The 47286-nt window shown below is 69.3% G+C and carries 45 protein-coding genes (1 of these 45 only partly in view); 23 read left to right on the top strand and 22 right to left on the bottom strand.

Annotated features, from left to right (window positions below; all coding sequences use genetic code 11):
- Window positions 1–1694 precede the first annotated feature (1694 nt).
- The 3 genes from AB0C28_RS02360 to AB0C28_RS02350 all read right to left on the bottom strand — a co-directional run bounded on the left by AB0C28_RS02360 (window position 1695) and on the right by AB0C28_RS02350 (window position 5370).
- Entirely contained in the window at window positions 1695–2741 is a 1047-nt protein-coding gene (locus AB0C28_RS02360; protein ID WP_358072810.1) for a beta-eliminating lyase-related protein, read from the bottom strand.
- A gap of 279 nt (window positions 2742–3020) precedes the next feature.
- Window positions 3021–3971 (bottom strand): D-alanine--D-alanine ligase, encoded by a 951-nt coding sequence (locus tag AB0C28_RS02355; protein ID WP_326633027.1) that lies wholly within the window; start codon window positions 3969–3971, stop codon window positions 3021–3023.
- A gap of 166 nt (window positions 3972–4137) precedes the next feature.
- A complete protein-coding gene (locus AB0C28_RS02350; RefSeq protein WP_357840678.1) occupies window positions 4138–5370 on the bottom strand; it encodes a PLP-dependent aminotransferase family protein in 1233 nt (410 codons plus the stop codon).
- 268 nt (window positions 5371–5638) lie between these two features.
- On the opposite strand from AB0C28_RS02350, the gene AB0C28_RS02345 reads away from it, so the two are divergent.
- Window positions 5639–6256, top strand: a complete 618-nt coding sequence (locus tag AB0C28_RS02345; protein WP_106242832.1) for a GNAT family N-acetyltransferase — start codon at window positions 5639–5641, stop codon at window positions 6254–6256.
- Between the two features lie 141 nt (window positions 6257–6397).
- Here the strand turns inward: AB0C28_RS02345 and trxA are convergent, their stop codons facing one another.
- The 8 genes from trxA to AB0C28_RS02305 all read right to left on the bottom strand — a co-directional run bounded on the left by trxA (window position 6398) and on the right by AB0C28_RS02305 (window position 15357).
- Window positions 6398–6712: a thioredoxin gene (gene trxA, locus AB0C28_RS02340; RefSeq protein ID WP_326633025.1), complete on the bottom strand. Its 315-nt coding sequence runs from the start codon at window positions 6710–6712 to the stop codon at window positions 6398–6400.
- 11 nt (window positions 6713–6723) lie between these two features.
- The gene (gene trxB, locus AB0C28_RS02335) at window positions 6724–7656 is read right to left on the bottom strand and encodes a thioredoxin-disulfide reductase (RefSeq protein WP_357839692.1); all 933 of its coding nucleotides are present in this window, start codon (window positions 7654–7656) and stop codon (window positions 6724–6726) included.
- Window positions 7657–7803: 147 nt separating this feature from the next.
- Complete coding sequence (locus AB0C28_RS02330) at window positions 7804–8745, bottom strand: hypothetical protein (RefSeq protein WP_357839695.1); 942 nt, start codon at window positions 8743–8745, stop codon at window positions 7804–7806.
- Entirely contained in the window at window positions 8735–9370 is a 636-nt protein-coding gene (sigM, locus tag AB0C28_RS02325) for an RNA polymerase sigma factor SigM (protein ID WP_357839698.1), read from the bottom strand. The genes AB0C28_RS02330 and sigM overlap by 11 nt, the downstream gene beginning before the upstream one ends.
- A gap of 15 nt (window positions 9371–9385) precedes the next feature.
- Window positions 9386–10840, bottom strand: a complete 1455-nt coding sequence (locus AB0C28_RS02320) for a protein kinase family protein (protein ID WP_358072808.1) — start codon at window positions 10838–10840, stop codon at window positions 9386–9388.
- Between the two features lie 232 nt (window positions 10841–11072).
- On the bottom strand, window positions 11073–12677 hold the full coding sequence (gene murJ / locus AB0C28_RS02315) for a murein biosynthesis integral membrane protein MurJ (protein WP_358072806.1): 1605 nt from the start codon (window positions 12675–12677) through the stop codon (window positions 11073–11075).
- Window positions 12674–14782, bottom strand: coding sequence for a DUF6049 family protein (locus AB0C28_RS02310; RefSeq protein WP_358072804.1), 2109 nt, complete (start codon window positions 14780–14782; stop codon window positions 12674–12676). Before AB0C28_RS02310 ends, murJ begins: the two co-directional genes overlap by 4 nt.
- A 50-nt stretch (window positions 14783–14832) precedes the next feature.
- Window positions 14833–15357, bottom strand: a complete 525-nt coding sequence (locus tag AB0C28_RS02305) for a YbaK/EbsC family protein (RefSeq protein WP_357839710.1) — start codon at window positions 15355–15357, stop codon at window positions 14833–14835.
- Window positions 15358–15518: 161 nt separating this feature from the next.
- Here AB0C28_RS02305 and AB0C28_RS02300 point away from each other — a divergent pair, with 161 nt between their 5' ends.
- The gene (locus AB0C28_RS02300) at window positions 15519–16919 is read left to right on the top strand and encodes a CCA tRNA nucleotidyltransferase (protein WP_358072802.1); all 1401 of its coding nucleotides are present in this window, start codon (window positions 15519–15521) and stop codon (window positions 16917–16919) included.
- Here the strand turns inward: AB0C28_RS02300 and AB0C28_RS02295 are convergent.
- Window positions 16899–18185 carry an MFS transporter gene (locus AB0C28_RS02295; protein WP_357839716.1) on the bottom strand — a complete coding sequence of 429 codons (1287 nt, stop codon included), beginning with the start codon at window positions 18183–18185 and terminating at the stop codon, window positions 16899–16901. The two genes, AB0C28_RS02300 and AB0C28_RS02295, sit on opposite strands and share 21 nt — an antisense overlap.
- A gap of 106 nt (window positions 18186–18291) precedes the next feature.
- Between AB0C28_RS02295 and idi the strand changes: the two genes are divergently transcribed.
- Window positions 18292–18876 carry an isopentenyl-diphosphate Delta-isomerase gene (gene idi, locus AB0C28_RS02290; protein WP_357839719.1) on the top strand — a complete coding sequence of 195 codons (585 nt, stop codon included), beginning with the start codon at window positions 18292–18294 and terminating at the stop codon, window positions 18874–18876.
- A 53-nt stretch (window positions 18877–18929) separates the two neighbouring features.
- Here idi and AB0C28_RS02285 read toward each other — a convergent pair whose 3' ends face one another.
- A complete protein-coding gene (locus tag AB0C28_RS02285) occupies window positions 18930–20009 on the bottom strand; it encodes an inositol-3-phosphate synthase (RefSeq protein WP_357839722.1) in 1080 nt (359 codons plus the stop codon).
- Between the two features lie 13 nt (window positions 20010–20022).
- Window positions 20023–20610, bottom strand: coding sequence for a PadR family transcriptional regulator (locus AB0C28_RS02280; protein WP_346101748.1), 588 nt, complete (start codon window positions 20608–20610; stop codon window positions 20023–20025).
- 133 nt (window positions 20611–20743) lie between these two features.
- On the opposite strand from AB0C28_RS02280, the gene AB0C28_RS02275 reads away from it, so the two are divergent.
- The 4 genes from AB0C28_RS02275 to AB0C28_RS02260 all read left to right on the top strand — a co-directional run bounded on the left by AB0C28_RS02275 (window position 20744) and on the right by AB0C28_RS02260 (window position 26297).
- Window positions 20744–21130: a DUF5318 family protein gene (locus tag AB0C28_RS02275; protein ID WP_346101746.1), complete on the top strand. Its 387-nt coding sequence runs from the start codon at window positions 20744–20746 to the stop codon at window positions 21128–21130.
- Window positions 21131–21362: 232 nt separating this feature from the next.
- Window positions 21363–23882 carry a transglycosylase domain-containing protein gene (locus AB0C28_RS02270; RefSeq protein ID WP_357839727.1) on the top strand — a complete coding sequence of 840 codons (2520 nt, stop codon included), beginning with the start codon at window positions 21363–21365 and terminating at the stop codon, window positions 23880–23882.
- Entirely contained in the window at window positions 23882–25201 is a 1320-nt protein-coding gene (locus AB0C28_RS02265) for a glycosyltransferase 87 family protein (RefSeq protein ID WP_357839730.1), read from the top strand. The genes AB0C28_RS02270 and AB0C28_RS02265 overlap by 1 nt, the downstream gene beginning before the upstream one ends.
- Window positions 25202–25232: 31 nt before the next feature.
- Window positions 25233–26297 carry a mannosyltransferase family protein gene (locus AB0C28_RS02260; protein WP_358072800.1) on the top strand — a complete coding sequence of 355 codons (1065 nt, stop codon included), beginning with the start codon at window positions 25233–25235 and terminating at the stop codon, window positions 26295–26297.
- A 79-nt stretch (window positions 26298–26376) separates the two neighbouring features.
- Here AB0C28_RS02260 and AB0C28_RS02255 read toward each other — a convergent pair whose 3' ends face one another.
- Window positions 26377–27120: a deoxyribonuclease IV gene (locus tag AB0C28_RS02255; RefSeq protein ID WP_358072798.1), complete on the bottom strand. Its 744-nt coding sequence runs from the start codon at window positions 27118–27120 to the stop codon at window positions 26377–26379.
- 171 nt (window positions 27121–27291) lie between these two features.
- On the opposite strand from AB0C28_RS02255, the gene AB0C28_RS02250 reads away from it, so the two are divergent.
- Window positions 27292–27471: a hypothetical protein gene (locus tag AB0C28_RS02250; protein WP_346101737.1), complete on the top strand. Its 180-nt coding sequence runs from the start codon at window positions 27292–27294 to the stop codon at window positions 27469–27471.
- 61 nt (window positions 27472–27532) lie between these two features.
- Here AB0C28_RS02250 and AB0C28_RS02245 read toward each other — a convergent pair whose 3' ends face one another.
- On the bottom strand, window positions 27533–27775 hold the full coding sequence (locus AB0C28_RS02245) for a hypothetical protein (protein ID WP_358072796.1): 243 nt from the start codon (window positions 27773–27775) through the stop codon (window positions 27533–27535).
- A gap of 268 nt (window positions 27776–28043) precedes the next feature.
- On the opposite strand from AB0C28_RS02245, the gene rpsF reads away from it, so the two are divergent.
- The 7 genes from rpsF (at window position 28044) to AB0C28_RS02210 (ending at window position 32477) form a co-directional block, all read left to right on the top strand.
- On the top strand, window positions 28044–28334 hold the full coding sequence (gene rpsF, locus AB0C28_RS02240; protein WP_106242878.1) for a 30S ribosomal protein S6: 291 nt from the start codon (window positions 28044–28046) through the stop codon (window positions 28332–28334).
- A gap of 78 nt (window positions 28335–28412) precedes the next feature.
- Entirely contained in the window at window positions 28413–28976 is a 564-nt protein-coding gene (locus tag AB0C28_RS02235) for a single-stranded DNA-binding protein (protein WP_346101734.1), read from the top strand.
- A 64-nt stretch (window positions 28977–29040) separates the two neighbouring features.
- Window positions 29041–29277, top strand: a complete 237-nt coding sequence (rpsR, locus tag AB0C28_RS02230) for a 30S ribosomal protein S18 (protein WP_020543048.1) — start codon at window positions 29041–29043, stop codon at window positions 29275–29277.
- A 14-nt stretch (window positions 29278–29291) separates the two neighbouring features.
- The gene (gene rplI / locus AB0C28_RS02225) at window positions 29292–29738 is read left to right on the top strand and encodes a 50S ribosomal protein L9 (protein ID WP_357839739.1); all 447 of its coding nucleotides are present in this window, start codon (window positions 29292–29294) and stop codon (window positions 29736–29738) included.
- A 267-nt stretch (window positions 29739–30005) separates the two neighbouring features.
- A complete protein-coding gene (locus AB0C28_RS02220; RefSeq protein WP_358072794.1) occupies window positions 30006–30857 on the top strand; it encodes an ABC transporter substrate-binding protein in 852 nt (283 codons plus the stop codon).
- Window positions 30854–31693 (top strand): amino acid ABC transporter permease, encoded by an 840-nt coding sequence (locus AB0C28_RS02215; RefSeq protein ID WP_346101727.1) that lies wholly within the window; start codon window positions 30854–30856, stop codon window positions 31691–31693. The genes AB0C28_RS02220 and AB0C28_RS02215 overlap by 4 nt, the downstream gene beginning before the upstream one ends.
- A gap of 40 nt (window positions 31694–31733) precedes the next feature.
- Window positions 31734–32477, top strand: a complete 744-nt coding sequence (locus AB0C28_RS02210) for an amino acid ABC transporter ATP-binding protein (RefSeq protein WP_357839747.1) — start codon at window positions 31734–31736, stop codon at window positions 32475–32477.
- Window positions 32478–32487: 10 nt separating this feature from the next.
- Here the strand turns inward: AB0C28_RS02210 and AB0C28_RS02205 are convergent, their stop codons facing one another.
- Window positions 32488–33960: an amino acid permease gene (locus tag AB0C28_RS02205; protein ID WP_358072792.1), complete on the bottom strand. Its 1473-nt coding sequence runs from the start codon at window positions 33958–33960 to the stop codon at window positions 32488–32490.
- 192 nt (window positions 33961–34152) lie between these two features.
- Entirely contained in the window at window positions 34153–35454 is a 1302-nt protein-coding gene (locus AB0C28_RS02200) for an MATE family efflux transporter (protein ID WP_358072790.1), read from the bottom strand.
- A 282-nt stretch (window positions 35455–35736) separates the two neighbouring features.
- Between AB0C28_RS02200 and dnaB the strand changes: the two genes are divergently transcribed.
- The gene (gene dnaB, locus AB0C28_RS02195) at window positions 35737–38379 is read left to right on the top strand and encodes a replicative DNA helicase (RefSeq protein ID WP_358072788.1); all 2643 of its coding nucleotides are present in this window, start codon (window positions 35737–35739) and stop codon (window positions 38377–38379) included.
- 79 nt (window positions 38380–38458) lie between these two features.
- On the opposite strand, the gene AB0C28_RS02190 is transcribed toward dnaB, so the two are convergent.
- On the bottom strand, window positions 38459–39433 hold the full coding sequence (locus tag AB0C28_RS02190; protein WP_358072787.1) for an AraC family transcriptional regulator: 975 nt from the start codon (window positions 39431–39433) through the stop codon (window positions 38459–38461).
- A gap of 78 nt (window positions 39434–39511) precedes the next feature.
- Here AB0C28_RS02190 and AB0C28_RS02185 point away from each other — a divergent pair, with 78 nt between their 5' ends.
- The 4 genes from AB0C28_RS02185 (at window position 39512) to AB0C28_RS02170 (ending at window position 43804) form a co-directional block, all read left to right on the top strand.
- Window positions 39512–40564, top strand: coding sequence for a saccharopine dehydrogenase NADP-binding domain-containing protein (locus AB0C28_RS02185; RefSeq protein ID WP_357839762.1), 1053 nt, complete (start codon window positions 39512–39514; stop codon window positions 40562–40564).
- 105 nt (window positions 40565–40669) lie between these two features.
- Window positions 40670–41914, top strand: a complete 1245-nt coding sequence (locus AB0C28_RS02180; RefSeq protein ID WP_357839765.1) for an FAD-dependent monooxygenase — start codon at window positions 40670–40672, stop codon at window positions 41912–41914.
- Window positions 41915–41982: 68 nt separating this feature from the next.
- Window positions 41983–42654: a rhomboid family intramembrane serine protease gene (locus AB0C28_RS02175; protein WP_358072785.1), complete on the top strand. Its 672-nt coding sequence runs from the start codon at window positions 41983–41985 to the stop codon at window positions 42652–42654.
- 205 nt (window positions 42655–42859) lie between these two features.
- Window positions 42860–43804 carry a GNAT family N-acetyltransferase gene (locus AB0C28_RS02170; protein ID WP_358072783.1) on the top strand — a complete coding sequence of 315 codons (945 nt, stop codon included), beginning with the start codon at window positions 42860–42862 and terminating at the stop codon, window positions 43802–43804.
- Between the two features lie 4 nt (window positions 43805–43808).
- On the opposite strand, the gene AB0C28_RS02165 is transcribed toward AB0C28_RS02170, so the two are convergent.
- Window positions 43809–44693 carry an NAD(P)H-binding protein gene (locus AB0C28_RS02165; RefSeq protein ID WP_357839773.1) on the bottom strand — a complete coding sequence of 295 codons (885 nt, stop codon included), beginning with the start codon at window positions 44691–44693 and terminating at the stop codon, window positions 43809–43811.
- Window positions 44694–44814: 121 nt separating this feature from the next.
- On the opposite strand from AB0C28_RS02165, the gene AB0C28_RS02160 reads away from it, so the two are divergent.
- On the top strand, window positions 44815–45705 hold the full coding sequence (locus AB0C28_RS02160; protein WP_358072781.1) for a LysR family transcriptional regulator: 891 nt from the start codon (window positions 44815–44817) through the stop codon (window positions 45703–45705).
- Window positions 45706–45798: 93 nt separating this feature from the next.
- The gene (locus AB0C28_RS02155; protein ID WP_358072779.1) at window positions 45799–46248 is read left to right on the top strand and encodes a universal stress protein; all 450 of its coding nucleotides are present in this window, start codon (window positions 45799–45801) and stop codon (window positions 46246–46248) included.
- Between the two features lie 8 nt (window positions 46249–46256).
- Here the strand turns inward: AB0C28_RS02155 and soxR are convergent, their stop codons facing one another.
- Together soxR and AB0C28_RS02145 are read right to left on the bottom strand one after the other, a co-directional pair.
- A complete protein-coding gene (gene soxR / locus AB0C28_RS02150; protein WP_358072777.1) occupies window positions 46257–46757 on the bottom strand; it encodes a redox-sensitive transcriptional activator SoxR in 501 nt (166 codons plus the stop codon).
- Between the two features lie 9 nt (window positions 46758–46766).
- Window positions 46767–47198 (bottom strand): Lrp/AsnC family transcriptional regulator, encoded by a 432-nt coding sequence (locus AB0C28_RS02145; protein WP_358072775.1) that lies wholly within the window; start codon window positions 47196–47198, stop codon window positions 46767–46769.
- A 56-nt stretch (window positions 47199–47254) separates the two neighbouring features.
- Here AB0C28_RS02145 and AB0C28_RS02140 point away from each other — a divergent pair, with 56 nt between their 5' ends.
- Window positions 47255–47286, top strand: the beginning of a protein-coding gene (locus AB0C28_RS02140) for an SMP-30/gluconolactonase/LRE family protein (protein ID WP_357839788.1). Its footprint extends 883 nt past the window's final position; the window shows 32 of its 915 coding nt (coding positions 1–32); its start codon is at window positions 47255–47257; its stop codon lies off the right edge, out of view.

Raw genomic sequence — 47286 nt, 5'->3', positions numbered from 1 at the left:
TCGCCCGGCGGGATCCGGTATCGCGGCGTGTGGGTGGTCCAGCAGACTTTCTGCCCTCTCGATCGCAGCGCCTTTCGGGTGGGCCTGTTGAGTTGATCCGCGGCTGCCCACGTTGACTGATGCGTGGTGCGATGGGGTCGACGTGACACGGCACCCCACCTTGCATCCTCACGTCAGAGACGAAGCGGAGGGCGTAAGTGGGTGTCATTCCCACGTGGATGGGCGGCTTGCTCGCCGATGTTTCACGTGAAACACGTCCGGGGGCAAGTCACCGAGCCGACCGCGCGGGCATGTTTCACGTGAAACCTAGAGGTGTGAGGGATGGGGGAGCGGGGCGAACAGAAGGCGCGCGTGAGGATCGGCGCCCGCAGGTGCCGCCCTGATGCGCGGGTCATCCGAGGCGCGTGTCGGCGCTGGCGCCCGTCCGGGTCGTGCGGCGTGCGGCGTCCACGTTGCCCGCCGTCCGCGCCGTCCGCGCCGTCCGCGTATAGCGCGTCCGGTGTGCGTGCCGCCGCCCGCTGTGTGTGCCGTTCAGGACGCGTGCTGATGCTGCCGCCCGTTCGTGCCGTGCGACGTACGGGCGCCGCCTGGCGTGCGGCCGCCCGGATCGCCCGGTGTGCGCCGCCCGGGCCGCCTGGCGTGAGCCGTCCCGGCCGCCCGGAGTGCGTGCTGCTCGGGTGCGCACTCCCAGCCTGCGAGCCGCGGGGAGTCCGTGTCGTCGCCCGCTGTGTGTGGCGTGCGAGGTGCACATCGCCCGGCGTACGCGCTGCCCTGGAACGACCCTCGGTCTGCGGGCATGCGGGGCGCTGGGCGTGCAGGGCAGCCGTGCATGCGCCGTACGTTCGTGCTGCCGCGCGCTGTGGGTGTGCCGTCCAGCGTGTGTGCCAGTGCTGCCGGGCGTTCGTGCCGTGCGACGTCCGGGCCGCCTGGCGTGCGGCGTACGGGCGCCGCCTGGCGTGCGGCGTGCGAGACGCCCGGCGTGCACCCTGCTCGGGTACGCACCCTCGGTCTGCGGGTCCGGCGGGTGGCGGTGTCGCCCCCCGCTGTGTGCGCCGTTCGACGTGCACATCGCCCGACGTATGCAACGCCGGGCGTGCGGGGCGCCCGGCGTTCATGCCGCCGCTCGCTGGGTGTGCTGCCGAGGCGTCTGCCGGTGCTGCCGCCAGTAGGCGCCGTCCGCGCTGCCCGGCGTGCGGGTCGTTCGGTGCACGGCGCGTCGGGCGTGCGGGCCGTCCGGGGTCACCGGCCGTACGTGCCGTCCGAAGTCGTTCGACGTTCGCGGCGCCTGACGTCCGCGCCGCCCGGCGTGCGGGTCGTCCGGCGTGCGGGTCGTCCGGCGGGCACACTGCTGGGCGGGCGGGCCACCTCACGTTTGCGTCAATCGGCGTACACGCCGTCCGAGGCGCGGGTCGTCTGGCGGCCGTGTCGCCGTCCGCTATGCATGCCGCTGGTGTGTGCGGGTCGCCAGCCGGTTGGCGGGCGTCGGCGTTGGACGGTCGGGGTCGCCGGTTGGAGGTGCGGACTTAAGCAGTGGATCGCATGCGGGTTGCACCGGTCTTGCGGGGGTCGTTGGCGGTGCTGGCGCAGAACCCGTTCCTCTGCGGTGTCGGGCGTTGGACGTGGTGGCGATCGGCTTCTACGGTGCTTCAGTCTGTGGGGCTTTGGCTTTCCCGCCGGTCCGTGTCGTGGCGGTGTTAGGCGGAGGCGGTCTTGTGGAGGTCGTCGAGGAAGTCGTCCACTTGTTCCGGGGTGGTGTCGAAGGCGGTCATCCAGCGGACCGTGCCGGCGGTCTCGTCCCAGTAGTGGAACAGGTAGCGCTGGCGGAGTGTCTCGGCGACGGCGATCGGGAGGGTGGCGAAGACGGCGTTGCCCTCAACGGGGTAGGCGAGGGAGACGCCGGGAACGTCGGTCAGTCCATCCGCCAGGCGGGCGGCCATGCTGTTGGCGTGGGCCGCGTTCTGGCGCCAGAGGTCGTCCGTGAGGAGTGCTGAGAGTTGCGCCGAGATGAAGCGCATCTTTGAGGCGAGCTGGAGTGACTGGCGGCGAAGGAACGGGACGCCATCCGCCAGGGACGGATCGAGGACCACGACGGCCTCCGCGGCCAGGGCGCCGTTCTTGGTGCCGCCGAAGCTGAACACGTCGACTCCGGCGCCCGTCGTGATGGCCTTCAGATCGCAGTCGAGGTACGCGGCCGCGTTGGCGAGTCTGGCGCCGTCCACGTGAAGCCGGAGCCCGTTGCCGTGTGCCGTCTCGGCGAGGGCGGCGATCTCGGCGGGGGTGTAGCAGGTGCCGAGTTCCGTGACCTGGGAGATGGAGACGACGGTCGGCTGAGACTCGTGCGGGTTGCCGATCCCGCCGAGGCGTGACTCGATGTCGGCCGGGCGCAGCTTGCCGTCCTCCGTCGGGATCGTCATGAGCTTCACCCCGAGCAGCCGCTCCGACGCCCCCGCTTCGTGGGTGGCGATGTGGGCGCTGTCGGCGCAGAGGATGGCGTCGTAGCGGCCGAGCATGAGAGCGAGGCCGACCATGTTGGCGCCCGCCCCGTTGAGTACGGCGAACCCCTGCGCCTGCGGGCCGAACGTCTCCTTCGCCTTGGTCTCGAACGTCGACGTCCAACTGTCGTCGCCGTACGCGGGGGCGTCTCCTTGGTTCGCCGCGGCGATGGCTTCGAAGATGGTGGGGTGGACGCCGGCGTGGTTGTCGCTGGCGAAGCTCTTGGGGTACATCGAATCGATCAGCACATGGGTAAGGCTACTTATGGGACGAAGGTCGCCTGCCCCGGACCCGCACCGCAAGGATTTGGTCGTCTTGGTCCCGTTGTTCGGGCCCGGGGTCGGCTCCGTTCGGATGTCTCTGCCGGGTTGCTCTCGGCTGGGACGTCGCCCACTCGGATGTCGCCGCTCAGATGTCTGGGGTCGGCCCTTGGATCGGGCGTCTCGGTTCCGTTGTCCTGGCTTGAGGTTGAGTGCGGCTCGGAGGGCTCCGCGGGGGTGCCCCTCGATCGGCGCGGGGGAGTGAGGTCAGGTGCGGGAGGCGGCGTTCTGGAGGAGGGTGCGGCAGAGGTCGCCCAGATCCTGGCCGGCCGCTTCCGCCGACATCGGCAGCAGCGAGGTCTCCGTCATCCCGGGCGCCACGTTGACCTCCAGGAAGTGCGGCACCCCGTCGGCGTCCACGATCAGGTCGGTACGGGAGATGTCTCGCAATCCCAGAGCGGTGTGTGCGGTGACCGCCGTTTCGGCGCAGGCGGTGGCCGCCTGGGCGGACAGGCGGGCCGGGGCGAAGAACTCGGTGTGGCCGGCGGTGTAGCGGGCCGCGTAGTCGTAGACGCCCTCGTCCGGGACGATCTCCACGGCGGGCAGGGCCACGGGGCCGTTGCCGAAGTCGACGACGGAGACCGCCACTTCCACGCCCTCCACGTACCGCTCGATCAGCGCCGTGTCGCCGTACGCGAAGCAGCCGACCATCGCCGCGGGCAGCTCCTCCGCGGTACGGACGATGGAGGCGCCCAGCGCGGAACCGCCACGGGCGGGCTTGACGAACAGGGGCAGCCCGAGCCGCTCTACGATGCGCCCGAGCACCACCGTGGCGCCGAGGTCGTGGAAGGTCTCCTTCGGCAGCGTGACGGACTCGGGCGTGCGCACGCCGAAGGAGCGGACGACGGCCTTGGCGGTGGGCTTGTCGAAGGCCACCCGGCAGGCGTCGGGATCGGCACCGACATAGGGGACGTTGAGGAGCTCCAGCACGGATCGGATGGCGCCGTCCTCGCCGGCGCCGCCGTGCAGGGTCACGAACACCGCGTCCGGCGGGTCGGCCAGGATCGAGGGGACGAGTGAGGCGTCGGTGTCGCGGGCCTCGACATCGACGCCCGCCGCGCGCAGCACCTCGCTGACCCGGCGACCCGAGCGCAGAGACACCTCCCGCTCATAGGAGAGGCCTCCGGCCAGCACGAGCACGTGGCCCAGATCGCTCATCACATCTCCTCTGCTGATGCCGCTGATGGCACGCTGTCCAACCGTACCGGCGTGGGCGGTGAAGGGTGTACGCGGCGGTGTCTTCTCCCCTCCCAGCGAAATCCCCTCCCAGCGAACGAGAAAGGGGGCCGGCGTCGCCCGCCGGCCCCCTACGTGCTCGCGGCGGTCAGGCCAGGTCGGGCCCGGGCGTGTCGACGCCTTGGTGGTCACGCGCGGACGACGTGCCGAACGTGTCCCTCAGCTGCATCTCCTGATCGATCACCCCGGCCAGCCGCCGCACCCCCTCGCGGATCCGGTCAGGCTCGGGATAGCAGTAGGACAGCCGCATGTGCCGCGCCCCGCTGCCGTCGGAGAAGAACCCGGTCCCGGGGACGAACGCCACCCGCTCGGCCACGGCCCGGGGCAGGATCGCCTTCGAGTCGAGCCCTTCCGGCAGTGTGGCCCAGACGAAGAAGCCGCCCCCAGGCCGGGTCCAGGTGACCTCGGGCGGCATCAGCGCTTCGAGCGCGTCGAGCAGCGCGTCGCGGCGCTCCCGATACAGCTCCCTGAACGTCTTGATCTGCTCCTGCCACGGCTGCGTGGCCAGGTATTCCCCCACCGCGAGCTGCGTGAACGAGGAGTGCGACAGCACGGCCGACTCCATGGCGAGCACGAGCTTCTCGCGGATGGCGTGGGGAGCCAGCGCCCAGCCGACGCGGAAGCCGGGGGCCAGTGTCTTGGAGAACGAACCGAGATAGACCACGCCGTCGGGATTGTCGGCCCGCAGGGCCGGCAGAGGATCGCCGTCGAAGCCGAGCAGCCCGTACGGGTTGTCCTCGATGATGAGGATCCCGGCCCGCTGGCAGATGTCGAGCACCTGCTGCCGGCGGGCGATGTTGAGCGTGACGCCGCCGGGGTTGTGGAAGGTCGGGATCGTGTAGAGGAACTTGACCGGCGCCCCGGCCGTCTCCAGCGCGTAGATGGTCTGCGCCAGCGATTCGGGCACGATGCCCTGATCGTCCATGGCGATATGGACCACTTTCGCCTGGTAGGCGGCAAAAGTCCCCAGGGCTCCCACGTACGAGGGCCCCTCGGCCAGGATCACGTCACCCGGGTCGATGAAGATCCGGGTGATCAGGTCGAGGGCCTGTTGCGAACCGACGGTGACGACGACGTCGTTCGCCCCGGCGTTGATCCCCTCCAGCCGCATGACCTCGCAGATCTGCTCGCGCAGATGCGGGTCGCCCTGGCCGGATCCGTACTGAAGCGCGACGGGGCCGCGCCGGGTGACGAGCTCGGAGACGAGCGCGCCGACCATGTCGAGGGGGAGCGCCGTGACGTACGGCATGCCGCCGGCGAGCGAGACCACTTCGGGCCTGGACGCGACGGCGAAGAGAGCTCGGATCTCGGAGGCGACCATCCCGGTAGCTCGCGCGGCATACCGATCGACGTAGGCGTCGATGCGCGACCCTTGGGTCGCGGGTGTCTGACCGTGATCCCGCTCTTCCGTCACGGCCCACCTCCTAGGTTCATATCGGACGGAAATACCAGATTACGCCAGACGGACATGTCGCCCGTCGCCGGGCTCGCCGGTGGTGGTGTCCGCTGGCGGCATCTTCACTGAGCTACCATGCCACCTGTAGACGCGGTTTTCGCGCGCTTTTCCGGGTCAAGGATAGGGGCCGTAGTTGTCGCGCCGGCTGGTCAACATAACCCTGGACAATGTGGAAGATCTACCGCGGCGCTGCCGAAGGTGCGTCTTCTGGGAGCTCGATCCCATGAGCGGGGAGCGGGCGGTCGATTCAGGCGATCCTGCGCTGGAGAAGGAGGCCTGGATCTCCGGCACCCTGCTCGAATGGGGCAGTTGCGGGAAGATCGCCTACGTTGACGGGGTGCCGGCCGGGTTCGTGCTCTACAGCCCGCCGCTCTACACGCCGCGTTCGGTGGCCTTTCCCACCTCGCCGGTCAGCGCCGACGCGGTGCTGCTGATGACGGCGCACATCATTCCCGAGTTCTCCGGCGGCGGGCTGGGCCGGATGCTGATTCAGGGAGTGGCCAAAGACCTGACCCGGCGCGGAGTGAAAGCCATTGAAGCTTTCGGGGACCTCAAGTGGGAAGAACCTAGTTGCGTAGTTCCGGCCGAATATCTGCTTTCTGTGGGGTTTAAGACGGTTCGTCCGCATTTGCGATTTCCGCGGCTCCGGCTGGAACTGAAGAGCGCCGTTTCGTGGCGCGAGGACGTCGAGGTGGCGCTGGAGCGCCTGCTCGGCTCCATGAGCCCGGAACGGGCGCTACGTCCCGTCTGAGAGCACCTCAGAGCCGCACAGACGAACGCGGTCGCCAGGCAGGCAGCCCCGGATACGCGAAAGCCCCTCGTGAGCCAGAACGAGGGGCTTTCGGCGGGCCGAGCGCGCCCCGAGATCGGGCGAGCCCCCGCAGGGGGCGTGCTAGATGATGCCCTCGAGCTCGCGAAGCAGCATGGCCTTCGGCTTGGCGCCGATGATCTGCTTCACGACCTCGCCATTCTTGTAGACGTTCATCGTGGGGATCTGGAGCACACCGTACTCGCGCGGAACCTCAGGATTTTCGTCGATGTTCAGCTTGACGATCTCCAGCTTGTCGCCGTGCTCCTTCTCGATCTCCTGAAGGATGGGCGCGACCTGACGGCACGGGCCGCACCACTCGGCCCAGAAGTCGACCAGCACGGGCTTGTCGCTCTTGAGGACCTCGGACTGGAATGTGGCGTCGGTGACAGCCTTCACGGTAGCGCTCCTTACTTCTCGTGGTTAGCGAGCCAGCGCTCGGAGTCGAGCGAGGCCGCACAGCCGGTGCCGGCCGCGGTGATGGCCTGACGGTAGGTGTGGTCCACCACGTCACCCGCGGCGAAGACGCCGTCGATGTTGGTCGCGGTGGTCGGCGAGGCGACCTTGATGTAGCCGTCCTCGTCGAGGTCGATCTGGCCCTTGACCAGCTCGGTGCGGGGATCGTGACCGATCGCCAGGAACAGCGCGTCGGCGGCCAGCTCGCACTCCTCGCCGGTCTTGACGTTGCGCAGCTTCACCGCCTCCACCTTGCTGTCGCCGAGCACGTCGACGACCTCGGAGTCCCAGACGAAGCGGATCTTGTCGTTGGCCATGGCCCGGTCCTGCATGATCTTGCTGGCCCGCAGCGTGTCGCGGCGGTGCACCACCGTCACCATGCGCCCGAACCTGGTCAGGAACGTGGCCTCCTCCATCGCGGTGTCGCCGCCGCCCACGACCACGATGTCCTTGTTGCGGAAGAAGAATCCGTCACAGGTCGCACACCAGGACACGCCGTGCCCGGACAGCCGCTTCTCGTTCTTCAGGCCGAGCTCGCGATAGCCGGAGCCCATGGCCAGGATGACGGACTTGGCGTAGTAGGTCTCGGTGTGGGTCTTGACGACCTTGGGGTTGGCCTCCAGGTCGACCTCGACGACGTCGTCCGCGACCAGCTCGGCGCCGAACCGCTCGGCTTGCTTGCGCAGGTTGTCCATCAGGTCGGGGCCCATGATGCCGTCGGGGAACCCGGGGAAGTTCTCCACGTCGGTGGTGTTCATCAGCGCACCACCGGCGGTGACGGAACCCTCGAAGATCAACGGCTTGAGTTCGGCGCGCGCGGAGTAGACGGCCGCGGTATAGCCTGCTGGGCCGGATCCGATAATGATCACGTTACGAACGTCGCTCAACGCTCCCACGCCTTCCTCGTCTGCTGTTGCCACCGGCGTCAACAGATCCTAGGCCGCCGAGATTCCCGCCCCTACCGGGCAACGCCATGACACGGCCGAGACAAAACGAAAGAGCCCGCCGAAGCGGGCTCTGACGTGGAGCTTTGCTTACCAGCGGCCCAGGGAGGGCTTGCGCAGGTTCTTGCAGCTGAACGGATCGACGACGTCGATGCGGACCTTCTTGGCGGCCCGCTGCTTCCACGAGGCCACGATGAGCGCCTCCTGGCCGTTGTACTGGCCCTGGTCCACCGCGAACACGTCGAGCTTGGCCCGCCGCGACACGGTGGTGACGCACTTGGCGACCTCGTCGGCACCGGAGGAGCTGCCGATGATGGGCGCGGGACCCAGGAAGCTCTGCAGGCTCATCCGCAGCTCGGGGTCGCTGTAGTTGTGGTTGCTGTCGGTCAGCGCGTAGGACTTGGCTCTCACCGCGTCTCTCGTCGGCTGCTGGGGGGTCGTCGGCTGCGACTGCTGCGGCGGGGTCTGCGCCGGCAGGGCGATCGGTGCCGCGCCGCCTTCGCCGCCTCCTCCCGCGGCCAGCAGGTTGGTGGAGGCCACGGCCGTGCCGACCACGACGGCCGCCGCCGCTGCCGCGACCGCCGGCATCGCCCATCGGCGCCGCCGGATCGTCCGGCTCCTGGCCGGGACGATGTTGCCGTCGTCGGAGACCACGCCGAGCCGGACCGGCTGGAGGACGTCATCCGGGTCTGGACCCGCGGGCCGCGGTGCTTCTGCGGCCCGCCGCTCCCAGGGGGAGTCCCGCATGAGCTCGTCCCAGTCCGGTGCTTCCGCCAGGCCGACACCTCCGCCGCGCCTGGAGCCCGCCTCGGCGGCCAGGGCCTTGTCGATGCGCAGTGCGACACCCATCGGCATGGCCGGAGTGGGGGTCGCCGCCAGCACCTCGCGAACCGCCGCCAGGTCGGCCAGTAGCTCCCCACAGGGGTCGCAGACCGCGAGATGCTCCCGGACCTGGCGTGCCGTGCTGACGTCCAAGAGGTCCTCGGCCAGTTCGGCGAGGATCTCAAGATCGTAGTGCGTATCACCCGTCACGAAGTTCTGCTCCCTTCGCGGATGAGACGCGATTGAGTTCCGATCGGTTCCGCAGATGCGAAAGAATTGGGGCAAGTTTCGCGCGTCCTCGGGCACACCTGCTCTTCACCGTCCCGCTCGGCACCTGGAGCACCTGAGCTGCGTCTTCGACCGAATAGCCCATCATGTCGACCAGCACCAACGCCGCGCGCTGGTCGGCCGGCAGCCGTTTGAGCGCGGCCGAAACCTCCATGGAGACCTCGCGCTCGACGGTCTGGTCGGGCAGCGGGGTCTCGCGCTCGGCGGCCTCGATGAGCTCGTCGTCGGCGACCGGTCTGACGGACTTGCGGCGCATCCTGTCGAGGCAGGCGTTGACCACGATCCGGTGCAGCCAGGTGGTGACGGCCGCCTCGCCGCGAAACGTGGCGGCTTTTCGATATGCGGAGACGAAGGCGTCCTGCACGGCGTCGGCGGCCTCGTCGGGGTCACCGAGCGTACGCAGGGCGACCGCCCACATGCGGTCGCGGTGCCTCTTGACGATTTCGCTGAAGGCGTGTGGATCCCCGTTGATGTGCGCGGTCAGCAGCTCGGCGTCTGTGACCGCCGGCCGCTCCGCTGCTGAGGGTGTCTCGGGTGGGGAGTTCACAAGAGAGATTCCTGATTATGCCGATCCGGGAGAGTGCACCACTACCTCATAGATGGTGCCATGAAAAGTGCCTGCATCCGTCGGAACACGCGTAAACCAGATCAAAACGTACTGACCGCTTGCCGCCTCATCAGGGGTAAGGGTGGTTTTACCTGCGGCGTTCTTCTTGGTGGCCACGGTCTTCAACGAGTCGAGATCGGCTGAGTCGCCCACCTTGAGCTCGACGTTCGCGCCCGGCGCATCCGACAGCGTAGCGACCACGTCGCTGATCTGCACGGACTTGCCCATGTCGAGCAGCAGGCCCACGCCGTCCTTGAGGCGGCCCAGGTCGGCGCTGGTGTAGGTCTCGGTCTTCCACAGGGTGCTGGGCTTGCCGTCGATGGCCAGCTTCGCGAGGTCGGGCTTCTCGTCGCCGTCGCCCAGCGGGTCGAAGCCGCGCGCCCTGTCCGGTTTGACGGTCTCGGCCGCGGCGGAGGCGGACGCGGAGGTCGTGGGCTCGGCGCTGGCCGTCCCCGGCGGGGACGGGCTGCCCAGGCTGCGGCCGATCGTCCAGGCGCCGACGCCGACCGCGGCGATGACCAGCAGCACGACGAGCGTCATCAGCACCCGGTTGAGCGTGCTGCCGCCGCCGTTGGAGGGGCGGCGCGGCGGCGCGGGAGGCAGGGGCGGGGGAGCGGCGGCCTTGTGCCGGTGGGCGATGTCGAGGCCCTCGGTGTGGGAGGCCGAGGCCACCGCGGGCGTCGAGGGGTAGCTGATGGGGATCGGCATCGGCCTGGCCACGTCGGCCAGCGCCTCGGCCACCTCGGACGGGGTGGTCAGCGGGCTCTGGCCCCGGCGCGACTCGGGCAGGCAGGCCCGCACGGTGACGGCGTCGAGGTAGCCGGGCACGCCGGCGGTGACCTGGCGGGGCGTGCAGAAGTGGCCGTCGCTCATGGGGGCCGCGGGCAGGCCGCCCTCTTCCTCGTCGCCCGGCCAGTGGCCGGTCAGCCCCGCGTACAGCAGCCGGCCCAGCCCTTCGGCGTCGTCGAGCGCGGGCTGGTCGGTGGTCAGGCCGTACATCGCCGCGTCGACGGCCACGCCGAGCACCTTGACCGTGTTGCCGGTCGTCCAGATCAGGTGGGAGGGCTGCAGGCACAGGTGGTAGAGCTGCGCCTCGTGGGCGTGCGCGAGCGCCTCGGCGGCCTCGGCGACCAGCCCGGCCGCCCGGTCGGGCTCCAGCGGCCCTGAGGCCAGCAGGTCGGTCAGGGACTCGCCGTTGACCCACTCGCTGACGACGTAGGAGGCCTTCTCGTCCTCGGCGGCGTCGAACACCTGGGTCAGGCGGGGGTCGGTCAGCCGGCTCGCGGCGCGCGCGGCGGTGACGACCTCGTGGACACGGGGGAAAGAGGAGTCGAAAGTGTGCACGGCCACGGGCCGGGCGAGGATCTCGTCGATGGCCTTCCACAACGTGGCGCCTTCGGACTCGCTCACGCGGTCCTCGAGCCTGAACCGCTCGGCTAGACGAGTGCCGGGTTCGACGGCCGACGTGCTGCTCACTGGCTCACTCCGCTGCGCCGATCGGGCGTGCTCATTATTGGACGCGCCTGCGTGGTGGTGTCCCACGAAGGCACGTTATGTCGGATGGATCCGCCCACGCCCCTCCTGCTTCCATTCGCGCGTGTCGGGCTCCATGGTAGTGCCGAGAAGATTCCGCCCGCGTTCTTTACCGACCTACCCGCCTCGCGACCATCCCAACGATCGAGTTGACCTCAGGGATGCGCATTCTGTGGGCAACGCCGAGATAGAGCAGCATGCCGAGGCCGCCGCCGATCGCGAGGACGATCACCGAGTTGAGGAAGTCGAGCCCGCCGAAGACCGTGGTGAACAGCCAGACCGAGGCCAGCGCCAGCACGGCCGTGGGGATGGCGGCCAGATACATCCTGGTCATCGCCATGCCGACGGCCCAGCCGCCCAGCCCCTGGACCCGGCGGGAGGCCAGGATCCAGGCCAGGCCCGCGCCCAGCCCGTACGCGATCGCGTACGCCAGAGCCAGCCCCATCACCGCGTAACGAGCCGGCAGCATCACGAAGAACAGCACCATGAGCAGCGCGTTGACCGCGGTCGTGCCCGCCCCGATGAAGACCGGCGTGCGCGTGTCGCCGAAGCTGTAGAAAACGCGCAGCAGCAGCTGGAACACCGCGAACGGCACCAGCGCCAGCCCGTAGACCTGTAGCACGTTGCCGATGTAGACGGCGTCGGCGACGCTGTTGGCGCCGTGGCCGTAGATGGGCACGGTGATCGCCGGCCCGAGCACCATGAGAAGCAGCGACACCGGCACCATCAGCGAGCAGACGAGCCGCACGCTGGAGCCGAACTCGCTCCGCACGTCGGCGAAACGCCCCTCGGCCACCGCCCGGCTCATCCGCGGCAGCATCGCCGTGATCACCGAGACGCCGATGACGCCGTAGGGAAGCTGGAAAAGCTGGAACGCCAACGTGTACGGGCTGATCCCGTGGCCGTCGACCACGTTGCCCGCCGAGCTGGCCAGATTGGTCGTCAGCATGAAGCCGAGCTGGGTGACGACCACGTAGCCGATCGTCCACACCCCGGCTCTGCCCATCTCACCGAGCCGGGCGTTACGCAGGTCGAAGCGGGGCACGAAGGCGAACCCGACCCGCCGCAGCGCCACGATGAGCACCACGGCCTGCCCGACGATGCCCGCCGTGGTGCCGAGGCCCAGGAGCGCGAGGTCGGTGTTGGTGACCTTGTCGATGTCGCCGCCGGTGCCGACCACCGCGTAGAGCACGAACATCACGATGACGACGAGGTTGTTGACCACCGGGGCCCACATGGGGGCGCCGTAGCGGTCACGGGTGTTGAGAATGGCCCCGGCCACCGCGCCGACGCCGAAGAAGGCGAGCTGCGGCAGGATGAAGCGGGCCAGCGTGACCGCGACCTCGAAGCGCCTGCTGCCCGGGTCCCAGTCGGTGTAGAGGTCGATCAGCAGCGGCGCGGCCAGCACGGCCGCCACCGCGACCACGACCAGCGCGACCGTGGAGATCGTCAGCAGCCGCTGCTCGTAGGCCCGGCCGCCGTCCTCGTCGCTCTGCTGGGCACGGACGATCATCGGCACCACGACGCTGCTTAGCACACCCAGCAGCAGCAGGTCGAGGATGCTGTACGGGATCGCGTACGCCGCGTTGTAGGCGTCGCCCAGCGCCGCCGTGCCGATGGCGTAGGCGAGCACCATCGTCCGCACGAACCCCGTGACCCTGGACACCATGGTGCCCGCCGCCATGATGGCGCTGGCCCGAAGCATGCGGCTCATACGGATTCACTCTCCCGGGTCTTGGCCCGCGCGAGTCTACGCTGAGAGCGGCGCCGCAGCAGCCGCGTCACCACGGCCGCGAGCATCACGGTCAGCGCCGCACCCACGATCACCAGGGCGATCCCGGTGTAGCCGGTGGTGCGGATGGTCAGGCGCTGCGGTTTGCCGTAGACCTGGCCGTCGGCGGTCCGCAGTTCCACGGTCACCGTGGCGTCGCCGCTGGTGTCGGGGGCGGCGCTCATCGGGACCTGGACGGTGCCGATCTGGCCGCCGCCGATCGGCAGCTCCTTGCGCCAGTTGACCAGCAGCAGCTCGGGGTTGTTCGACCTGACCTCGATGTAGAGCTCGACGGGGGTGGACAGCGAGTTCTTCACGCTGATGGGCACGACGCCGTTGCTGCCGGCCAGCGTACGCGGCCGGTCGGGGCCGGAGCCGGTGATCTGGATCTTGTTCGTCTGGGCGTCCACCGCCGCGCTGACCAGCTTGGTGGCCGCGCGGCCCGCGCGGGTGCTGTTGCGCCAGGCCGACGAGGTGAGCCGCAGCACCGCCGCGTCGAAGCGGGACTGCGTCTTCTCGGCCGTGATCAGCGAGGTGAGCTGGGCCTTCGACCAGGCGTCCGCGACCGGAGCCAGGTATTTCTTGCTCAGCTCCTCCTTGCGGTCCTGGTCGGTGTAGGTCAGGCCGGCCCGCGGCACGGACGCCTTGCCCGGCTTGAGCGACTCCAGCGGGGCCAGCTGCAGCCACGGCAGCCGGCCGGCCGTCTTGATCAGCGCGGTGACGAGCGTGGGGTTGGGTGACCAGCGCCGCGAGGGGGCGACGACCAGCGACCGCGGCAGGAGCTGACCGGCCTCGCTGGAGATCATCGCGGTCTCGGCGATGAAGCGCTGCGTGCTGAGCACCACCGACGTGCCTGCGGCCGGCTCGAACAGCTTGCTCAGCTCGGCGTCGGCGACCAGCGCCGTGACGGGGCCGCTGACCGAGTCGAGCGTCGCGGCGGCGTCGGGCGTGGTGGTGGCGGGCTGCTGCGGCGGCAGGTTGGTGGAGTTGAGCAGCACCCTGTTGACGCCGCCGACCGCGAGCAGGTCGAGCGCGTCGGCGTCGAGCACGCCCGCCGCCGGCCAGTTGACGTTGGTCTTCGCGTTGCGGCTGAGCAGCGCCCTGGTGCTCTGCCCGCCCAGCTCGATGGCCCGCTTGGTCTGCGTGTCGAAGCCCTGGTGGGCCAGCGCGGCCACGTCGGGGTCGGCGTACGGGAGCGCGGCCACGGGCGAGGAGGCCAGCGCGGTGCGCATGCCCGTCAGCCACTGCCCGGCCGCAGTGCTGGCCGGCTTGGCCTGATCGCCGTCCTTGGTCTTGACCTTGTAACCCTTGGTCATCGCGTTGAGGTCGTCGAGCAGCGCCGGGTCGACCACCCAGGTGACGCTGGCGGGCGCGGACTGCGCGATCTGCAGCAGGTCGGCCAGGCGGCCCTTGCCCGCGAGCGACTGGCTGAGCTTGTCGTCCACGAACAGGTTGTCGTCGGCGGCGCGGTGGGGCTGGTCGATGACGGGCAGCGCGACGGCGAGCTTGTTGCGCGGGGGACGCTGCGGCGTGACCGGCGCGTACGTGAGCATGGTGCGCTCGGCCGTGACCGGCACGCGGAACTGGGCGACGTCGACGGCGATCCGGTAGACGCCGAACTCCCGCAGGCCGAGCTGCACGGGCGTGGCGGTGATCTCCCAGCGCTGCGAGGCGCCTGCGGCGAGCGGCGGGATGTCCATGAACGAGTTGCGCGTGGACACGTTGAAGGGGAGCGTCTGGTTGTTCTGGTCGCTCAGGTAGGCGGCCATGGCGGCGCGGTCGGTGACCTTCTGGGCGTCGTAACGCAGGCGCACCTGGAGGCCGGACATGGGGGCGCCGGTGCCGTTGCGGACCGTACCGGTGATCTTGATCACATCGGTGACGTTCTTCGGCACGTCCGGCGTGATCGAGGTGATCGACACGGTGAGACTCTGGCGGGCCGCGAGGGAGGCGCTCGTCTTCGTGGCAGCCGCGCCCGGCACCGCCGCCACCAGGGGGGCGAGCAGCGCGGCTGACAACGCGGCGAGCAGCGTGGCCTTACGGATCACGCGAATGCCCGGCCTGGACTACGACGACGCACGCCCGCAATGGTACGGGCTCAGTGCCGTCGTGCGACCGCCACACGTGATCCTCGCAGGCGTGGACCGCGTAGGTCGACCATCTTGCCTGGCAGGACGGTCAGCAGGTCGAGCGCACGAAGAGAAAGGGCTGTGTGCCGCTCGCCGGTGGCGGTGAAGACGAGTTCGTCGTCGAGGACGAGCCGGTCGTCGACGAACATGGGCAGCGACTCCGGCAGCAGCAGCGGGCACACGAGCCCGTCGGCGTAGTCGGTGGCGGCGTTGACCACGCGAGCGGGCGCGGGGCGTACCTGGCGGGCGCCGAGCAGGGCGCCGACGGCTCCCGGCCGCAGCGGCGAGGAGACGGGCGAGGTGACCCCGATGACGACCTCGCTGCCGACCCTGGTCGTGACGTCGAGCACCGTGACCGTCAGGCACCGCGCGGGCGCCGCGGAGACCGCCTCCGGCAGCTCTTCCGCGCATGTCATGGGACGCGGAAGGCGTACGATCTCATGATGGACCTGGTGTGCGAGGAGCCAGCGGTGGATCGCGAGGGCGTCCTTCATATAGTCCTCCTTGCCGCATTCCATGGCCCCCGACGGTCCTTGGACCGACGGTAACCCGGACCTGGTGTGGCTCGGGGGATATGTTTCGGGAAGCCACCTCACACGACGAAGGCCGACTCAGTTTGTCCGACACAACTCTGACCGAAAGCCAGCAGCAGGCCATGAACGACCTGTTCCGCAAGATCGCCCCGGTGGCCGACGAGCTCGGCCGCCTGTTCGCCGCGCACGGCCATGAGCTGGCCCTCGTCGGTGGTCCCGTGCGTGACCTCCTGCTCGGCCGCGTCGGCAACGACCTCGACCTGACCACCGACGCCCACCCCGAACGGGTGCTGGAGATCGTCAGAGACTGGGCCGACTCCGTGTGGACGATCGGCATCGACTTCGGCACGGTCGGCCTGCGCAAGGGCAGCTGGCTGATCGAGATCACGACGTACCGCAGCGAGTCCTACGACCCGAAGTCGCGCAAGCCTGACGTCATGTACGGCGAGACGCTCGAAGCCGACCTGGAGCGGCGCGACTTCGCCGTCAACGCGATGGCGGTACGCCTGCCGGGGCACCATTTCGTCGACCCCTACGGCGGCCTCGACGACCTGCGCGCCAAGCTGATGCGCACCCCGGGCCCGCCCGAGCGGTCCTTCGCCGACGACCCGCTGCGCATGCTGCGGGCCGCCAGGTTCGCCTCGCAGCTCGGGTTCGCCGTCGACGAGGCGGCGACCGTGGCGATGACCGCGATGGCCGAGCGGATCGAGATCGTCTCGGCCGAGCGCATCCGCGACGAGCTCGACAAGCTGATCTGCGGCGCGGGCCCGCGCGAGGGCCTGCGGCTGCTGGTGGAGACGGGGCTGGCCGCCCACGTGCTGCCCGAGCTGCCCAAGCTGCGCCTGGAGATCGACGAGCACCACCGGCACAAGGACGTCTACGAGCACACGCTGACCGTGCTCGACCAGGCCATCGCCCAGGAAGAGGACGGCAAGCCCGACCGCATCCTGCGCTGGGCGGCCCTCATGCACGACATCGGCAAGCCCAAGACCCGCCGCCACGAGGCTGGCGGGCGGGTGTCGTTCCACCACCACGAGGTGGTCGGCGCGCAGATGACCAGGAAGCGCATGACGGAGCTGAAGTTCCCGAAGGACGTGGTGTCCGACGTCTCCCAGCTCGTCGAGCTGCACCTGCGCTTCCACGGCTACGGCACCGGCGAGTGGACCGACAGCGCGGTGCGCCGCTACGTGCGCGACGCCGGCCCCCTGCTCAGCCGGCTGCACAAGCTGACCAGGGCCGACTGCACCACCCGCAACAAGCGCAAGGCCGCGGCGCTGTCGCGGACCTACGACCAGCTCGAAGAGCGCATCGCCAGGCTGGCCGAGGAGGAGGAGCTGGCCAAGATCCGGCCCGAGCTCGACGGCAACGAGATCCAGGGCGTGCTCGGCATCGGGCCTGGGCCGGTGGTGGGGCAGGCCTACAAGTTCCTGCTGGAGCTCAGGCTCGACAAGGGCCTGATCGGCAAGGAGGCCGCCACCGAGGCGCTGCGGGAGTGGGCCAGGTCAAACGACCTTGGCGCGTGAGGGCGCGGTGATCATCCGGTAGGCGAGCCCGGCCACGGGATAGCCCAGCGAGATGATCATCACGGCCAGGTACGACTTGCCGTCCGGCGGCAGGATGGCCGCCGACAGGGCCGCGGCGAGCACGTACATGCCGTTGAAGAGCATGTCGTAGATGGAGAAGGCGCGGCCGCGGTAGAGGTCCTCGACGTCACGCTGCACGGTCGTGTCGGCGCAGATCTTGACGCTCTGCCCGGCCACGCCCAGCACGAACCCGGCCAGCGGCAGCCCCCACTCCTGGAACGGCAGCACCAGCGCCGCCGTCAGCACCCCGGCCACGCTCAGCGCGATCGTCACCCAGCGTTCGATGCCGAACCGCTCGGTCGCGTACGGGGTGATGATCACGGCCAGGAAGTAGCCGAAGCCGGAGACGGCCACCACGACGCTGATCCCGCGCAGCGCAGCCTCGGAGTCGCCGTCGGTGAAGTAGTAGCGGTAGAGGATGATGCCGAGCGCGGTGCACATGCCGTACAGGAAGCGGTGGGCCGCCATCGCGCCCATGGTGGCGGCGGCGGTGCGCCGGTGGAGCAGGTGCCTGGCGCCGTCGGCCAGGCCGGTGACCACGTTGCGCATGGCCTGGCGGGCCTGCGGCCGCTCCGGGTCGGGCTCGGGGCCGAGCAGCCGCCGGTCCATCAGCCGGGCGACCAGCGCGCTCATCCCGAACACCACGCCGGAGATGACGAGGAGCAGCGCGACGCCGAAGTCGTCGCCGCCGACGAGCTCGCGCAGCAGGAAGCCGACGCCCGCGCCCACGAAGGTGACCACGGTGCCCGACGTCGGCGTGACCGCGTTGGCGGCCATCAGCCGATCGGAGGGCACCACGTGCGGCAGCGAGGCGCCGAGTGCGGCCAGGAAGAACCGGTTGACGCCCAGCACGGCCAGCGCCGCCCCGTAGAAGGCCGCGTCGGGCGCGTCGGCGGCCACCAACCCGGCGGCCACCAGCAGTAGCGTGCCGCGCACGAACGGGGCCACCATCAGGATCTGCCGCCGCGACCATCGGTCGATGAAGACGCCGACGAAAGGCCCGAGCACGCTGTAGGGCAGCAGCAGCACGGCCAGGCCCGCGGCGACCTCGAGCGCGGTCGTCTGGTTCTCGGGGCTGAAGAAGGCGAAACCGGTCACCGCGAACTGGAAGATCCCGTCGGAGAACTGGGAGATCAGCCGGGTGCCGAAAAGCCTTCTGAAGTCCCTGCCCCGCAGGACTACACGCAGATCGGCGACGAAAGACACGCCGACAGCCTAGCCCCGCCCCCGTCGTCTAGGATGCGGCAGAGGTTGGTGCAGCAGGTGGGCAGCGGGTTCCTAAGCGTGTAGCTGATCTCGTACGCTTCATAGCGTGACGACAGAGGAACACGTTGTGCTGGTCGACCGCGACGGCCATGCGCTCGGCACCGCGCCCAAGACGTCGGTGCACGGCCGTGAGACCCCCCTTCACCTGGCGTTCTCCAGCTACGTCTTCGACGGGGAAGGCCGCGTGCTGCTCACCAAGCGGGCGGATCACAAACTCACCTGGCCGGGGGTGTGGACCAACAGCTGCTGCGGCCATCCGCTTCCGGGCGAGGCCCTCGACCACGCGGTCGTGCGCCGGCTCTCCTACGAGCTGGGCCTGGTGGCCGAGCGCGCCGACCTGCTGCTGCCCGGCTTCTCCTATCGGGCGGTGATGGCCAACGGCATCGTCGAGCACGAGCTGTGCCCGGTCTACCGCGTGCTCGTCGACGCGCCCGTCGCGCCCAACCCGGAGGAGGTGGGGGAGACGTGGTGGATGCCGTGGAAGGAGTTCGCCGACGCGGCGCGCAACGGGCTGCTGGCGATCTCGCCGTGGTGCAGGGAGCAGGTGCCGCTGCTGATCGAGCTCGGCTCCGACCCGCTGACCTGGTCGCCTGCCTCCCTCGACGAGCTGCCGCCGGCGGCTCGCCCGTAACGACTGGGCCGCACCCCCGCAGACCGGGGGTGCGGCGCCTCAGAAGGAGCGGTTCAGCGCTCGACCTCGCCCCTGATGAACTTCTCGACGTACTCGCGGGCCTCGTCGTCGGAGTACTGCTTGGGCGGCGACTTCATGAAGTACGAGGACGCCGACAGGATCGGCCCGCCGATGCCCCGGTCGAGCGCGATCTTGGCCGCCCGCACCGCGTCGATGATGATCCCCGCCGAGTTGGGCGAGTCCCACACCTCCAGCTTGTACTCCAGGTTGAGCGGCGTGTCACCGAACGAGCGCCCTTCCAGGCGGACGTAGGCCCACTTGCGGTCGTCGAGCCACGGCACGTGGTCCGACGGGCCGATGTGCACGTCGGCCTTGCCCATCTCGTGCGGGATCTGCGAGGTGACCGACTGCGTCTTGGAGATCTTCTTCGACTGGAGCCGCTTGCGCTCCAGCATGTTCATGAAGTCCATGTTGCCGCCGAAGTTCAGCTGGTACGTGCGCAGCAGCTCGACCCCGCGGTCCTCGAACAGCTTGGCCAGCACGCGGTGCGTGATCGTGGCGCCGACCTGCGACTTGATGTCGTCGCCCACGATCGGCACGCCGGCCTCGGTGAACTTCTCCGCCCACACCGGGTCGGAGGCGATGAAGACCGGCAGCGCGTTGACGAAGGCCACCTTCGCGTCCAGCGCGCACTGCGCGTAGAAGCGGTCGGCCTCCTCCGAGCCCACCGGCAGGTAGGAGACGAGCACGTCGACCCGGTTGTCACGGAGCACCTGGACCACGTCGACGGGCGCCTCGTCGGACTCGTCGATGATCTCCTGGTAGAACTCGCCCAGGCCGTCGAAGGTGTGGCCCCGCTGGACGGTCACCCCCGTGGGCGGCACATCCGTGATCTTGATCGTGTTGTTCTCGCTGGCGACGATGGCCTCGGACAGGTCGCGGCCGACCTTCTTGGCGTCCACGTCGAAGGCGGCGACGAACTCGACGTCGCCGACGTGGTAGTCGCCGAACTTCACGTGCATGAGGCCCGGCACCCGTGTGTCCGGGTCCGCGTCCTTGTAGTAGTGAACGCCCTGGACCAGTGACGACGCGCAGTTGCCGACACCGACAATGGCCACGCGAACCGAACCCATCGCACTCGCTCCTTTACTCATCAGTTGACGTATCTCTTTCGGGCCTGTCCTCCGACGAGGCCCGACGCTCAGTTGCGATCAGCTCGTTCAGCCAGCGCACCTCGCGTTCGACGGACTCGAGCCCGTGGCGTTGCAGCTCAAGTGTGTAACTGTCGAGACGCTCCCGAGTGCGCGCCAGCGCGGTGCGCACCGCGTCGAGCCGCTCCTCCAACCGGCTCCTGCGGCCTTCGAGGATGCGCAGGCGCACCTCCGCCTCGGTGTGGCGGAAGAAGGCGAAGTGCACCCCGAAGCTCTCGTCCTCCCAGGCGGAAGGACCGGCCTGCGTCAGCATGTCCTGCAGTCGTTCCTTGCCCTCTGCGGTCAGCTTGTAGACGATCTTCGATCTGCCGCCGACGATCGCGGCGGGAGCGGGCTGCTCCTCCGCGATGAGGCCCTGGGCCAGGAGCGAGCGCAGGCACGGGTACAGCGACCCGTAGGAGAACGCACGGAACATCCCCAGCAGGGCGTTGAGCCGTTTGCGCAGCTCGTAGCCGTGGAGCGGAGTCTCGTGCAGCGACCCGAGCACGGCCAGTTCCAGGACTCTGCCCTGTCCGCCGGCCATGGGAACCGTCCCCTCTCGCGTCGATGTATCGAGCCGATACATCACGAGGATACGTCGAGCCGCTATATGACGGCAATCTCTGAATCTGCCAAGCCGTTGGGATCAACCCGAAAAACGCCGTAGTCTGGCGCCCATGTGGTCACAGAGAAGGGTGGTGGATTACGGCCTCGCGAAACGGGCGGTGGTCCGCTCCCTGCGTTCGGGGCGCGCCTCGCGCGGCGACGTCTGTGACGCACAGCCCTACCTCCTTCGCGCGGCGCGCCACTTCGGCGAACCGACCGAACGCCCCTGCCCGGTCTGCGAAAGGGAGAACGTCACCAACGTGACCTATGTCTACGGCGATTGCCTCGGAAGGCATGCCGGTCAGGCAAAGGTCGCATCAGAACTCGCCGCAATGGCCCATGATTACGATGAGTTCCGGGTGTACGTGGTCGAGGTCTGCCAAGGTTGTTCCTGGAATCACCTGACGGTTTCGTACGTCCTCGGGAATGGACCGCCTGACCTCGTCGGCCAAGCGTGATGACCGAGGGCGGCGAGAAACCTCACGCCCGACCGCCGTTTCTGTTCCGATGACGTTGCGAGGACGTGTGAGTAACAGCATGAACGAGGGGACCGGCCGCCCGGGGAGACGCCGACGCTCCAGCTCACCCCGTTCTTTGCCGCAAAATGGCGCACCCCAAACCAGCGACCAGAGTTGGGACTCCAGGCAACCGCCACGCCGCGCGGAGGCCGCGTACGAGCAGACCGGCGCCATGGCCGCGCAGCCGTACGACGAGAGCCCGCCTCGGCGTCCCGAGCCGCGGCAGGCGCGCGCCGAGCACCACCAAGGCCCTGGTGACCCCTACCAGCGCGGTGGCGAGCAGCCGCCGCGCTCGCGCGCGCGCCAGGACACGCGCGGGATGAGCAGCCAGGAGACGATCGTCAGCGACGGGCCGCGGCGCTCGCGCCGTCGCGGCTCGGGCGGCCCGCCCGAACCTCCCGGACCTCCCGGACCGTCCAGACGCAAGGACGGCGACGACGGCGGCAAAGGCGGCTGGCGCAGGTTCGTCCCGAGCTGGAAGATCGTGGTGGCCGGCGCCGTGGTGCTCGCGGCCGGCCTGTTCGGCATGATCATGGTCGCGTACGCCAACACGCCGGTGCCCAGCGCCGCGCAGGCCGAGGCGCTGGCCCAGCAGAGCACGGTCTACTACCGCGACGGCAAGCACGTCATCGCCCACCTGGGCTACAAGCGCGAGATCGTGCCGATCGAGAAGATGGCCGACAGCGTCAAGGACGGCGCGGTGGCCATCGAGAACGACACCTTCTACGAGGACTCCGGCATCTCCATCTCCGGCATCGTCCGCTCGGCCTGGATGACCGCGACCGGTCAGCAGCTGCAGGGCGCCTCGACGATCACCCAGCAGATGGCCCGCGGCTACTTCGACGGCCTCAGCCAGGAGGTGTCGATCAAGCGGAAGATCATGGAGATCTTCGTCGCGGTCAAGCTCGACGACACCATGAGCAAGAACGACATCCTCGCCACCTACCTCAACACGGTGAACTTCGGCCGCGCCTACGGTGTGGAGGCCGCCGCTAAGGCGTACTTCGGCCCCCGCGTCACCGCCGCCAAGCTGAGCCCCGAGCAGGGCGCCTACCTCGCCGCGCGCATCCAGCAGCCCGCATGGGAGCCCGACGCCCCCGCGCTCAAGGAGCGCTTCAACACGGTCATCCAGTACATGTCCGAGCAGTGGCCGGAGAAGTACGGCAACCTGCCGAAGACCGCCAAGTTCCCCAAGACGGTCAAGAACAACCCCAACGGCGGCCTCGGTGGCTTGAACGGCTACATGGTCGATCTCGTGCTGAAGGAGCTCAAGCAGCGCGGCCTGACCCGTGAGGAGGTCGAGAGCGGCGGCTACAAGATCGTCTCGACCTTCGACAGGAAGCTCATGCAGGCGGCGAAGACCGCGATGAAGAGCACGCGCCAGGCCTTCAACATGTCCACCGAGTTCCACGGCGGCCTGGCCGCGGTGAACCCGAAGAACGGGCGCGTCCTCGCCTTCTACGGCGGCGACAACTACCTCACCGACCCGTGGAACGAGCCCTTCCAGTCCACCAAGCAGGCGGCCTCCGCGTTCAAGCCGTATGTGCTGGCCGCCTGGCTGCAGGCCGGCTACTCGCTCAAGAGCTACGTGCCGGGCAACGAGACCGTGCCCAAGGAGCTGCCCGGACAGCAGGCCGGCGGCATCAAGAACAGCCACAACGTCGGTGCGGCCGTGGACGTGATCAAGGCCACCGCCGCGTCGGTCAACACGGCGTTCGTGTCGATGGCGTACGCGCTGCCCAACCGGCTCGACGACGTCAAGAACCTCGTCGAGGCGGCCGGGTTCAACACCCAGCGCATGGAGGACGACGTCAAGGTCCACCACTACCAGTTCGCCATCGGCAGCGCGCTGGTGACACCGGTGGAGCAGGCGGCCGGATACTCGATCTTCGCCAACGGCGGCAAGTACACCCCTTACCACGTGGTGCAGAAGGTCGAGCTCAAGGGCAAGGTCGCCTACCCCGAGCAGGCCGTCGCCAAGTCGGTCATCGACCCCCAAGTGGCGGCCGACGCCACGGTCGCCATGCAGGCGGTGCTCAAGCCGGGCGGCACCGCGGCGGGCAAGGGCCTCGGCGCCAGGCCGGCCGCCGGCAAGACCGGTACGAACAACGACGAGAAGGAAGCCTGGTTCGTCGGCTACACGCCGCAGATCTCCACGGCGGTCGGGTTCTACCGCGAGGAGTGCAGGACCAAGTCGGGCAAGGTCGTTCCGCCCCAGCACTCCAACTGCCCGGTCTTCCGCAAGGGCAGCAAGAAGTACGGGTGGAACAACCCGTACACGCGGCCCTACGAGGTCTCGCTCCGGTTCGAAGGCGCCGGCCCGCCCACGATCGCCTGGCAGAAGTTCATGCAGCTCGCCCACGAGAACCTGCCCGTCGAGCAGTTCCCCGACCGGGCCGAGGTGGGCGTGCCGGAGAACATCGTGCCGAGCCCGACGCCGACCCCGACGCCGACGCCGGACAGCGACAACCCGTTCGACAGCGACAACCCGTTCGACCAGGGCGACGAGGACTGCTTCATCAACTGCGGCGACGACGCCGGCACCGATGACGACGCCTCCATCGACGACGGCCTCGACGAGGACACCGGCGGCCCGGGGTCGGGCGACCTCGACTTCTCGGGCGGTGGCTCCGCTCCCGACGCCAGACCCACAGGGACCGGCCCGATGTACTTCAGGCCAGAGGACCAGTGATGAGCACAGAGGCACGCGCCACCTGGGTGACGCGTGCCGTGCCTTATCTGCCCCTCGGCCTGATCGCGGCCCTCGGTGCGAGCCTGGCGTACGTGGTGCGCCTGCCCTGCCGCACCGGGGGCTGGAACGACCAGGTCACCACGTACACGAACTTCTGCTACACCGACATCTACCCCCTCTACTTCGACAGGGAGCTGGCCACCCAGAACCCCTACTTCGCCCAGGTGCCGTTCGACAAGCAGGTCGAATACCCCGTGGTGCTGGGCGAGGTCATGCAGGTGATGAGCTGGATCTCGCGGGCGCTGGAGCTGGACAAGGTCGCACAGGCCGTGCGCTTCTACGACCTGACCGTGGTCCTGCTTGGCGTCTGCCTCGTGATCGGCGTGCTGCTGATGGCTGCGGTGGCCGGCCCGACGCGCCGGTGGGACTCCCTCTGGTACGCGATCTCGCCGGCCGTGGTGCTGGCCGCCTACATCAACTGGGACCTGGTCGCCGGCGCGCTGTCCATGGGCATGCTGCTGGCCTGGAAGCAGCAGCGGCAGGTGACGGCCGGGGTGCTGCTGGGGTTGGCCATCGCGACCAAGTTCTATCCGCTCATGTTCGTGGGCGCCTTGTTCCTGCTGACGTTGCGCACCGCGCGATGGAGGCCGTTCCTGGTGACCTCCGCCGCGGCCGCGGGCGCGTGGCTGGCGGTGAACCTGCCGTTCATGATCTTCGCGTGGGACGGCTGGCGCAGGTTCTACGTCTTCTCCGAGGAACGCGGGGTCGACTGGGGCTCGGCCTGGCTGTTCTTCCAGAACAAGAACTGGCCGGTCCTCGGCACCGGCGACGTGAGCGTGCTCGGGATGGCGTCGCTGGTGATCATGTGCGCCGGCATCGCCGTGCTCACGCTGGCGGCGCCGCGCCGGCCGCGGCTGGCGCAGATCTGCTTCCTGGCGCTGGCCGCGTTCATGATGACGAACAAGGTGTGGTCGCCGCAGTTCGTGCTGTGGCTGGTGCCGCTCGCGGTGCTGGCCAGGCCCAACTGGAAGCCGCTGGTGTTGTGGCAGCTGGCCGAGATCTGGTACTTCGTGGCCATCTGGCTCTATCTGGTCGGCCAGTCGCCGCTCGACCGCGACGACCTGGGCATCGGTGACGACACGTACTTCACCGCAGTCTGGGGCCGGATCATCACCATCGGGATCATGATGGCGTTCGTGGTGCGGGACATCCTGCGCCCCGAGAAGGACACGGTGCGCCAGGCGGGCATCGACGACCAGACGGGTGGCGTGTTCGACGGCGCCCAGGACCGCTTCACGCTGGCGTCCCTGGTCCGATGAGCACCCGCCGCGCGCCGGCGGCCCCGGCCGGATGATCACCCGCTCCACCGGCCGGGACGCGCTGCTGCTCTGGTTCGGCTCACGGGCTGGGTTGCTGATGGCGACCCTGCTCGGCGCGACGCTGTCCGGGTACGCCGACAAGTGGCGCAAGTGGGACACGACGCTCTTCATCACCATCGCCGAGCACGGATACGACGGCGAGCCGGGACAGCCGGTGGACGACGGCCTGCCCGCGTTCCTTCCCGGGCTGCCCGTGGCGCTGCGGCTGGTCCACCTCGTGGTGCCGGACTGGGCGGCGGCCGGGCTGATCGTCTCGCTGGTGGCCGGGGCGGTGGCCATGGTCGCGCTGGCCCGGCTGGCCGAGGTCGAGGGCGCGTCGGGCTGGATGGCCGTGCTGGCGCTGCTGCTCTTTCCCATGGCGGTGTTCCTGGCCGCCGGATACAGCGAGTCGCTGTTTCTGGCCTTCGCGATCCCGGCGTGGCTGGCCGCCAGGCAGGGGCGCTGGCCGGCCGCCGTGCTGCTGGCCGCGGGGGCCTCGTGCGTGCGGATCACGGGGTTGTTCCTGGCGGTCGCGCTGGTGGTGGAGTTCGCGATGCGCGGGGAGTCGTTGCGGCGGGTGGGGTGGCTGGTCGTGCCGGTGCTTCCGCTGGTGGCGTACTCGTATTACCACTACGGCAGGACCGGCGACTGGCTGGCCTGGAAGCACGCGCAGGAGGCCGGCTGGGGGCGGGACTTCGCCTGGCCGTGGGAGGCGTGGGCGACGACCTGGCATACCGCCATGGGCGGGGGCGACTTCGCGGTGGCCTTCAGGATGGAGCTGGCCGGGGCCGTGGTGGTGGTCGTCGGGCTGGTCTGGCTGCTCGTCCTGCGGCGGTGGAGCGAGGCCGTCTACACGGGCACGCAGGCGGCGGCGCTGATGACCTCGGCCTACTACCTGTCGATCCCGCGCTCGCTGCTGCTGTGGTTTCCGCTGTGGGTGCTGGTGGCCAGGGTCGCGACCAGGCGGACGTGGGTGATCGTCCTTTATGCCCTGATCTCGGGGCCGCTGATGCTGGTCAACGCCGGGCGTTTCCTGAGTGGCGCGTGGGCGGGCTGAGACCTCTACCCACTTTTCCGTCTCGGTAATCCAGGGAAGTTATCCACAGGCTGTGTGCAACCGGCCATGGACTGGTGGGTCACAGGTTCTTGCGCAGGAAGGCGATGTCGTCGGCCTGGCCCTCGGCGGGCGTCTCCACCACGATCGGCGCCCCGGCCGCCCGGCAGACCGCGAGGATCAGCTCCGGGTCGATCTTCCCCTGGCCCAGGTTGGCGTGACGGTCGGCGCCCGAGTCGAAGTCGTCGCGCGAGTCGTTGCAGTGGACGAGGTCGATGCGGCCGGTGATGGCCTTGACCCGCTCGACCACCCCGACCAGTTCCTCGCCGCCGGCGTGCGCGTGGCAGGTGTCGAGGCAGAAGCCCACGTCGAACCCGTCGAGCGCCTCCCACAGCCGGGCGATGCGGTCGAGCTTGCGCGCCATCGCGTTGCCGCCGCCCGCCGTGTTCTCGATCAGTACCGGGATGGGGCACTCCATGCGCTCGAACACCTTGCGCCAGTTGTCGAACCCGGCCTGCGGGTCGTCGCTCTTGTTGACGTGGCCGCCGTGCACGATCAGGCCCTTGGCGCCGAGCCCGGCGGCCGCCTTCAGGTGCTGTTCGAGCAGCTTGCGGCTGGGGATCCTGATGCGGTTGTTGGTGGTCGCCACGTTGACCAGGTAGGGCGCGTGAATGTAGATGTCGACGCCCTCGACCGGCTGCTCGGGCAGCACGGGCTTGTCGTAACCCTGCGGGTCGCCCAGGAAGAACTGCACCACCTCGGCCCCCACCTGGGCGGCGTGGGCGGCGGGGTCGTCCTGACCGACATGAGCTCCGATACGCACCATGCCGACGAGCTTATCCCGCGCCCTTCGTCCCGAGCCCTGGTCCCGGAGCGCTTGCCCCGAGCCCTTGTCGTGACCCCTGAACCCGAGCCCTGTCTCGAGCCCGGTGAGCGGCGTTTGGCCGGCGCGCCGGAGGGCAGTCGGGAGGCGCCCCCTACCCCGAGGAGAAACCCTATGAGCCGCTGGCGCTTACGAGCGCTGATCGTTCTGGTCTACGTGATCGTCGGCATCTACGTCGCCTGGGTCTACGACTACATCACACCGGGGCTGCTGCGGGACCTCGCGGAGGCGCTGCTCGCGGTGTTCCTCTGGTTCCTGATCCTGCTCGGCATAGACCTGCACATCGGCGCGTGAGTCACATATCGGATGGCCCCGGCAGACGTGTCGCCGGGGCCATCGCTCGTGTGCGCAAGGCTTATGGGTGGGGGAGGAAGCCGCCGTGGGCGATGCCCAGCGCGGCTCCGACGAACGCGCCGACGAGCCCCATGATGTTGAGCACCCGCTGCGGCGTCGTCGCCGAGACGTATTGTGAGTAGAGCCCCACGCCGAACCCGAGCGTGCCGAACCACGACGCGATCATGTGCGCCGAGGTCCAGAACGTCGCGACGAAGGCGACCACGCCGCACACCAGGGTGACGACGGCGAGAACGTTTTCCACCGGATGCGGGCGTCCGTCGGTGTTGAGCGTGAGCCTGAAGCGTTCCCTCTCGGAGGGTTGAAGCACATGTGGCACGACCACCACCCCCTAGGTTTCCTCAAGGCCTTCCCACCTACTCGCTGCTGGTAACCTTGGGCACGCTGCGTTGTGATGGGTGATCCATCAGCCCGGGCTGCCGAAAGGGGCCCGCCCGGGGCAAGACGTCAGCGTCCTCCTGTCACGGCAGAGTGTCGTGACCGCAAGAGTCCAGAGGAGGTTGGAGTCCCGCATGCGTCGTTACGAAGTAATGGTCATTCTGGACCCTTCGCTCGATGAGCGCACCGTCGCGCCGTCCCTCGACCAGTTCCTCACCGTGGTCCGCAACGACGGCGGCACCGTGGAGAAGGTCGACGTCTGGGGCCGTCGCCGTCTCGCCTACGACATCGACAAGAAGTCGGAAGGCATCTACGCCGTCATCGACCTGTCCGCGCAGCCCGCGACGGTCAAGGAGCTCGACCGGCAGATGAACCTCAACGAGGGCATCCTGCGCACCAAGGTCCTGCGTCCGGACGTGCACTAACCTCCGGTTTTTGTCGGGGGAGCCCCGTACTCTGAGCCGTAATCCAAGCGAAGGCGTGCAGGAAGGCGAGCGCTAGCCATGGCAGCAGGCGACACCGTAATCACCATCGTCGGCAACCTGGTCGACGACCCGGAGCTGCGCTTCACCCCGACGGGGCAAGCGGTGGCTCGATTCCGCATCGCGTCCACTCCGCGGTTCATGGATCGACAGACCAACGAGTGGAAAGACGGCGAGAGTCTCTTCCTGACCTGCAACGTCTGGCGGCAGGCGGCGGAGAACGCCGCCGAGAGCCTCCAGCGCGGCATGCGGGTCATCGTGCAGGGGCGGCTCAAGCAGCGGTCTTACGAGACCAAGGAAGGCGAGAAGCGCACGGTCTACGAGGTCGAGGTCGACGAGGTCGGCCCGTCTCTGCGCAACGCCACCGCCAAGGTCAACCGCACCTCCCGTCAGGGTGGGGGCGGCGGCGGCGGCTTCGGCGGCGGTCCCGCCGACGACCCGTGGGCCTCGGCCACCCCCGCCCCGCCTCAGGGCGGCGGCTTCCAGGGTGGCGGAGGCGGCGGGTTCGGCGGCGGTGGCGGTGGTCAGCAGAGCGGCGGCTTCGGCGGCGGCGGCAACGACTTCAGCGACGAACCGCCTTTCTAAATCCCAGTCCACAAGCCCGAGTCCATTCCCGCTCTGACGGCGGGGCTCTGAAAGGAGCACCACGATGGCCAAGCCGGCACTGCGCAAGCCCAAGAAGAAGGTTTGCCTGTTCTGCCACGACAAGATCTCCTACGTCGACTACAAGGACACGGCGCTGCTGCGGAAGTTCATCTCCGACCGCGGCAAGATCCGTGCGCGCCGGGTGACGGGCAACTGCACCCAGCACCAGCGTGACGTGGCGACCGCGATCAAGAACGCCCGTGAGGTGGCTCTGCTGCCTTACACGAGCACCGCGCGCTAAGGAGGCCTGTCGAAATGAAGCTCATCCTCACCAACGAGGTCTCCGGCCTCGGCACCCCGGGCGACATCGTCGAGGTCAAGGACGGCTACGGCCGTAACTACCTCATCCCGCGCGGCTACGCCATGCGCTGGACGCGCGGCGCCGAGAAGCAGATCGAGACCATCCGCAAGGCTCGCGACGCTCGCGAGATCCGCGACCTCGGCACCGCCAAGGAGGTCGCCGGCCAGATCGGCGCGCTGCGCGTCCGCCTGGCCACCCGCGCGGGCGACTCCGGCCGCCTGTTCGGCTCGATCACCACGGGCGACATCGCCGAGGCCGTCAAGGCCGCCGGCGGCCCGATCCTCGACCGCCGCCGCATCGAGATCGTGAACCCGATCAAGAGCGTCGGCTCCCACAAGGTCACCGTCAAGCTGCACCCCGAGGTGTCGGCTTCGGTCGACGTCGAGGTCGTCGCAGGCTGACGACTGTTTTTGAGAAGGCCCTCGCTTGCGGGGGTCTTTTCTTTTTTTCAGGCTCTCTTCCTTTACGGCAGGCCACCGCGAACCACCCGCCGCACTTCGGCCGAGGGCCCTCCAGGAAACGGCCTCTGACCCTTCACCGGCGGGCCGCCGTGACGCGAGCCCAGGTGGGCCGATTACCGTGGTCAGCTGGGCCCCCGGGACTCTAATCCCTAGTTGATCGGCGTAGAATGCCCTCGTTCTGGCACGTTCCCCCCTGGAGGCTTGGCCATGGGCCGTCCCCTCATGCTGCTCGCGCTGGCCGTGGCGCTCGTCGGTTGCGCACCGGTCGACGACACGGCGACCACGGCCGCCCCCACCACCTCCACCGCCTGCACCAAGGAACAGCTCGCCCTGGTCACGCCGGGCAAGCTGACGATCGGCACCGACAAGCCCGCCTACGAGCCCTGGTTCAAGGACGACGACCCTGCCAACGGGCAGGGGTTCGAGAGCGCGGTGGCGTTCGCCGTGGCGGGGGAGCTCGGCTTCGACCGCACCGAGGTGCAGTGGAACACGGTGAAGTTCGACACCGCGTTCGCGCCGGGGGAGAAGCAGTTCGACTTCGACGTCAACCAGGTCTCGATCACCCCTGACCGGGCCAAGGCGGTCGACTTCAGCAAGGGTTATTACACCGTCAAGCAGGCCATCGTGGCGGTCGAGGGCGGGAAGTACGCCGGCGCGAAGAGCCTGGCCGAGCTCAAGGACGCGAAGATCGGCGTACAGGTCGGGACGACCTCCCTCGAAGCGGTCAAGAACGTCATCCAGCCCTCAGCCGACCCCAACGTCTACAACGAGCAGATCGACGCGGTGAACGCGCTGAAGAACAAGCAGGTCGACGCGCTCGTCGTGGACCTGCCGACGGCGTTCTACGTGACGGCGGCCCAGGTGGAGAAGTCGAAGATCGTCGGCCAGTTCAGCTCGACGGGCGGCACGCCCGAGGAGTTCGGGCTGGTCATGGAGAAGGGCAGCGCGCTCAAGCCGTGCGTGGACAAGGCCGTGGACGCCCTGAAGACGAAGGGCGAGCTGGCCAAGATCGAGCAGGCGTGGCTCGGCTCGGCGGCGGGCGCCCCCGAACTGCGATGAGCGAGTGGGTCAAGTCCGAGCGCCAGGTCAAGCGGGAGCAGGTCCGCAGGTCGTACGCGCGGCGCTCGGCCTCGATCGCGACGGCCTCGACGATCGTCTTCATCGTCCTGCTCGTCTGGCTGGTCTCCCGCTCGCCGGGCTGGCCCCGGGTGCGGGCGACGTTCTTCGACGGCGGGCAGTTCGCCGAGGCGCTGCCCGACGTGCTCGAAGGCTTCCTGCTCAACATCAAGATCTTCCTCATCGCCGAGCCGCTGATCCTCATCGTGGGTCTGCTGGTGGCGCTGGCCAGAGGCGTCAGGACGCCCGCCTTCTTCCCGATCAGGGCCCTGGCCACCCTCTACACCGACGTGTTCCGCGGCGTGCCGACGATCCTGGTGATCTACCTCATCGGGTTCGGGCTGCCGGCGCTCAGGCTGCAGGGCATCCCCACGGATCTGGCGACGCTGGGGATCATCGCGCTGACCCTCTCCTACGGCGGCTACGTGGCCGAGGTCTTCCGCTCCGGCATCGAGTCCGTGCATCCCAGCCAGGTTGCGGCGGCCCGCTCGCTCGGGCTGAGCCACGTCAAGACGATGCGGTTCGTGGTGCTGCCGCAGGCCACCCGCCGGGTCGTGCCACCGCTGCTGAACGACTTCGTCTCGCTCCAGAAGGACACCGCCCTGGTGGCCACGATCGGGCCGCTGGAAGCCCTGCGGCAGGCGCAGATCCACGCGTCCAGCACGTTCAACTACACGCCTTATCTGGTCGCCGCGCTGCTGTTCATCCTGCTCACCATCCCCATGGCCAGGTTCACCGACCACCTGGCCGCCCGGACGCGCAGGAGGCGCGGAGCATGAGCGAGCCGACGACCACCCACAGCCCCGCAGGGGAGGCGGCATGAGCCTGCTGACGATCGAAGGGGTGTGGAAGAACTTCCAGGGTCACCACGTGCTGCGCGGCATCGACCTGGAGGTGGCCCCGCACGAGGTGGTCAGCCTCATCGGGGCCTCCGGCTCGGGCAAGTCCACGCTCCTGCGCTGTATCAACCTGCTGGAGACCGTGGACGACGGCAGCATCTACCTCGACGGGGAGGAGATCACCGACCCGCGGGCGAACGTGGACCAGGTGCGCAAGCGGCTCGGCATCGTGTTCCAGGCGTTCAACCTGTTCCCGCACATGACCGTGCTCGACAACATCACGCTGGCGCCCCGCCAGGTGCACCGGGTGGAGCGGGCGCGGGCCGAGGAGCAGGCGTACGACCTGCTGGCCAGGTTCGGGCTGGCGGAGAAGGCGCGGGCCTACCCCGACCAGCTCTCGGGCGGCCAGCAGCAGCGGGCGGCCATCATCAGGGCGCTGGCCACCCAGCCCAGGCTGATGCTGCTGGACGAGGTCACCTCGGCGCTCGATCCGGCCCTGGTCGTCGAGGTGCTGGGGATCATCAGGGAGCTCAAGGAGTCGGGGATGACGATGATCCTCACGACCCACGAAATGGGCTTTTGTCGGGATATCTCGGACACGGTGTGCTTCCTCGACGGGGGCGTGCTGCTGGAGAAGGGCCCTCCCGAGCAGATCTTCACCGCGCCTGAGCAGCCGCGTACCCAGGAGTTCCTGCGCAGCGTGCTGGAGTCGGGCCGGTTCTAGCGGCCGTGTTTCAGCGCCTGTGCCGGCCGTGCACCGGCCGCGGGGGCGGGTTCGGGCGGGCCAGGAGGCTGTGGCGGCGGCCGTACACGAGATAGACGAGCAGGCCGAAGGCCATCCACAGGACGAACCAGGCCCAGGTCAGGACGCGCAGGTTGACCATGAGCCAGAGCGTGGCCAGCAGCGACAGCGCCGGCAGCAGCGGCGAGAGCGGCACCCGGAAACCCCGCTCCAGGTGCGGCATGCGCCGCCGCATCACGATCACCCCGGCCGCCACGAACGCGAACGCGAACAGCGTCCCGAGCACCACGAGCTCCTGCATCGTGAGCACCGGCACGAACTCGGCCAGCACGATCGCCACCAACCCGATCACCAGAGTCACTCGCGAAGGCGTGTGATAGCGGCGGCTGACCGTGGCCAGGCCGCTCGGGATCAGCCCGTCGCGGGCCATCGAGAACAGCACCCGCGTCTGCCCCACGATCAGCACGAGGATCACGGTGGTCAGCCCGAGCACCGCGCCCACGTCGATGACGTGCACCATCCAATCCACACCCACGGCCCTGAACGCGCTCGCCAGCGGCGCGTCCTCGGAGATCCGCGTGTACGGGGCCAGACCCACCATGACCAGCGCCACCGCGATGTAGATGACGGTGGCGATCACCAGGCTGCGGATCATGCCCTTGGGCACGGCTCTGCGCGCGTTCACGGTCTCCTCGGCGGAGGTGGCCACGATATCGAAGCCGATGTAGGCGAACGCGATCGCCGAGGCCGCCGCGAAGATGCCGAACCAGCCGAACGCCTGGCTCTCGCCGTAGAAGATCTCCAGTATGGTCGCCGGCGCGACCTCCAGCGTCTTGGGCGGGACGTAGAACTCGCCGTAGTTGGCCACGTCGATGTGCATGACCCCGACGACGATGACCGCGCCGATGGCCAGCAACTTGGCCGATACCATGATCCACAGCGCCCGCAGCCCGATCCGCGCGCCCAGCGCCACGATGCCGGTGAGCAGCACCAGGATCACGAACACCAGCAGGTCCTGCACGATGCCGGAGGCGGGGACGCGCACGCCGAAGTTCGCCACCGCGCCGACGGCGATCTCGCCCCAGGCCCTGGCCACCACCGCCGCGGCCAGCTGCAGTTCCAGGATCAGCGCCCAGCCGATGATCCACGCCCAGACCTCGCCGAAGATGACGTACGTGAACGTGTACGCGCTGCCCGAGGTCGGCATCGTGGAGGAGAGCTCGGCGTAGCACAGGCACGCGAGCAGGCAGGCGATCCCCGCGATCATGAACGACAGGATCACGCCGGGCCCCGCCGTGGTGGCGGCCTGGCGGCCGGCGATGCTGAAGATGCCGGCGCCGATCATCACACCGAGTCCGAGCACCACCAGGTCGGCCGGGCGGTAGAGCTCAGCCAGGCTGTGCCGGGCGCCGGTACGCAGGCCGGTCGCCTCGGAAGGCGGTAAGCGCCGCAGGATCGTGGACAAGGAACACCCCGCTCAGGGAACTCGCCCACAATGTCTCACCCCTCGGACAACAGCAAGCACGAAACCATCACGTTGGCACTCCAACCAGGGCTACCGTGCGGCGTCGCGCTCGGGCGTTCGGGCGCGCGGGGGCGCGGAGGCGCGGTCCGAGCGCGGGGAGCGGCGGCGGTCAGGCGGATGTCGTTGACAGGTCTATGCGCCGGTCACCAGCCAGGCGGTGCCGGCCGCCCGCCGGGTCAGAGTGATCCACCGAGCCACCATCCACACCCCCAGCGCACACCACAGCGCGACCACCCCGAACCCCCACGCGAGCAGCGCCGCCGGCAGGTACGCTACCGTCGTCCACACCCCAGCCCACGCCAGGTACCGCTGATCGCCCGCCCCGATCAACACCCCGTCGAGCACGAACACCACCCCGCACAACGGCTGGAACAACGCCACCGGCCACATCAGCGCCAGCAGCAGCTCGGCCACCCGCGGATCGGCGTCGAACAGGCCGGGCAGCACCGGCCTGGCGGCCACGACGAGCAGCCCGAGCACCACGCCCGACCAGAGGCCCCACTGGGTCATCCGCCTGGTCGCGGCCCTGGTGGCGGGCACATCTCCGGCGCCGAGGGAACGCCCGGTGATGGCCTGCCCCGCGATGGCGATGGCGTCCAGCGCGAAGGCGAGCAGCGTCCACACCTGCGTGGCCAGCGCGTACGCGGCCAGCTCGGCCTCGCCCATCCTGGTCGCGATCACGGTGGCCACGATCAGCACGATCCGCAGGCACAGGGTACGGATCAGCAGCGCGACCCCGGCCGTGCCCGCCTGCCTGATCCCGTCCATGCTGGGCGCCAGCGACGTACCCAGCCGGATCGCCCCCCGAGCCACCACGACCAGATAGACGGCCGCCCCCGCCACCTGGGCGATCACCGTGCCCCACGCCGACCCGGCGATGCCCCAGCCGAGCCCCAGCACGAACCAGGCGTTCAGCCCCGCGTTCAACGCGAACGACCCCACGGCCACCACCAGCGGCGTCACCGTGTCCTGCAGCCCGCGCAGCACGCCGGTGCCGGCCAGCACGACGAGCATGCCGGGCGCGCCGATCAGGCTGATCCGCAGGTACGTCACCGCCTGCGCGGCCTGTGTGCCCGTCGCGCCGATCAGCTCCACGATCGCCGGCGCCAGCGGCCAGCACACCAGGATCAGCCCGGCCCCGATCGCCAGTGCCAGCCAGATGCCGTCCACACCGCTGCGCATGGCCCGCGCGTGGTTGCCCGCGCCCGACTGGCGGGCCACGGAGGCCGTGGTGCCGTAGGCGAGGAAGACGCACAGGTTGATCAGCGTCGTCAGGACCGTGCCCGCCACCCCTAGGGCGCCCACCGCCGTGGTGCCCAGGCCGTGTCCCACGATGGCGTAGTCGGCGAGCAGGAACAACGGCTCGGCCACCAGGGCCCCGAACGCGGGCACGGCGAGCCGCAGAATCTCCCGATCTCTGGAGGTAATGGGCATTCGTCCAGTATGGACCTTACTCGGCGTGTCGGGCCAACTTTCTTTAGTCCACAGCGGGTGGACACTGTTCGCCCTGCTCACCCGGGGTTCTGTGGATATCCGAAAGAGTTATCCCCAGGGCCGTCCACAGGTCGTTCACACCTTCAGCGGGATAGTGCACAGCTTGACCACAGGGTTGTCCACAGGCCACGTTGCCGTCTGCCCGCGACTCCGAGAAACTGTCACACCGGTCGACTACATATGGGGGTGGTGCGACCGCCTGCAAGTGTCTGAGGGGGCGCGGTGAGCATTGACGAGGAAGAGGCCGGCGGAGGCCCAGGTTTCGAGCGCACACCGCCTCACAACATCGACGCGGAGCAGTCGGTCCTCGGCGGCATGCTGCTGTCGAAGGACGCCATCGCCGACGTCGTCGAGATCCTGCGCGCCGACGACTTCTACCGCCCGGCCCACCAGATGGTCTACGAGGTCATCACCGACCTCTACGGCCGCGGCGAGCCGGCCGACGCCGTCACGGTCTTCGACGAGCTGCAGAAACGCGGCGAGATGGCCCGGGTGGGCGGCGCCGCCTACCTCCACACCCTCACGGCGGTCGTCCCCACGGCCGCCAACGCCGGCTACTACGCCAAGATCGTCCGCGAGCAGGCCATCCTGCGCCGCCTCATCGAGGCCGGCACCCGCATCGTCTCCTTCGGCTACGGCGGCCAGAACGAAGAGGTCGACGACCTCGTCGACCGCGCCCAGGCGGAGGTCTACAAGGTCACCGAGCGGCGCACCTCCGAGGACTACGCGCCCCTGGCCGACATCATGCCCGGCGCCCTCGACGAGCTGGAGGCCATCGGCAGCCGCAGCGGCCAGATGGTGGGCGTCCCGACCGGCTTCGCCGACCTCGACCAGCTCACCAACGGCCTGCACCCCGGCCAGATGATCGTCGTCGCCGCCCGCCCCGCCATCGGCAAGGCCCTGTCCCTCGACACCCCCCTGCCGACGCCGACCGGCTGGACGACGATGGCCGAAGTTCAAGTGGGCGACCTGCTCCTGGACGCTGACGGCCGCCCGACCAGGGTGGTCGCGGCGACGGAGGTGCTGCGGGGGCGGCCGTGTTACGAGGTGGAGTTCGACGACGGCGCCGTGATCGTCGCCGACGCCCACCACCAGTGGCGCACAACCATCCACACCCCCAGGCCCTCAGCCCGACCGGAACCGGCTACCGCTTCCAGCCCACTCCACCCCCAGCTCGCAACAGTCACCGCACCGTCCAGCACCCTCTTGACGACGGCCACTCCTGTCGTGTCCAGTGCCTTTTTGGCGGCGGCCACGACCACCGTCTCCAGCGCTCTTCCTGCGTACACCACGACGGTGGCCGAGCGGCAAGCAGTACTCACTACGGAAGAGATCGCCGCCTCACTCCTCGACCCGTCTACCGGCCGGCCGAATTACTCGGTGCCCGTGGCGGCGCCGTTCCAGCTCACACCCCAGGCCGTGTCGCTGCCGCCGTACGCGCTGGGGGTCTGGCTGGGTGACGGCCACACCGCGACGGCCCGCATCAGCACCGCCGACCCCGAGATCATCGCCAACCTGGAGTCCGAGGGCCTGCACGTCACCGAAGCCGACACCGCCCTCACCTACGACCTGTCCCTCCCAGAACCGGCCACCCAGCCACCGGCCGAACAGCCAACGGCGGGGGAGCAGCCAGCAGTGGGGGAGCAGCCACCCCGGTCATCCTCCAGGGGCGACGTCCCCGACATCCTCCTTGAACTGGGCATTTTCCATGACAAGCACATCCCCGCCGCCTACCTTCGCGCCTCGGAGCAGCAACGGCGTGACCTGCTGGCCGGCCTGCTCGACACCACCGGACACATCGACGCAGACGGGCACATCCAACTCGCCCTGACGAACCGGCGCCTCGCGTACGACACGCTGGAGCTCATCCACAGCCTCGGCCACACCGCGACACTCCGCACCGAGCCAATGACAAGGCCGATGACCGGGCCGATGACCGGGCCGAACACCGACCCGACGCCCGAGACCCCCGCCTGCCATCTGATCGACTTCACCGCGCCCGGCCAGGTCTTCCGGCTCCCCAGAAAGGCCGCCACGCAGGCCACCGCAGCCCCCGCGGCCACCCGCGTCCGCCACATCGTGGCCGTACGGCCGATCCCCTCGCGCCCGGTCCGCTGCGTGGAGGTCGACAACGCCGATCACCTCTACCTCGCCTCCCGCGCCTGCGTCCCCACCCACAACAGCACGCTCGGCCTCGACTTCGCCCGTTCCGCCGCGATCAAGTACGGAATGACCACGGTCATCTTCTCCCTGGAGATGTCCCGCAACGAGATCACCATGCGTCTGCTGTCGGCCGAGGCCCGCGTCTCGCTGCAGAACATGCGCTCGGGCACGATGAGCGACGACGACTGGACCCGCCTGGCCCGCCGGATGAGCGAGGTGGCCGAGGCGCCGCTGTTCATCGACGACTCGCCCAACATGTCGATGATGGAGATCCGGGCCAAGTGCCGCCGCCTCAAGCAACGCAACGAGCTGAGGTTCGTGGTCATCGACTACCTCCAGCTGATGAGCTCACCGAAGAAGACGGAGAGCCGCCAGAACGAGGTCTCGGAGATCTCCCGTGCCATCAAGCTGCTGGCCAAGGAGCTGGAGGTCCCCGTCATCGCGATCTCCCAGCTCAACCGAGGCCCCGAACAACGCACCGACAAACGCCCCCAGGTCTCCGACCTGCGCGAAAGTGGATCCATCGAGCAGGACGCCGACATGGTCATCCTGTTGCACCGGGAGGACGCCTACGAGCGTGAGTCGCCCCGGGCCGGTGAGGCCGACCTGATCGTGGCCAAGCATCGTAACGGCCCCACCGCCACCGTGACAGTCGCCTTCCAGGGTCACTACAGCCGCTTCGTGGACATGGCGCAGCACTGAGGCAGGTCGGCTTGCTGACTCGATCGGGTGACAGCTGCGGGTTCGCGCGTGACCGCACGCGTAGGAAGATCCTTACGCTTCAGCCGGCGTGGTGCCGGTAACTGCCGGGCGGTGACCCGTACTGGCGTTTGAAGGCATGGGTGAAGGTGTACTGCGAGCTGTAGCCGACCTGTTGGGCGATCGTGTTGACGGGGGCGTCGGAGGTGCGCAGGAGCCGGGCCGCGGTGGTCATCCGCCACCATGTCAGGTAGGTGAGCGGTGGCTGGCCGACCAACTGGGTGAACCGCCGGGCGAAGGCGGCGCGGGACAGACGTGCCTGCGCGCCCAGCTCCTCGACGGTCCATTGCCGGCTGGGGTCTCCGTGGATGGCGCGGAGGGCGGCGGCGACGGCGGGGTCGTGCAGGGCCGCGGCCCAGCCGGTGGCGGAGTGGCCGGAGACGCGCTGTTCTTCGAACCACGCGCGCAGGATGTAGAGCAGGAGAAGATCCAGCAGGGTGAGCAGGACGGTGTCGGAGCCTGGGCGGGCATCGTTGTCCAGTTCCACGCCGAGGAGTTCGACCGCGGCGCGGAGTTCCCTGTGCCGCCCTACCCGCGTCGGTAGGTGGATGACCTCGGGCAGGTCGTTCAGGAGCGGATGCGGCGCGGATCCGTCCAGGAGGTAGGCGCCGCAGAGCATGACCACCGTCGGCGGCCGGTCGTCGCGGTCGCCATGGACTCCGGTGAGCGTTGCGGGCGGCTCGCTTACCGGCGTGGACGGTTCGTCGGCCAGGCCGTGTGCGGATCCGCGCGGCAGGAACGCCACGTCGCCCGGCCCGAGCGCGATCGGCTCACCCTGCGACGGGAGAAGCCAGCACGTTCCCTGGAGAACGATGTGGAACCCGGCGGACGGCACCGGCGCAAACCGCTCGGCGAAGGGAGCGGACTTGGTCACCCGGCCCGAGTGGGGTCGACCGGTACGCGCCGCACTCACCACATCAGACAGAACATCCACGCAGCCAGTGTAACCAAAGACGATCTCGGTGAAGACGATAACGCAAATATTCGAGCGGATCATGCATTCAATCGTCTTGTGTCAGCGCCTTACTGTGCTTATGGGCCGAGCTACCGCGCGGCTCCATCGTGAGGAGACGACATGAAGATCGCCGTTTATGGCGCGAGTGGATACCAGGGAAAGCTCGTACTCGCCGAACTGGCGCGACGCGACATCGAGATGGTTCTGGCCGGACGTGATCTCGCGCGCCTGGAGGAGGCCGCCTCCGTCATCGGTCTCCCCGACGCGGAACGGCGCGTGGCCGACACCGGCGACGATGAGGCGCTTGTGAGTGCGTTCCGCGGCTGCGACGGCGTCATCAACTGCGCCGGACCGTTCACCTCGTCAGGTGAGGCCGTGGTCCGCGCCGCGATCGCCGCCGGCTGTCACTACGTCGACACCTCAGGCGAGCAGCTCTACGTCAAGAAGGTCTTCGACACCTTCACCACGGAGGCGGAGAACGCCGGGGTCACCGTCGTACCCGCCGCCACCGACGGCTGCGTCCCGGTAGACCTCGTGGCCCATATCCTGGCCGACCGCCTTGAACCGGTCGAAGAGATCATCACCACCCACGTGATCGTCGGGGGCGGCGGCATGTCGCGCGGCTCGCTGCGCTCGCTGGTCGAAACGATCGACGCCGTCAAGGCGGGAGGCATGACCTACGACGACGGCGACTGGCGCCCCGGCATGCCCGCCCGCCACACCGCGATCAGGCTGCCCGGACAATCGGAGGCGACCCCGGTCATGGCCTTCCCGGTGCCGGAGGTGGTGACCATTCCCCGTCACGTCCGCGTCCGGCATGTCGAGGGCCTGACCGAGGCGGCGTTGGGTGACCGGCTGAACACCCCGCTCACACCGGAGATCATCGAAAGCCTGCCGGAGGGACCCGATGAGGACAGCCGCCGCACCCAGCACTTCACCTATGTGCTCGACGCCACCAGTGCCGACGGCCGCCGCGCCCGCGGCATCGTCCAGGGTCCCGACACCTATGGCACGACCGCGGTGATCGCCGTCGAAAGCGCCCGCCGTCTCATCGCCGATCCTGCCAAGCCGGGAGTACTCGCACCCGCCCAGGCCTACCATCCGACCGCCTTCCTCGACTTTCTCATCCCGCATGGAATCCAGTGGATCATCGAGGACGCGCCGGCAACCTGACGATGACTTTTGGGCGGATCCGAGGTCTGTACGGCTGGACACACCGACAGCGGTGGGCCTGTGCGGGGAACGTCCCTGCGCAGGCGGAAGCACGTGGAGGCAGTGGTGAGCGTCGACGACTCCAAGCGGGAGCACGACAGCCGGACCGGCGAGCAGGGGAAGCGGGTGAAGGGTCCCAGGGTGCTGGTGGCGGGGGCGAGCATCGCGGGGCCGGCGCTGGCCCACTGGCTGCGCCGGAGGGGGGCCGAGGTGACCGTGGTGGAGCGGGCTCCTGAGCTGCGTCCCGGTGGGCAGGCGGTGGACGCGCGCGGGGTCGCCAAGGAGGTCATCGAGCGCATGGGGCTGGACGCGGCGGTGCGCGCGGCCCGCACCGACACCGCCGGCGCGTACATCGTGGACGCGGACGGGAACGTGCTGGAGACCCACCGCGCGGACGACCACGGCGGCGACGGGTTCATCGCGGACATCGAGATCCTGCGCGGGGACCTGTCCCGGGTGCTCTACGACGACACCCGGGACGGTGTCGAGTACGTCTTCGGTGACCGGATCGCCAAGCTCGGCCAGGACGCGGACGGGGTCGACGTGGTCTTCGCCGGCGGCGACCGGCGGCGTTTCGACCTGGTGGTCGGGGCCGACGGGCTGCACTCGCAGTTGCGAGAGATGGTCTTCGGGCCGCGCGAGCACTTCGTCCGCCATCTCGGGCTCGTTCTGGCCTTCTTCAGCGTGCCCAACGAGTTCGGAGTGGACCGCTGGATGATCGATCATCAGGAGGCCGGACGGTCCGCCGGTCTGCGGCCCGTCCCGGACCCCACCCGGGCGATGGCCATGTTCTCCTTCCCCGCGGCCGGCTTCGACGTCGATCACCGCGACGTCGCGGCGCACAAGCGCCTGCTGCGCGAGCGGATGGACGGTTTCGGCTGGTTGACCCGGCGCATCCTCGCGCACGTGGACGACACCCCGGACTTCTATCTGGACCAGGTCGCTCAGGTGGTGATGGACCGCTGGTCGAGCGGACGGGTGGGGCTGCTCGGGGACGCGGCGTTCAGCGCTTCGCCGATGTCCGGGGCGGGCACCGGGCTGGCCCTGGTCGGCGCCTACCTGCTGGCCGGAGAGCTGGCCGCCGCCGGGTGGGACCCTGAGGCCGGGTTCGCCGGCTACGAGGCTCGGATGCGCTCGTATGTGGAGGCCAACCAGGAGATGGGCCGGTTGCACGTACGCAGCCTCGGGATCACGGGGCAGGACGCCGAGCCGAGCCCCGATTTCGCCGGCGAATGGTTCGCCGAACTGATCGGGCGGGCGATCAACGGCGTCGAGCTGCCCGACTACGCAGGGGCGCCGGACCACCGGTGATCTCGTCGGCCAAGCCGTAGGTGTCAGCCCGGCGGAGTCGGTTGTGGAGGGTGTGCGAGGCTTGTGCGGTGGTCAAGCCTTTCCTGACGGCTGCCGTTTTCGTGGTCACCGCCGTACCGAGTCTGCTGCAGTTCGTGATTCCGGGGCTGGAGCCGGCGCTCATGCGGGATCCGGCGGCCATCGCCGGCGGCGAGTGGTGGCGGCTGGGGACGGCGCTGGTCGTGCAGGACGGCGGCGTGCTCGGCACGCTGTTCAACCTGGGCCTTCTCGCCGTGCTCGGGTACGTGGCCGAGCGGGCGCTCGGGCCCGCTCGCTGGGCGGTGCTCTATCTGAGCGGGGCGGTGGTGGGTGAGGCCGCCGGGTTCCTGCTGGACCAGCCGGGCGCGGGGAACTCCGTCGCCCTGTGCGGGCTGGCGGGCGGGCTCGTGCTGGCGTCCGGCCGGTTCGAACGGGCGCTCGGCGCGTTCTACGCGGTCGTCTCCGGCGCCTGGCTGCCGGCCGCGTCCGGTGACACGTGGGGCTGGGTCGTCACGGTCGTCCTGGTCGTCGCCGCGTCGCAGCTGGTCAACCATCGCGAACGCCTGCCGGGGTGGTTGCCGGTGGCGGTGTTCGGCGCGGCGGCGGTCGTGCTGATGGCGCTGCGGGATCTGCACGGATTCGCGTTGCTCGGGGGCCTCGCCGCCGGATGGATCTCGAACGCGAGGTTTCCCCTGATGCCTGGACGCACCTCGCCCGCGTGAGTCCCCTCCCCGGAAAAGGGTTTGCGGTGGGGATGGGTGATCGGATAGATCTTGCGGCTGGAAACCCGGCGGCAGGACCGCGGGGGCCACGACAGCGAAAGGAGGGATAAGCCGATGATGTCCCAGATCAATGCGCTTGTACCCTCCCGGGGCGCGGACCGAGTCTGACCCCCGGAGCGGACGGGCGCCTTCACCGGAGCGTGCCTTGACCGTAGAACCGCATGACCTGACCATGCGCCCGATCACCGGGCGCGAAGAACTCGACCTCTTCTCCCGCCTCCCGTACGTCCTCGACGACGAGCTGGCGGACGACCTCACCGCCGGCCGTCGGCTGCCCGAATGGATGTGGGTGGCGCTGCGCGGCGACCGGCTGGTGGCCAGAGCCGCCTGGTGGTGCCCGACCGGCGACACCGAGCCGTTCCTCCTCGACGTCTTCGACCTGGACGACAGCGACGGGGACGGCATAGACGTCGGCGCGCGGCTGCTGCGTACCGCCATGGCCGAGGTCTTCCCGCAGGGCGCCCGGCCGCCCGAGTACATCCGCATGGTGCCGCCCGACTGGCGCGAGACCCCGGCGGCCAGGCGCGTCGTCGAGGACCGGATGACCACGCTGGAACAGCTGGGCGCCGCCCTGCTCGTCGAACGGCTGCGCCTGGAGTGGCGTCCCGGCACCCCCGTGCCAGAGCAGAGCGGGCGGCTGGCGTTCCGGCCGGTCCGCGACACCGAGGAGATGATCTCCCTGATGATTTCGGTGCTGGACGGGACGCTCGACGCGCACAGCAGGGACGAGCTGAGCAGGATGTCCGCCCGTGAGGCGGCCGTCGCCCACTACGAGGAGGAGCTCGCCCGCTACCGGACCCCGCAGGACTGGTGGCGGGTCGCGACGTTGCCGGACGGCGAGCCGGTGGGGTTCGTCACGCCGGCCCGCAACGACTACAACCCCATCATCGGCTACATCGGCGTGCTGCCCAAGCACCGGGGCAACGGGTACATCGACGACATCCTCGCAGAAGGCACCCGCATCCTGGCCGCCAAGGACGTCCCGCGCATCCGGGCGGCCACGGACGTGGGCAACGTCCCCATGGCGAACGCCTTCCTGCGTGCCGGATACGTCAACTTCGAGCGGTCGATCAACATGACGTGGCCGTGAGGGCTCAGCCGAGGACGGCGGGCTTGAGCACGTCCCGGCACCACTGACGGAAACTGGTGGGCGTGCTGCCCTCAGGGGTGCGGGTCACGCCGTTGTCGAGCCCGGAGTCCTTGGCCACGGCCATGTCCATGTACGCCTGAGCCATCGGCTCCGACATGCCGACCTCCATCATCCGGTCCTTGACGTCGGCGGGGGAGACCTGCTGGAAGCGGACAGGCCGCTGGAGCTCGTCGGACATGATCTGGGCCATCTCGTCGAAGGAGAGGTCTTCCGGCCCCAGCACGGGGACCTCTCCGACGCCGGTCCAGGTGTCGTCCAGCAGGAGGCCGGCGGCGACGGCGGCGATGTCCGCGACGGCGCAGGTGGGCGACTTGACGCTGCCGGAGGCCGGCATGGTGAAGCGGCCCTCGGTCCTGATCAGCTCGGTCTGGCGCAGCAGGTTCTCCATGAACGAGGGCATGGCCAGCGCTCGAAGGCTGACACCCGTGCTCGCGAAGAGGTCGTCCACGGCGAGCGAGGCGGTGACGAACCCGGCCGTGTCCGCCACGGGCGTGCCCCGGCCGAGCGCCGAGACGTTGACGACCCGCTTGACGCCCTGGTCCTTGACGGCCTGGCTCGCGGGACGGCTGAAGCCTACGAACGCCTCTTCGACGCTGGGGCTGCGCGGGTCTGCCGGGACCAGCCAGAAGAGGGCGTCCGCCCCGGCGAAAGCCTCGTTCACCACCTCGGGGTCGCCGTGCGAGCCTTGGACCACCTCGACCCGCTCACGGGTGGCGGCGGGCAGGCGGGCGGGGTCGCGGACGATCACGCGGACGGACGCGTCGGCGGCCAGGAGGCGCTCAAGGGTCAGCCGGCCGATCCGGCCGGTGGGAGCGGTGACGACGATCATGATTCACCTCTGTGACGGTGCAGGTGAGCGGGGGAGTGCCCCGCCGATGACGCTCTTCAGTGAACCCGCGGCGGCGGCGGACCTGAAGGACCGATTCGGACGCCATTGATACTGTGCAGGTATGAGTGATCTGGAGGTCAGGCAGCTCCGCTATTTCGTGGCCGTCGCAGAAGAGCTCCACTTCGGGCGGGCGGCGGAGCGGCTGGGCATGGCGCAGCCCCCGCTCTCACGGGCGATCCGCGAGCTGGAACGGCAGCTCGGCGTCACGCTGATGGAGCGGACGACACGCCGGGTCACCCTCACGCCGGCCGGCGAGACCCTGCTGCGCGACGCCAGGACGGCGCTCGACGCGGTCGCGGCGGCGGCCCGGCGGGCCAGGAACGCGGGGCGCCCTGAGCCCGCGCTGCGGCTGGCGCTGAAGGCCGACTACGACGGCGGGCTGCTGCCGCAGATCATGGCCGCGTACCAGCAGGAGCCGGCCGCCCTTCCGGTGCGGCTCGTGCTCGGCGGGCGGGCCGAGCAGGAGCCGGCGCTGCGCGACGGCCGCGCGGACCTCGCGCTGCTGGTCCGGCCGTTCGACGAGCGCGACCTCGACGTCGAGCCGCTGCTGACGGAGTCACGCCTGCTCGCCGTCGCGGCGAACGACCCGCTGGCCGCGCACACCAGCCTGCGCGTGGCCGACCTCGCGGGCCGGGTCCTGCCTGACGGAGCTCCCGCCGACCACGAGGAGTCCGCGCCGCCCAGGAGCGGCCAAGCGCGCAGCCTGGACCTGGCTCAGATCTTCAACCTGATCGAGCTGGGGGACATCGTGTGGTTCGTCCCCGAGTCGATCGCTCGCCTGCATCCCCGTCCCGGGGTCGCCTACCGGAGCGTGAGCGATCTGCCGCCGCTGGAGTTCGCGCTGGCCTGGCCGCAGGAGTCGCGCTCCCCGGCCGTCGCCGCTTTCGTCCGTACGGCCTGCGCGGTCGCCGCCCTCGTGGCGGGACGTCCCGTCGAGGTGCCCGCCCGCTAGCACCGTACGGTGTGACAAAGCAGACATTGATCTCAGGTATGGCATCTGATCGCTTCGGTGCTCTAGCGAGGGAGTGAAGCGAAGGGAAAAACCATGACCATCCTCGTCGCCTACGACGGCTCGGCCGACGCGCGCGCCGCCATCGAGTTCGCCGCCAAGCATCTCGCCGCCGAGCCCACACTCGTCCTGACCGTGTGGGAGCCGCTGCTCGTCCAGCTGAAGAAGTACCCGCTGGCCGCCACCGGCGCGATCGACCCGGACACCGAGCAGGAGGCGCAGGCCCAGGCCGAGCAGCACGCCAAGGAGGGAGCCGAGCTGGCCATCGCGGCGGGGCTGAGCGACGTCACCTACCGGGCGGTGGCCGACAACGAGTCGATCTGGAAGACGATCGTGGACGTGGCCGACGAGGTGGACGCCTCGCTGGTGGTCACGGGGTCGCGCGGGCTGGCCGGAGTGCGTTCTGTGCTGCTCGGCAGCGTCTCCAACCACGTCTTGCACCACGCCCACCGGGCCACGCTCATCGTTCCTCCCGCGAAGGCGTGAAACCCGGGTTACGCGGGCGGGGCTGAGCAGTACTGCGGCGGGCAGATCCGGGTGTCGAGCCGCCGCGCGCCCGGCCCCTCGTCGCCCAGCCGGTCGTGCGGGTTGGCCACCGGGCACAGGTCCAGCGACAGGCAGCCGCAGCCGATGCAGTCGGTGAGGTCGTCGCGCAGCCGCTGCAGCTGCTCGATCCGGTCGTCCAGCTCGCTCCGCCAGGCCGCCGACAGCCTGGCCCAGTCGGCGCGGGTCGGGGTGCGTTCGTCGGGCAGCTCGGCGAGGGCGTCCTTGATGACCTTCAGGGGGATGCCGATGCGCTGGGCGAGCCTGATGAAGGCGACCCTGCGCAGGCTGTCGCGGGAGTAGCGGCGCTGGTTGCCGGCCGTGCGCCGGCTGGAGAGCAGCCCCTTGGCCTCGTAGAAGTGCAGGGCGGAGACGGCGACGCCGCTGCGCTCGGCGAGCTGCCCGACCGTCAGCTCCTTGGCGTTCCAGGCCACCTTCGTCGTAGCAGTCATACCTGAAGGTTACTTGAGGGTGCGTTCGAAGAACGTCTCCAGGACGACGATCGTCCGCGTCCCGGTCACGCCGTCCACCTGGAAGACCCGGCGCAGCACGTCCTGCAGCTCGCGGGTGCCGGGTGTGCGGATCTTCAGCAGCACCGACGCGGGACCCGCGATGACGTGCGCCTCCTCGATCTCCGGGATCGCCGCCAGCTCCGCCGCGCTGTCGCCCATCCACGACCCGCCGTCCACCATCACATAGGACGTCACCGTGCGCCCGAGCGCCGCCTGGTCCACCTCGATTGTCATCCGCCTGATCACGCCGCGCTCGCGTAGCTTGCGCACCCGTTCGTGCGCCGCGCCGCTGGACAGCCCCACCGCCTTGCCGAGCATCGCGTACGAGCGCGTCGCGTCCTCCTGCAACAGGCCGATCAACATTCTGTCGATGTCATCCACAACAGGATGCTATCCGGAGATTCACCGGCGAAGCCGAACGTCGTATGGTGTTCGGTATGACGGACACGATCCCCACTGAGTTCGAGGT

It is taken from the genome of Nonomuraea sp. NPDC048892, assembly GCF_040649735.1.
In the GTDB taxonomy this organism is placed as follows: Bacteria; Actinomycetota; Actinomycetes; order Streptosporangiales; family Streptosporangiaceae; genus Nonomuraea; species Nonomuraea maheshkhaliensis.
This window is presented reverse-complemented; position numbering and strand designations above follow the sequence as displayed.

What these genes read in the sequence shown, in the direction of transcription:
- AB0C28_RS02305 (WP_357839710.1), bottom strand. Translation starts at nt 15,357, where the DNA reads ATGAAGGACGCCCTCGCGATCCACCGCTGGCTCCTCGCACACCAGGTC.
- AB0C28_RS02220 (WP_358072794.1), top strand. Translation starts at nt 30,006, where the DNA reads ATGGGCCGTCCCCTCATGCTGCTCGCGCTGGCCGTGGCGCTCGTCGGT.
- AB0C28_RS02210 (WP_357839747.1), top strand. Translation starts at nt 31,734, where the DNA reads ATGAGCCTGCTGACGATCGAAGGGGTGTGGAAGAACTTCCAGGGTCAC.
- AB0C28_RS02350 (WP_357840678.1), bottom strand. Translation starts at nt 5,370, where the DNA reads ATGGTCGCCTCCGAGATCCGAGCTCTCTTCGCCGTCGCGTCCAGGCCC.
- AB0C28_RS02355 (WP_326633027.1), bottom strand. Translation starts at nt 3,971, where the DNA reads ATGAGCGATCTGGGCCACGTGCTCGTGCTGGCCGGAGGCCTCTCCTAT.
- AB0C28_RS02215 (WP_346101727.1), top strand. Translation starts at nt 30,854, where the DNA reads ATGAGCGAGTGGGTCAAGTCCGAGCGCCAGGTCAAGCGGGAGCAGGTC.
- AB0C28_RS02160 (WP_358072781.1), top strand. Translation starts at nt 44,815, where the DNA reads ATGAGTGATCTGGAGGTCAGGCAGCTCCGCTATTTCGTGGCCGTCGCA.
- AB0C28_RS02270 (WP_357839727.1), top strand. Translation starts at nt 21,363, where the DNA reads ATGGCCGCGCAGCCGTACGACGAGAGCCCGCCTCGGCGTCCCGAGCCG.
- AB0C28_RS02265 (WP_357839730.1), top strand. Translation starts at nt 23,882, where the DNA reads ATGAGCACAGAGGCACGCGCCACCTGGGTGACGCGTGCCGTGCCTTAT.
- AB0C28_RS02155 (WP_358072779.1), top strand. Translation starts at nt 45,799, where the DNA reads ATGACCATCCTCGTCGCCTACGACGGCTCGGCCGACGCGCGCGCCGCC.
- AB0C28_RS02165 (WP_357839773.1), bottom strand. Translation starts at nt 44,693, where the DNA reads ATGATCGTCGTCACCGCTCCCACCGGCCGGATCGGCCGGCTGACCCTT.
- murJ (WP_358072806.1), bottom strand. Translation starts at nt 12,677, where the DNA reads ATGAGCCGCATGCTTCGGGCCAGCGCCATCATGGCGGCGGGCACCATG.
- AB0C28_RS02255 (WP_358072798.1), bottom strand. Translation starts at nt 27,120, where the DNA reads ATGGTGCGTATCGGAGCTCATGTCGGTCAGGACGACCCCGCCGCCCAC.
- AB0C28_RS02185 (WP_357839762.1), top strand. Translation starts at nt 39,512, where the DNA reads ATGAAGATCGCCGTTTATGGCGCGAGTGGATACCAGGGAAAGCTCGTA.
- AB0C28_RS02275 (WP_346101746.1), top strand. Translation starts at nt 20,744, where the DNA reads ATGTGGTCACAGAGAAGGGTGGTGGATTACGGCCTCGCGAAACGGGCG.
- AB0C28_RS02260 (WP_358072800.1), top strand. Translation starts at nt 25,233, where the DNA reads ATGATCACCCGCTCCACCGGCCGGGACGCGCTGCTGCTCTGGTTCGGC.
- AB0C28_RS02190 (WP_358072787.1), bottom strand. Translation starts at nt 39,433, where the DNA reads ATGATCCGCTCGAATATTTGCGTTATCGTCTTCACCGAGATCGTCTTT.
- AB0C28_RS02235 (WP_346101734.1), top strand. Translation starts at nt 28,413, where the DNA reads ATGGCAGCAGGCGACACCGTAATCACCATCGTCGGCAACCTGGTCGAC.
- soxR (WP_358072777.1), bottom strand. Translation starts at nt 46,757, where the DNA reads ATGACTGCTACGACGAAGGTGGCCTGGAACGCCAAGGAGCTGACGGTC.
- AB0C28_RS02280 (WP_346101748.1), bottom strand. Translation starts at nt 20,610, where the DNA reads ATGGCCGGCGGACAGGGCAGAGTCCTGGAACTGGCCGTGCTCGGGTCG.
- AB0C28_RS02250 (WP_346101737.1), top strand. Translation starts at nt 27,292, where the DNA reads ATGAGCCGCTGGCGCTTACGAGCGCTGATCGTTCTGGTCTACGTGATC.
- rplI (WP_357839739.1), top strand. Translation starts at nt 29,292, where the DNA reads ATGAAGCTCATCCTCACCAACGAGGTCTCCGGCCTCGGCACCCCGGGC.
- rpsR (WP_020543048.1), top strand. Translation starts at nt 29,041, where the DNA reads ATGGCCAAGCCGGCACTGCGCAAGCCCAAGAAGAAGGTTTGCCTGTTC.
- AB0C28_RS02200 (WP_358072790.1), bottom strand. Translation starts at nt 35,454, where the DNA reads ATGCCCATTACCTCCAGAGATCGGGAGATTCTGCGGCTCGCCGTGCCC.
- AB0C28_RS02300 (WP_358072802.1), top strand. Translation starts at nt 15,519, where the DNA reads ATGAACGACCTGTTCCGCAAGATCGCCCCGGTGGCCGACGAGCTCGGC.
- AB0C28_RS02285 (WP_357839722.1), bottom strand. Translation starts at nt 20,009, where the DNA reads ATGGGTTCGGTTCGCGTGGCCATTGTCGGTGTCGGCAACTGCGCGTCG.
- rpsF (WP_106242878.1), top strand. Translation starts at nt 28,044, where the DNA reads ATGCGTCGTTACGAAGTAATGGTCATTCTGGACCCTTCGCTCGATGAG.